49 protein-coding genes and 1 riboswitch are annotated in these 55,552 nt (G+C 72.4%); of the genes, 22 read left to right on the top strand and 27 right to left on the bottom strand.

The features are described 5' to 3' along the window. Positions 1-259 precede the first annotated feature (259 nt). The 3 genes from ACFVHV_RS05055 to ACFVHV_RS05045 are packed head-to-tail and all read right to left on the bottom strand — an operon-like array spanning position 260 to position 3,488. The gene (locus ACFVHV_RS05055) at positions 260-1,336 is read right to left on the bottom strand and encodes a low specificity L-threonine aldolase (protein WP_359914671.1); all 1,077 of its coding nucleotides are present in this window, start codon (positions 1,334-1,336) and stop codon (positions 260-262) included. Beyond that, on the bottom strand, positions 1,333-2,091 hold the full coding sequence (locus ACFVHV_RS05050) for an SDR family NAD(P)-dependent oxidoreductase (RefSeq protein ID WP_359914666.1): 759 nt from the start codon (positions 2,089-2,091) through the stop codon (positions 1,333-1,335). Before ACFVHV_RS05050 ends, ACFVHV_RS05055 begins: the two co-directional genes overlap by 4 nt. Next, positions 2,088-3,488: a DUF6421 family protein gene (locus ACFVHV_RS05045; RefSeq protein ID WP_359914663.1), complete on the bottom strand. Its 1,401-nt coding sequence runs from the start codon at positions 3,486-3,488 to the stop codon at positions 2,088-2,090. Before ACFVHV_RS05045 ends, ACFVHV_RS05050 begins: the two co-directional genes overlap by 4 nt. A 530-nt stretch (positions 3,489-4,018) precedes the next feature. Between ACFVHV_RS05045 and ACFVHV_RS05040 the strand changes: the two genes are divergently transcribed. From ACFVHV_RS05040 to ACFVHV_RS05020, 5 genes are all read left to right on the top strand, one after another. Continuing rightward, entirely contained in the window at positions 4,019-4,897 is an 879-nt protein-coding gene (locus ACFVHV_RS05040) for an ABC transporter substrate-binding protein (protein ID WP_359914660.1), read from the top strand. A gap of 173 nt (positions 4,898-5,070) precedes the next feature. Continuing rightward, a complete protein-coding gene (locus tag ACFVHV_RS05035) occupies positions 5,071-5,892 on the top strand; it encodes an amino acid ABC transporter permease (protein WP_380348849.1) in 822 nt (273 codons plus the stop codon). Beyond that, positions 5,889-6,647 (top strand): amino acid ABC transporter ATP-binding protein, encoded by a 759-nt coding sequence (locus ACFVHV_RS05030; RefSeq protein WP_380348837.1) that lies wholly within the window; start codon positions 5,889-5,891, stop codon positions 6,645-6,647. Before ACFVHV_RS05035 ends, ACFVHV_RS05030 begins: the two co-directional genes overlap by 4 nt. A 347-nt stretch (positions 6,648-6,994) precedes the next feature. Next, positions 6,995-7,549 carry a DUF5134 domain-containing protein gene (locus ACFVHV_RS05025; protein ID WP_359914655.1) on the top strand — a complete coding sequence of 185 codons (555 nt, stop codon included), beginning with the start codon at positions 6,995-6,997 and terminating at the stop codon, positions 7,547-7,549. 205 nt (positions 7,550-7,754) lie between these two features. After that, a complete protein-coding gene (locus ACFVHV_RS05020) occupies positions 7,755-8,702 on the top strand; it encodes a M56 family metallopeptidase (protein ID WP_359914652.1) in 948 nt (315 codons plus the stop codon). Positions 8,703-8,740: 38 nt separating this feature from the next. Here ACFVHV_RS05020 and ACFVHV_RS05015 read toward each other — a convergent pair whose 3' ends face one another. Beyond that, positions 8,741-9,175 (bottom strand): MarR family transcriptional regulator, encoded by a 435-nt coding sequence (locus ACFVHV_RS05015; RefSeq protein ID WP_359914649.1) that lies wholly within the window; start codon positions 9,173-9,175, stop codon positions 8,741-8,743. Between the two features lie 87 nt (positions 9,176-9,262). Between ACFVHV_RS05015 and ACFVHV_RS05010 the strand changes: the two genes are divergently transcribed. Together ACFVHV_RS05010 and ACFVHV_RS05005 are read left to right on the top strand one after the other, a co-directional pair. Then, positions 9,263-10,777: an MFS transporter gene (locus ACFVHV_RS05010; protein ID WP_380348834.1), complete on the top strand. Its 1,515-nt coding sequence runs from the start codon at positions 9,263-9,265 to the stop codon at positions 10,775-10,777. A 229-nt stretch (positions 10,778-11,006) separates the two neighbouring features. Beyond that, positions 11,007-11,612, top strand: a complete 606-nt coding sequence (locus tag ACFVHV_RS05005; RefSeq protein ID WP_359914643.1) for a TetR/AcrR family transcriptional regulator — start codon at positions 11,007-11,009, stop codon at positions 11,610-11,612. Positions 11,613-11,691: 79 nt separating this feature from the next. Here the strand turns inward: ACFVHV_RS05005 and ACFVHV_RS05000 are convergent, their stop codons facing one another. Continuing rightward, on the bottom strand, positions 11,692-12,558 hold the full coding sequence (locus ACFVHV_RS05000) for a helix-turn-helix transcriptional regulator (protein ID WP_188297256.1): 867 nt from the start codon (positions 12,556-12,558) through the stop codon (positions 11,692-11,694). A gap of 418 nt (positions 12,559-12,976) precedes the next feature. Here ACFVHV_RS05000 and ACFVHV_RS04995 point away from each other — a divergent pair, with 418 nt between their 5' ends. Further along, positions 12,977-13,552 carry an ATP-binding protein gene (locus ACFVHV_RS04995; protein ID WP_380348832.1) on the top strand — a complete coding sequence of 192 codons (576 nt, stop codon included), beginning with the start codon at positions 12,977-12,979 and terminating at the stop codon, positions 13,550-13,552. Positions 13,553-13,858: 306 nt separating this feature from the next. On the opposite strand, the gene ACFVHV_RS04990 is transcribed toward ACFVHV_RS04995, so the two are convergent. Then, complete coding sequence (locus ACFVHV_RS04990; protein WP_097235176.1) at positions 13,859-14,122, bottom strand: DUF397 domain-containing protein; 264 nt, start codon at positions 14,120-14,122, stop codon at positions 13,859-13,861. A gap of 560 nt (positions 14,123-14,682) precedes the next feature. On the opposite strand from ACFVHV_RS04990, the gene ACFVHV_RS04985 reads away from it, so the two are divergent. The 3 genes from ACFVHV_RS04985 to ACFVHV_RS04975 all read left to right on the top strand — a co-directional run bounded on the left by ACFVHV_RS04985 (position 14,683) and on the right by ACFVHV_RS04975 (position 18,181). Beyond that, a complete protein-coding gene (locus ACFVHV_RS04985) occupies positions 14,683-15,642 on the top strand; it encodes a hypothetical protein (protein WP_380348829.1) in 960 nt (319 codons plus the stop codon). 453 nt (positions 15,643-16,095) lie between these two features. Further along, positions 16,096-16,266, top strand: a riboswitch (cyclic di-AMP (ydaO/yuaA leader). After that, positions 16,253-17,659 carry a transglycosylase family protein gene (locus ACFVHV_RS04980; RefSeq protein ID WP_380348828.1) on the top strand — a complete coding sequence of 469 codons (1,407 nt, stop codon included), beginning with the start codon at positions 16,253-16,255 and terminating at the stop codon, positions 17,657-17,659. (Overlaps the previous riboswitch by 14 nt.) 321 nt (positions 17,660-17,980) lie before the next feature. Beyond that, complete coding sequence (locus tag ACFVHV_RS04975; RefSeq protein ID WP_359911715.1) at positions 17,981-18,181, top strand: hypothetical protein; 201 nt, start codon at positions 17,981-17,983, stop codon at positions 18,179-18,181. Between the two features lie 100 nt (positions 18,182-18,281). Here the strand turns inward: ACFVHV_RS04975 and ACFVHV_RS04970 are convergent, their stop codons facing one another. The 5 genes from ACFVHV_RS04970 to ACFVHV_RS04950 form a co-directional block, all read right to left on the bottom strand. Continuing rightward, positions 18,282-19,301 carry a LacI family DNA-binding transcriptional regulator gene (locus ACFVHV_RS04970; protein WP_359911712.1) on the bottom strand — a complete coding sequence of 340 codons (1,020 nt, stop codon included), beginning with the start codon at positions 19,299-19,301 and terminating at the stop codon, positions 18,282-18,284. A gap of 25 nt (positions 19,302-19,326) precedes the next feature. Beyond that, positions 19,327-21,024 (bottom strand): glycoside hydrolase family 13 protein, encoded by a 1,698-nt coding sequence (locus ACFVHV_RS04965; RefSeq protein WP_359911709.1) that lies wholly within the window; start codon positions 21,022-21,024, stop codon positions 19,327-19,329. Between the two features lie 163 nt (positions 21,025-21,187). Further along, complete coding sequence (locus tag ACFVHV_RS04960; protein ID WP_359911706.1) at positions 21,188-22,093, bottom strand: carbohydrate ABC transporter permease; 906 nt, start codon at positions 22,091-22,093, stop codon at positions 21,188-21,190. Between the two features lie 40 nt (positions 22,094-22,133). Then, on the bottom strand, positions 22,134-23,135 hold the full coding sequence (locus ACFVHV_RS04955; protein ID WP_359911703.1) for a sugar ABC transporter permease: 1,002 nt from the start codon (positions 23,133-23,135) through the stop codon (positions 22,134-22,136). A gap of 215 nt (positions 23,136-23,350) precedes the next feature. Further along, positions 23,351-24,628: an extracellular solute-binding protein gene (locus ACFVHV_RS04950; RefSeq protein ID WP_380348824.1), complete on the bottom strand. Its 1,278-nt coding sequence runs from the start codon at positions 24,626-24,628 to the stop codon at positions 23,351-23,353. A 310-nt stretch (positions 24,629-24,938) separates the two neighbouring features. On the opposite strand from ACFVHV_RS04950, the gene ACFVHV_RS04945 reads away from it, so the two are divergent. Further along, positions 24,939-25,445 (top strand): GNAT family N-acetyltransferase, encoded by a 507-nt coding sequence (locus ACFVHV_RS04945; protein ID WP_359911697.1) that lies wholly within the window; start codon positions 24,939-24,941, stop codon positions 25,443-25,445. 33 nt (positions 25,446-25,478) lie between these two features. Here the strand turns inward: ACFVHV_RS04945 and ACFVHV_RS04940 are convergent, their stop codons facing one another. Both ACFVHV_RS04940 and ACFVHV_RS04935 read right to left on the bottom strand, forming a co-directional pair. Next, the gene (locus ACFVHV_RS04940) at positions 25,479-26,543 is read right to left on the bottom strand and encodes an aldose epimerase family protein (RefSeq protein ID WP_380348822.1); all 1,065 of its coding nucleotides are present in this window, start codon (positions 26,541-26,543) and stop codon (positions 25,479-25,481) included. 255 nt (positions 26,544-26,798) lie between these two features. Further along, the gene (locus ACFVHV_RS04935; protein ID WP_359911691.1) at positions 26,799-29,813 is read right to left on the bottom strand and encodes an AAA family ATPase; all 3,015 of its coding nucleotides are present in this window, start codon (positions 29,811-29,813) and stop codon (positions 26,799-26,801) included. A 309-nt stretch (positions 29,814-30,122) separates the two neighbouring features. On the opposite strand from ACFVHV_RS04935, the gene ACFVHV_RS04930 reads away from it, so the two are divergent. From ACFVHV_RS04930 to ACFVHV_RS04920, 3 genes are all read left to right on the top strand, one after another. Next, positions 30,123-31,070 (top strand): terpene cyclase, encoded by a 948-nt coding sequence (locus ACFVHV_RS04930; RefSeq protein WP_359911688.1) that lies wholly within the window; start codon positions 30,123-30,125, stop codon positions 31,068-31,070. 557 nt (positions 31,071-31,627) lie between these two features. Continuing rightward, positions 31,628-33,151, top strand: coding sequence for an aldehyde dehydrogenase family protein (locus ACFVHV_RS04925; protein WP_380348819.1), 1,524 nt, complete (start codon positions 31,628-31,630; stop codon positions 33,149-33,151). A 223-nt stretch (positions 33,152-33,374) separates the two neighbouring features. Continuing rightward, positions 33,375-33,698, top strand: a complete 324-nt coding sequence (locus ACFVHV_RS04920) for a nuclear transport factor 2 family protein (RefSeq protein WP_359911682.1) — start codon at positions 33,375-33,377, stop codon at positions 33,696-33,698. Positions 33,699-33,700: 2 nt separating this feature from the next. Here the strand turns inward: ACFVHV_RS04920 and ACFVHV_RS04915 are convergent, their stop codons facing one another. Then, positions 33,701-34,924: a serine hydrolase domain-containing protein gene (locus tag ACFVHV_RS04915; protein WP_359911679.1), complete on the bottom strand. Its 1,224-nt coding sequence runs from the start codon at positions 34,922-34,924 to the stop codon at positions 33,701-33,703. 111 nt (positions 34,925-35,035) lie between these two features. Between ACFVHV_RS04915 and ACFVHV_RS04910 the strand changes: the two genes are divergently transcribed. From ACFVHV_RS04910 to ACFVHV_RS04900, 3 genes are all read left to right on the top strand, one after another. Next, positions 35,036-35,545 carry an NUDIX domain-containing protein gene (locus ACFVHV_RS04910; RefSeq protein ID WP_359911677.1) on the top strand — a complete coding sequence of 170 codons (510 nt, stop codon included), beginning with the start codon at positions 35,036-35,038 and terminating at the stop codon, positions 35,543-35,545. Between the two features lie 98 nt (positions 35,546-35,643). Then, the gene (locus ACFVHV_RS04905) at positions 35,644-36,486 is read left to right on the top strand and encodes a TetR/AcrR family transcriptional regulator (protein ID WP_359911674.1); all 843 of its coding nucleotides are present in this window, start codon (positions 35,644-35,646) and stop codon (positions 36,484-36,486) included. A gap of 139 nt (positions 36,487-36,625) precedes the next feature. After that, entirely contained in the window at positions 36,626-38,572 is a 1,947-nt protein-coding gene (locus tag ACFVHV_RS04900) for a hypothetical protein (RefSeq protein WP_380348816.1), read from the top strand. A 282-nt stretch (positions 38,573-38,854) separates the two neighbouring features. Here ACFVHV_RS04900 and ACFVHV_RS04895 read toward each other — a convergent pair whose 3' ends face one another. From ACFVHV_RS04895 to ACFVHV_RS04845, 11 genes are all read right to left on the bottom strand, one after another. Further along, positions 38,855-39,568 (bottom strand): spermidine synthase, encoded by a 714-nt coding sequence (locus ACFVHV_RS04895; RefSeq protein WP_359911668.1) that lies wholly within the window; start codon positions 39,566-39,568, stop codon positions 38,855-38,857. Between the two features lie 116 nt (positions 39,569-39,684). Next, positions 39,685-40,800 (bottom strand): YeiH family protein, encoded by a 1,116-nt coding sequence (locus ACFVHV_RS04890; RefSeq protein ID WP_380348847.1) that lies wholly within the window; start codon positions 40,798-40,800, stop codon positions 39,685-39,687. Between the two features lie 58 nt (positions 40,801-40,858). After that, complete coding sequence (locus ACFVHV_RS04885; protein WP_359911665.1) at positions 40,859-41,440, bottom strand: cysteine dioxygenase family protein; 582 nt, start codon at positions 41,438-41,440, stop codon at positions 40,859-40,861. Positions 41,441-41,633: 193 nt separating this feature from the next. Further along, positions 41,634-42,539, bottom strand: a complete 906-nt coding sequence (locus ACFVHV_RS04880) for a LysR family transcriptional regulator (protein ID WP_359911662.1) — start codon at positions 42,537-42,539, stop codon at positions 41,634-41,636. A 174-nt stretch (positions 42,540-42,713) separates the two neighbouring features. Next, on the bottom strand, positions 42,714-43,583 hold the full coding sequence (locus ACFVHV_RS04875) for an amino acid ABC transporter permease (protein WP_359911659.1): 870 nt from the start codon (positions 43,581-43,583) through the stop codon (positions 42,714-42,716). Further along, the gene (locus ACFVHV_RS04870; RefSeq protein WP_380348813.1) at positions 43,580-44,224 is read right to left on the bottom strand and encodes an amino acid ABC transporter permease; all 645 of its coding nucleotides are present in this window, start codon (positions 44,222-44,224) and stop codon (positions 43,580-43,582) included. The genes ACFVHV_RS04875 and ACFVHV_RS04870 overlap by 4 nt, the downstream gene beginning before the upstream one ends. A 12-nt stretch (positions 44,225-44,236) precedes the next feature. Beyond that, positions 44,237-45,118, bottom strand: a complete 882-nt coding sequence (locus ACFVHV_RS04865; RefSeq protein WP_359911653.1) for a glutamate ABC transporter substrate-binding protein — start codon at positions 45,116-45,118, stop codon at positions 44,237-44,239. Positions 45,119-45,217: 99 nt separating this feature from the next. After that, complete coding sequence (locus ACFVHV_RS04860; RefSeq protein ID WP_359911719.1) at positions 45,218-45,946, bottom strand: amino acid ABC transporter ATP-binding protein; 729 nt, start codon at positions 45,944-45,946, stop codon at positions 45,218-45,220. Positions 45,947-45,993: 47 nt separating this feature from the next. Beyond that, positions 45,994-46,239, bottom strand: coding sequence for a LapA family protein (locus ACFVHV_RS04855; protein WP_359911650.1), 246 nt, complete (start codon positions 46,237-46,239; stop codon positions 45,994-45,996). Positions 46,240-46,398: 159 nt separating this feature from the next. After that, entirely contained in the window at positions 46,399-48,171 is a 1,773-nt protein-coding gene (locus ACFVHV_RS04850; RefSeq protein ID WP_380348810.1) for an ABC transporter ATP-binding protein, read from the bottom strand. 43 nt (positions 48,172-48,214) lie between these two features. Beyond that, on the bottom strand, positions 48,215-49,990 hold the full coding sequence (locus ACFVHV_RS04845) for an ABC transporter transmembrane domain-containing protein (protein ID WP_380348808.1): 1,776 nt from the start codon (positions 49,988-49,990) through the stop codon (positions 48,215-48,217). 557 nt (positions 49,991-50,547) lie between these two features. Here ACFVHV_RS04845 and ACFVHV_RS04840 point away from each other — a divergent pair. Then, positions 50,548-51,414 (top strand): aldo/keto reductase, encoded by an 867-nt coding sequence (locus tag ACFVHV_RS04840; protein WP_380348806.1) that lies wholly within the window; start codon positions 50,548-50,550, stop codon positions 51,412-51,414. A 181-nt stretch (positions 51,415-51,595) separates the two neighbouring features. Here ACFVHV_RS04840 and ACFVHV_RS04835 read toward each other — a convergent pair whose 3' ends face one another. After that, complete coding sequence (locus tag ACFVHV_RS04835; RefSeq protein ID WP_380348804.1) at positions 51,596-52,396, bottom strand: MarR family winged helix-turn-helix transcriptional regulator; 801 nt, start codon at positions 52,394-52,396, stop codon at positions 51,596-51,598. A 469-nt stretch (positions 52,397-52,865) separates the two neighbouring features. Here ACFVHV_RS04835 and fabG point away from each other — a divergent pair, with 469 nt between their 5' ends. Both fabG and ACFVHV_RS04825 read left to right on the top strand, forming a co-directional pair. Continuing rightward, positions 52,866-53,633, top strand: coding sequence for a 3-oxoacyl-ACP reductase FabG (fabG, locus tag ACFVHV_RS04830; RefSeq protein WP_380348802.1), 768 nt, complete (start codon positions 52,866-52,868; stop codon positions 53,631-53,633). A gap of 378 nt (positions 53,634-54,011) precedes the next feature. After that, a complete protein-coding gene (locus ACFVHV_RS04825) occupies positions 54,012-54,674 on the top strand; it encodes a phosphatase PAP2 family protein (protein WP_359901587.1) in 663 nt (220 codons plus the stop codon). A gap of 135 nt (positions 54,675-54,809) precedes the next feature. Here the strand turns inward: ACFVHV_RS04825 and ACFVHV_RS04820 are convergent, their stop codons facing one another. After that, positions 54,810-55,061 (bottom strand): I78 family peptidase inhibitor, encoded by a 252-nt coding sequence (locus tag ACFVHV_RS04820; RefSeq protein WP_359901590.1) that lies wholly within the window; start codon positions 55,059-55,061, stop codon positions 54,810-54,812. A 75-nt stretch (positions 55,062-55,136) separates the two neighbouring features. Between ACFVHV_RS04820 and ACFVHV_RS04815 the strand changes: the two genes are divergently transcribed. Further along, complete coding sequence (locus ACFVHV_RS04815; RefSeq protein ID WP_359901593.1) at positions 55,137-55,409, top strand: DUF6343 family protein; 273 nt, start codon at positions 55,137-55,139, stop codon at positions 55,407-55,409. The last annotated feature ends 143 nt before the right edge of the window (positions 55,410-55,552 follow it).

Here is a 55,552-nt window from a genome sequence, read left to right as displayed (position 1 = left end):
CACGCTGTTGAGTTCTCAAGGAACGGACGCTTCCTTCGGACCGCCTTCCAGCGGACCCTCCGGGCTTCGTTCTTTCGTGTTTCCAGCTTATCAGACGCTTTCCGCTCCGTTTTCCGGAGTTTCATTCATCGGATTCGCTTTCCGCCTTGCCGCCCCGGTCTCCCGCGGCGACTCCGGAACTGTACGGGGACCGGCCCGCCACATGCAAATCGTCCCGCCCCGCTGACGCGGGACGGGACGATCCGTGGTTCGGGCACCGTCAGGCGCGGCCCATCTCCTCGGCGATGGCCGCCGCGAAGGCGTCGATGTCGGCCTCCGTGGTGTCGAAGGCGCACATCCAGCGGACCTCGCCGGTGTGCTCGTTCCAGAAGTAGAAGCGGTAGCGCTTCTGGAGCCGCTCGCTCACCTCGCGCGGGAGGATCGCGAACACCGCGTTCGCCTGGACCGGGCGGACCACCTCGACGCCGTCGATCTTCCGGACCGCTGCCTCCAGGCGGCTGGCCATCGCGTTGGCGTGGCCGGCGTTGCGGAGGTAGAGGTCGCCGGAGAGCAGCGCCTCGAACTGGACCGAGACGAAGCGCATCTTCGACGCGAGCTGCATCGAGGTCTTGCGCAGGTACTTGATGTTGCGCACCCGCTCCGGGTTGAGCACCACCACGACCTCGCCGAACAGCAGGCCGTTCTTCGTCCCGCCGAAGGAGAGCACGTCGACACCGACGTCGGTGGTGAAGTCGCGCAGCGGCAGGCCGAGCGAGGCGGCGGCGTTGGCCAGTCGGGAGCCGTCCACGTGGACGAGCATGCCCAGCTGGTGGGCGTGCTCGGTGATCGCGCGGATCTCGTCGGGGGTGTAGAGGGTGCCGAGCTCGGTGCTCTGGGTGATGGAGACCGCGAGCGGCTGCGCGCGGTGCTCGTCGCCGAAGCCCCAGGCCTGCTGGTCGAGCAGCTCGGGGGTGAGCTTGCCGTCCGGAGTGGGGACGGTGAGCAGCTTGATGCCGCCCATCTTCTCCGGGGCGCCGCCCTCGTCGACGTGGATGTGGGCCGACTCCGCGCAGACCACCGCGCCCCAGCGCGGGAGCAGCGACTGGAGGGCGACCACATTGGCGCCGGTGCCGTTGAAGACGGGGTAGGCCTCCGCCTTCTCGCCGAAGTGGCGGCGGAAGACGTCCTGGAGGTGGGCCGTGTAGTCGTCCTCGCCGTAGGCGATCTGGTGACCGCCGTTGGCGAGGGCTATCGCGGCGAGGACCTCCGGGTGCACGCCGGCGTAGTTGTCGCTGGCGAAGCCGCGGACGGCGGGGTCGTGCCGCCGTACCGCGTCCGTACGGGTGAGGTCGGTCATCGGGCTGTCAGCCACAGGTGCTGTCCGTTCAGTTCTGCTGCGGGGCGGTCCCAGAGGCCCGCCAGGTGGCCGGCGAGGTCGGTGGTGTCCGTGAAGCCGGCGAACTTCGCCTCCGGCTTCTCGGCCCGCATTTCGGGGCTGACCAGCGCCTTGATGACCAGGATCGCAGCCGCGGCGGTGGGCTCGCCGTCGGGGTCGGTGGTCTCCTTCTTGAAGGAGTCCGCCATGGCGAGGGTCCACGCCTCGGTGGCGGCCTTGGCGGCCGCGTAGGCGGCGCCGCCGGCGGTGGGCTTGTGCGCGGCCGCGGCGGAGATCATCGCGTAGCGGCCGGCGGTGCTGCGGACCAGCGCGGGCTGGAAGGCCAGCGAGGTGTGCTGGAGGGTCCGCACGACGGTGTCGTGCAGGAAGTCCCAGTCGTCCAGCCGGGTGTCGAAGAAGGTCTTGCTGCCGCGCCAGCCGCCGACCAGGTGGAACAGGCCGTCGACGTGGCCGTGCTCCGACTCCAGGTGGTCGGCCCAGTCGTGGACCTCCTGCGGGTCGAGCAGGTCGATCACCTGGCCGCTGACCTTGGCGCCGCGGACGGCCACCCGGGTGGCGTCCAGGGCGGACTCCAGGCGCTGGGCGTCGATGTCGGCGCCGATCACGGTGGCACCGTCGGCGGTGAGGCGGCGCAGCACGGCGCGGCCGGCCGGGCCGCTGGCTCCGGCGACGGCGATGACCTTGCCGGCCAGCGGGGCGTTGGTGGAGGTGGTCACGCGGCGGCTCCCTGGATCCCGGCGCCGGTGATGCCGGCGGTGGCGGCGATGACGCCGCTCAGCTTCTTGTTGAGGGCTTCGTAGAACATGCTCAGCGGGAACTCGTCCGGGAGCACGGCGTCGCACAGGGCCTTGTTGAGGGCCTTGCCGTCGGTGATGTCGAGCGGCAGCGCCTCGGAGCCCTTCGCCCAGGTGGAGGCCGGGTGCGGGGTGAGGTAGCGGGAGACCAGCTCGTAGGCGGCGATCCAGTGGGCCGGCTTCGGCCGGTCGATGCCGTCGCGGTAGAGGGTCTCGATCTCGGCGCAGAGCGCGTTGGTGACCTGCGGGGCGCGCTCCCAGTCGATGCTGAGGCGGTTGTCGCGCCAGCGCAGCGCGTCATGCTTGTGCAGGTAGGCGAAGAGCAGCTGGCCGCCCATGCCGTCGTAGTTGCGCACCCGGTCTCCGGAGACCGGGAAGCGGAACAGGCGGTCGAAGAGGATCGCGTACTGGACGTCGCGGGCGTGCCGGTTGCCCTCGGTCTCCAGCTTCACCGCCTCCTTGAAGGTGGTGAGGTCGCAGCGGAGCTCCTCCAGGCCGTACATCCAGAACGGGCTGCGCTGCTTGATCATGAAGGGGTCGAACGGCAGGTCGCCGTGGCTGTGGGTGCGGTCGTGGACCAGGTCCCACAGGACGAAGGTCTCCTGCGCGCGCTGCTGGTCCTGGAGCAGGCCCTCGGCGTCGGCCGGGATCTCCAGGCCGAGCTGCTGGACGGCGCTGCTGGAGACGGCGCGGAAGCGGGCGGCCTCGCGGTCGCAGAAGATGCCGCCCCAGGTGAAACGCTCCGGCGCCTTGCGCACGGAGACCGTCTCGGGGAAGAGCACGGCGGAGTTGGTGTCGTAGCCGGCGGTGAAGTCCGTGAAGGTGATCGGCACGAACATCGGGTTGTCGAAGCGGGTGCGCTCCAGCTCTGCCAGCCAGTCGGGCCACACGACGCTCAGCAGGACGGCTTCCAGGTTGCGGTCCGGGTTGCCGTTCTGGGTGTACATCGGGAAGACGACCAGGTGCTCCAGCCCGTCCTCGCGCTGGTCGGCGGGGTGGAAGGCGAGCAGCGAGTCCAGGAAGTCGGGCTCGCGGTAGCCGGTGTCGGCCCACTTGGCGAGGTCCGCGTCGACGGTGGCCAGGTAGGCGGCGTCGTGCGGGAAGTGCGGAGCGAGCTCCTGGACGGCGGCGCGGACGGTGGCGACCAGCGGGTCGACCGTGTGCCGCTGGACGGCGGCCAGGTCGATCGAGCCGTCCTTCGACTGGAGCGGGCGCAGCGTCTCGACGGCCTCCTTCAGGCGCAGCCAGGCCGGGTGGCCGGCGAGGGTCGAGACCGGGGCGTCGGCCGCCACAGCGAGCCTTGGCGAAAGATTCTGCATCGTGGACTCACTTCGACAGGAGTTATTTCAACGGGGACACCATAAGTACGAAAGGTTCTCCTGTTCAAGAGGGCCAGGACCGGCAAAGCTCCGGTGCACCGCCCCTCCGGCGCCCAAACCTTCGACGGGAGGCGGGTTGTCCGGCATGTGGACAGTGATCTGGATGTTCTGGACAGATGCGCTGTTCTGATGCGAACCTCCCCGCATGCTCCCGGCGGTGATCACGGTGGCCGAACGCCACGACAGCCCCTTCCGGGCGCCCTCCCGTCGGCACGTCTGCCGTCGCTGTCGCGCGCGCGGCCTGAGCTGCCGCTGTCGCCGCTGCTGTTGACCGGCCTGCCGCCGCCCCGGCTGCTGCCGATCCGGCTCGGGGGGCGCCGCGGACGCGGGCCCGTACGCCGACCATGCCGCGTGTGTTCCGGCGCCGCCACCGGGGGGAAGTGACCCGCCGGGACGCGGGCCGCCCGTCGCGCCCTCCCGCGCCCCTCCTCGTTCCCCCCGTCCCGCCGGTCCTTCCCTGGAGCCCCGTCATGACCCTCCGCAAGCCCTCCGCCGTACTGCCCATCGCCGCGCTGGTCGCCGCCGCGGCCGTGCTGACCGCCTGCGCGCCGCAGGACTCGAAGTCCGACACCGCCTCGGGCGCGGCCGGGACGGCGGCGGGCTGCGCGCCGGGGGCGCTGGCCACGCGCACCGCCGGAACGCTGACCGTCGGCACCGACAAGCCCGCGTACGACCCGTGGTTCTCCGACGACAAGCCGGAGAACGGCAAGGGCTTCGAGTCCGCCGTGGCCTACGCGGTCGCCGAGAAGCTCGGCTACCCGAAGGAGAAGGTCGGCTGGGTGGTCGCGCCGTTCAACAAGGCGACCTCCCCCGGCGCCAAGGACTTCGACTTCGACATCAACCAGGTGTCCGTCAGCGACGAGCGCAAGCAGGCCGTGGACTTCTCATCCGGCTACTACGACGTGCGCCAGACCGTCATCGCGCTGAAGAACTCCAAGGCGGCGGGCGCCAGGAGCATCGCCGACCTCAAGGGCGCCAAGCTCGGCGCGCAGGTCGGCACCACGAGCCTGGACACCATCACCAACACCATCAAGCCGAGCACCCAGCCGGCCGTCTTCGACTCCAACGACCTGGCCAAGGCCGCGCTGAAGAACGGCCAGATCGACGCCCTGGTGGTGGACCTGCCGACCGCCTTCTACATCACCGGCGCCGAGGTCCCGGAGGCCCAGGTGGTCGGCCAGTTCGAGGCCGCCGCGCAGGCCGAGCAGTTCGGTCTGGTGCTGGACAAGGGCTCCAAGCTGACCGGCTGCGTCTCCCAGGCCGTGGACGCGCTGCGCGCCGACGGCACGCTGGCGAAGCTGGAGAAGCAGTGGCTGTCCGACGCCGTCTCGGCACCGGTGCTGAAGTGAGCGCTGACCTGAGCCCCGGGCCGGGCGGGGAGGCGCCGGGCCTGGAGGCACCGGGTGGGAAGGCGCCGGGCGCCGCCGGTCCGGCGGAGCTCACCAAGGCGCCGGCGCCGCGCACCGCACGGCCGACCGGGGCGCCGGCGACGGAGGACGACTACCGCCCGTCCGAGCGGCGGCTGGCGCACGAGGCGTACCGGCGGTCCCGGGCCCGCCGCTCGGCGCTGATCGCCACCGGCTCGACCCTGGCCACGGCCGTCGTGCTCTACCTCCTGATCGTCAACTCCCCCGGGTGGGAGGTGACTCGGCGGACCTTCTTCAACCTCGACTACGCCCGTCAGGCGCTGCCCGAGGTCCTGAAGGGACTGCGGCTGAACCTGGAGCTGATGCTCGGCTGCGGGGCGCTGATCCTGCTGTTCGGGCTGCTGCTGGCGGTGCTGCGGACGCTGCGCGGTCCGGTCTTCCTGCCGGTACGGCTGTTGGCCACCGCGTACGTGGACTTCTTCCTCGGGCTGCCGATGATCATCTGCCTGCTGGTGATGATCACCGGAGTGCCGGCGCTGCGGCTGACCGGGGTGACCACCGATCCGCTGCTGCTGGGCGGGGCCGCCCTGGTGCTGACCTACTCGGCGTACGTTTCGGAGGTGTTCCGCTCCGGCATCGAGTCGGTGCACCCGAGCCAGCGGGCCGCGGCGCGGTCGCTGGGGCTGACCAACGCGCAGGCGATGCGGTACGTGGTGCTGCCGCAGGCCGTCCGCCGGGTCGTGCCGCCGCTGCTCAACAACCTGGTGAGCCTCCAGAAGGACACCGGGCTGGTCTCGATCGGCGGCGCGATCGACGCGGTGTACGCGGCGAAGATCATCGCGGCTCGCTCCTTCAACTTCACGCCGTACCTGGTGGCGGGGCTGGTGTTCATCGTGCTGACCATTCCGCTGACCCGGTTCGCCGACTGGCTGACCGCCCGGATGAACCGCCGCCAGCTCCAGGGAGGTGCGGTGTGACGTCGAGCGACGTGCTCCGGTTGGAGTCGGTGCGCAAGACCTTCGGCGGCCAGGTGGTGCTGCGCGACGTGGACCTCGCCGTGGCCGAGCACTCGGTGACGGCGCTGATCGGGGCCTCCGGCTCCGGCAAGTCCACGCTGATGCGCTGCGTCAACCTGCTGGAGGGGATCGACGACGGGGCGATCTTCCTGGACGGCGAGGAGATCACCGATCCGCGCGCGGACGAGGACGCCGTGCGGCGCCGGATCGGCGTGGTGTTCCAGTCGTACAACCTGTTCCCGCATCTGACGGTGCTGGAGAACATCACGCTCGCCCCGCGCCGGGTGCACCGCGTCGCCAGGGCCGAGGCACGGACCCGGGCGCTGGAACTGCTCGACCGGCTCGGGCTGGCGGCCAAGGCCGAGGAGTACCCGGACCGGCTCTCCGGCGGGCAGCAGCAGCGGGTCGCCATCGTGCGCGCGCTGGCCACCGGGCCGCGGCTGCTGCTCCTCGACGAGATCACCGCGGCGCTCGACCCGGTGCTGGTCGGCGAGGTGCTGTCGGTGGTGCGGGACCTCAAGGAACAGGGGATGACGATGGTCCTCTCCACCCACGAGATGGGCTTCGCCCGTGAGGTCGCCGACCAGGTCTGCTTCCTGGACGGCGGGGTGGTGCTCGAACAGGGGCCGCCGGAGCAGGTGTTCGGCGATCCGCAGGAGGAGCGGACGCGGCAGTTCCTCAGCCGGGTGGTCGCCTCGGGTCGGCTCCAGGGCTGAGCGCCCCCGCCTGATGGCGGCCGGGTGGGCGGTCCGCTCGGCCGGGGAGTGCGACCAGGCGTGCGACGGGTGCGCGACGAGTATGCGACGGGTGCGCGGCCAGGGCTTTCGCAACGACGGGCACCACTGTGCGCCCCTGTACGCGCCCTGGCCGCGCCCGGCCGGGTGCGGTGATCGTGGACCGGACGTCCGTCGCCGCGCACGGGGGCGGCGAACAGATGACAGCTCACGGATGACAGATGACAGCCGACAGATTTCATCATCTGTTCGCTGTCATCTGTCCGCCGACCGCTGTTCGCTGTCCCCTGTTCGCCGCCCCCGGCGCCCACCGCCCCGGGAGGCCGCCGTTGCACGGACCCACCCTGGTCAACTGGCTCCTCGCCCTCCTCGCCACCGGCGCCGGCACGTCCTGTCTGGTCCGGCTGCGCCGCTCCCCCTGCACCCCGGGCGGTGCGCACCGGCCGCTCGCCCGCGAGTCCGACGCCGCCGAGGCCCTGATGGGGTTGGGCATGGCCGCGATGGCCGTCACCGGCGCCACCGTCCCGCCCGCCGTGTGGGCCGGGCTCTTCGGTCTCCCCGCCACCGCCTTCCTGCTCGCCGCCGCCCACGCCCCGGCCGGCCGGGCGCACCGGCTGCACCACGCGATCGGCGCGCTCGCCATGACGTACATGGCCCTCGCGATGGCGTCCACCTCCGGTCACGGCCACCACCGGGCCGCCGCCCTGGGCCTTCCACTGCTGACCGGGGTGCTCCTCCTCTACTTCGCCGCGTACACCGTCTGGACCGGCAGCCGGCTGCTGCGCACTCCGGCGGGCACCCTCGCGGTCGGCACCGCCGGGCTGCCGCAGGCCTGCCGACTGACCATGGGCATCGGCATGTTCGCCATGCTCCTGACCATGTGACGACCCGCGGGACACCCTCCCGGCACCCCGGAGCCGCCGCCCGCCACGCCGAAGCCCCCTGCCCCTGCCCCCTCCACGCCAAAGCCCCCGTCCGAGCGTGGCGTTGGTCACTGGCCGGTCGAAAGCCGTTCCACCGGGCGTCGCCAGCGCATAGGTTGGCAGGGAGCGCGTTGTCGCGTTCCGTGCGTACTCGGGGAGCCCATCGATGCCTGCCCTGATCGGCCTGCTGCTGCTCGGCCTGCTGCTCTCGACCCTCGTGCCCCGGCTGCTGGCCCGGGCCCGCTGGGCGGAGCGCGAACCGGTGCTGGCGCTGCTGGTGTGGCAGTGCCTGGTGGTGGCCGTTCTGCTCTGCTGCGCGCTGGGCCTCCTCCTGGCGGCCTCCGCCGCCCTGCCGGAGCTGCGCTCGCTGGTGTTCGCGGGCGCGCCGCACGGCGTGGAGGCGGCGTACGGCCTCCAGGAGGCCGAGGGCTGGGGCCGGCTGTGCGCCGCGGTGCTGGCCGCGGGCGGGGTGCAGACGGTGCTGGCGCTGACCCGGGAGGTTCGTACGGCGAAGGCGGTGCGCAATCGCCGGCACGCCCAACTGGCAAACCGGGCACCGGAGTTGCCCGACACCATCGAGACCGCCCGGAGCCGCCGGGAACGGCTGGTGGTCCTGGAGAACGTCCGTCCGGAGGCCTGGTCGCTGCCCGGCCCGGACTCCCGGCTGGTGGTCACCACCGGCGCCCTCCAGCAGCTGACCGACCGGGAGCTGGCCGCCGTGCTGAGCCATGAGCGCGGTCACGTCCGGGCCCGGCACCACTGGCTCCAGCAGTTCGCCCAGGCGCTCGCCTCGGGCTTCCCCGGGGTCGGCGTGTTCAGCGCCTTCCGGAACCAGGTGGCGGAGCTGGTCGAACTGGCCGCCGACGACCGGGCCGCCCGTCGGCACGGCCGGCACACCACCGCCCTCGCGCTGGCCGAACTCAACCTGGACCGCGGGGTGTTCGGCTCCTGCCCGCCCGGCCTGGCGCAGTCCCCGAAGCGGGTGGACCGACTGCTCGCGGGCCGTCCGCGGCTCTCCGTCCCGCACCGGCTGCGGCTCACCGTCGCGGCGCTCGCCGCGCCCGCCGTGGTCGTGCTGCTGGCCGCGGCACCGGGGCTGCACTCCCTGCTGTGAGGTCGACACCGCACCCGGTCGGCACTTCTGACGGAGCGTCAGCCGGAGGCTGATCCGCCGGCCGGGCCGGGACCGTCGCCGAGGGCCTGCTCCAGCACCCGGCGGTGGAGCGGCCTGGCCTGCTCGTAGCGCTCCCGACCGGCCTCGGTGAGGGTGAGCTGGACGCCCCGGCGGTCGCTCTCGCACATCGCCCGGGTGACCAGTCCGGCCTTCTCCAGGCGGGCGATCAACCGCGAGAGCGCGCTCTGACTCAGATGGACGGTGTGGGCCAGCTCGCTCACCCGCACCGCCTGGCCCCCACCGCCCCCGCAGTTCTCGACGAGACGCTCCAGCACCTCGAACTCGCTCATGCCCAGCCCGTACCGGTCGCCCAGCTCGCGGTCGAGGGCACAGGCCGCGGCGGCATGCCGGGCCAGCAGTTCGCGCCACTGCGCGACGAGACCGGCCTCCGCCGGGGAGTCGAGTTCAGCCACGCCGCCACCCTAGCACGTGCATCGACAATTAATGCGTTCACATTTAATTCATTTGCATTGAATGCATGTGCATGTACTGTCCTCCCCATGACCACCGCGACCGTCACGTCACCCGACGCCCCGTCAACCAGCGGGCCGCACTGGACTCCCCGCCTCTGGGGCACCCTGATCGTGCTCTGCGCCGCCATGTTCCTGGACGCCCTGGACGTCTCCATGGTGGGCGTCGCCCTTCCGTCCATCGGCTCCGACCTGCACTTGTCCACCTCCACCCTGCAGTGGGTGGTCTCCGGCTACGTCCTCGGCTACGGCGGCCTGCTGCTGCTCGGCGGGCGCGCCGCCGACCTGCTCGGGCGCCGCCGGGTGTTCCTGGTCGCCCTGGGCGTCTTCGCCGCCGCATCGCTGGTCGGCGGCCTGGTCGACGACGGCGGCCTGCTGATCGCGGCTCGCTTCCTCAAGGGCGTCAGCGCCGCCTTCACCGCCCCGGCCGGCCTGTCGATCATCACCACGACCTTCGCGGAGGGTCCCGCCCGCAACCGCGCGCTGTCGATCTACACCACCTGCGGCGCCAGCGGCTTCTCGCTCGGCCTGGTGCTCAGCGGCCTGCTCACCTCGGTCGGCTGGCGCTGGACCTTCCTGATGCCCGTCCCGGTCGCACTGCTCGCCCTGCTCTTCGCCGTCCGGCTGCTCCCCCGCCCGGTCGAGGAGCGCGCCCAGGGCGGCTACGACGTCCTCGGCGCGATCACCGGCACGGCGACCGTCCTGCTGCTGGTCTTCACCGTGACCGAGGCCCAGGGCGCCGGCTGGCTGAGCCCGCGCACCCTCGGCTCGCTGCTGGTCGTCGCCGTGCTGGCCGCCGCCTTCCTGCGGGTGGAGAGCCGCGCCGCGCACCCGCTGGTGCGGCTCGGCATCTTCCGCAACGGCTCGGTCGCCCGGGCCAACGTGGTCGCCTTCGCGATGACCGGCGCGTACGGCGGGTTCCAGTTCGTGGTCACCCTCTACCTCCAGCACCTGCTCGGCTGGTCGGCCCTGGAGATGGCGCTCGGGCTGCTGCCCGCCGCGGCCCTCATCGCGCTCTCGGCGCCGTTCATGGGCCCGATCGTGGACCGTTTCGGCACCGGGCGGCTGCTGCCGATCGGCCTGGCCTCACTGGTCGCCGCCTTCGCCCTGTTCCTGCGGCTGGACGAGCACAGCTCGTACCCGGGCCTGGTGCTGCCCTCGATGCTGCTGCTCGGTGTGGGATTCGCGTTCGCCTTCCCCTCGGTGAACATCGCCGCCACCGACGGCGTGGGCGACGAGGAGCAGGGGCTGGCCTCGGGTCTGGTGAACACCGCGATCCAGGTCGGCACCGCGGTGGTCCTCGCCGGGGCGACCGCGATGATCACGGCCGGCAGCGCGGGCGGCGACAGCCCGCAGGCCCAGCTGGACGGCTACCGGCCGGCGCTGCTGTTCGTCACGGTGGTCGCGGTGGTCGGCCTGGTGGTCGCGACGGCGGGCGCCCTGGTGGACCGGCGTCGCAAGGCGGTTCCCGCACCCGCGCCGGATCGTGACGAGCCGACGGTCGGGTCGACCGCGGCCCGGGCCGACGTCCTGGCCGGGCGCTGACCCCCGGACCCCGCCCGTGACCGGCCTCCGCGCCGTCGGGCCATGGCGCCGGCTCCACCAAACCCCCGTGTCGGTGGAGCCGGCCGTCTTCGTGGCGGCCGCCCGGGCAGTGCCCGCCGGGGCACGGTATCCCGGTGCGGCTGTCGGCTCCACAAGTATATTGGCCCGGAGCCAACGAACGTTCGGAGCAGACACGATGGCACCTCGCGGGGATTCGGTCAATGAGGAGATGCGGCAACGCTCCCGCCGGCGGATCATGCGGGCCACCGTCGAGCTGGTTGACCAGTGCGGTTACGCGGGCACCACGCTCACGGACATCGCCGAGCGGGCCGGCCTCGCCCGCGGCCTGCTCTCGTACTACTTCGACGGCAAACGGCTGCTCATGCAGTCCGCGACGCACCGGATGATGCACCAGTCACTGGCCGCCACGCTGGCGGAACTGGCTCCCGGGGCCTCCCCCGACGCACGGCTGGCCGGGGCGATCGACACCGTGCTCGGCCTGGCGATGGACCACCCCCGGGTGATGCGCTCGCACCTGGCGCTGATCCTCGACCCGGACAACGGCGCCTTCGTCCAGGACCCGGAGCAGCAGCAGCTCGGCGCCATCCTCCAGGGACTGCTGCGGGACTGGGGCGCGCCCGACCCGGTCGCCGAGCACGCGGTGCTGCGCAGTGCGCTGATGGGCGGCTGCATCGGGGTGCTGCTGCCGGGCGCCGAGAGCCCGCTGGCCCTGATCCGCGCCGACCTCTTCGGCCGCTACGACCTGGCCTGGGAACTGGGCCGCCCGCCGCAGCAGTCCCCGCCGGAACGCGAACGGCCGCCGGCCCGCGGCTGACGGCGGGCGGGCGGCCTGGTGACCGGCTGCCGGGGGGCCTCGCGAGGGAGGGAGCTCACAGGCCCCGGACGGCAGCGGCTCAGCGTTCCTTCAGGATCGAGGCGAGCAGGTCAATCGTGCGTTCCGGCGTGAGGCTGTCCACGCAGAGCCGCTCCATGACCTGGATGTAGGCGTCGACGTCGTCGCGCTTGTCCAGGTAGAGCGCGCTGGTGAGCTGCTCCAGGTAGACCACGTCCGCGAGGTCCTGCTCCGGGAAGCGCAGGATCGTGAACGCCCCGGACTCGCCCGCGTGCGCGCCGAACCGGAACGGCATGACCTGGATCACCACGTTGGCCTGCTCGGCGACGTCGATCAGGTACTGCACCTGACCGCGCATCACCTTGGGCCCGCCGACCGGCCGGCGCAGCGCCGCCTCGTCGATGACGGCCCACAGGCGCGGGCTGGCGCCCTCGGCCAGCAGCTTCTGACGGCGCAGCCGCAGGCTGACCCGTCGCTCGACCTCCTCCTCGCTGATGACCGGCCGGCTCTGTCCGAAAACCGCCCGTGCGTACTCCTCGGACTGGAGCAGCCCGGGGATGAACTGCACCTCGTAGGTGCGGATCAGCTGGGCGGCCTCCTCCAGGCCGACGTAGGTCTGGAACCAGCCCGGCAGCACGTCGTTGAAGCTGTGCCACCAGCCGGACTTGTTGGCCTCGCGGACGAGGCCGAGCAGGGCTTCCCGCTCGATGCCGTCGTCCACGCCGTACAGACTGAGCAGGTCGGCGACGTCGCGCTCCTTGAAGCTGACGCGGCCGAGTTCCATGCGGCTGATCTTGGACTCGGAGGCCCGGATCGCGTAGCCCGCGTCCTCGCGGGTGATGCCGCGCGCCTCACGCAGGCGGCGCAGCTGCGAGCCGAGGAGGATCCGGCGGACCATCGAGCCGCCGCCCGGCTGAACTGTGGTCATGCGGTCGAAACCTCCACCTAGGGCAAACAGCGCACAGTCTGCCATCAGTTGAGCGCTCACGGTGCCGATACTGACGGATGTTCCTATCAGTTCCGCACTCCACGCACCAGGATGCACGTGCATCCGGCGCTTGCATATGCCAATAGTGCGACTGCACGTGAATCGACTCTTGCATCTGCAGTGAGCGCACACCACCATGGTGCACGTGCACCTGCACATCCCTGGCAATCCCGCGGGCTCCGTGTCGACCCCACGCGCGACTCCGTGCACCGACCCGACGACGTCCCCCGCGTCATCGGGCGTTCGAGTGCGCGCGCGCCTGGTCGAGGGGGCGGCCGAGCGGCCGAGCGAGTCGGAGGTGACCGGCATGACCCCGGCGGGTCCAGCCGTGTCCGCCCCCTTATGGGAGGAGCTCTTCATGAGCACCGGTACGGCTTTGGCGGTTGACCCCCTTGTGGTCACCTGTACGCTCGCTCCTCGCTTCGAAGCCGTCAGAACCGCGCGCGACTTCGCTCGGAGCACGCTCCAGCACTGGGGCCTGACGGAGCTGTTCGACGACGTCGCGCTGGTGGCCTCGGAACTCGTGACCAACGCGCTCCGGCATGCGATCGGCGCACGGCCCGACCCGTCGGGCGGCACCCAGGGCGAGTACGACTTCCCGATACAGCCGACCCCGGACGGCCGGCTCCCGATCCGAATAAGCCTGGTGCACCGCGCACCCCAGGTGGTCTGCGCGGTGAGCGATCCGAGCAGCATCGGCCCGATCGCCCGGGAGGCCGACTTCGTCGCCGAATCCGGCCGCGGGCTGCACCTGGTGGAGTCGTTCAGCCGCTCCTGGGGCTGGCACCCGCTGGGCAGCGGCAAGGTGGTCTGGGCGATGTTCGAGGCGGAGACGATCGCCGGCTCCCCGCTGGACGGGCGCCCCGGACTCGGCGGCCGCTCACCGCTCGACGGCCCCGTCGAGATCGGCGGACGGCATCGGCGCTCGGCCTAGGACGGGCCGTGCGCCCCGACCGGGCTCCCGACCCGAACGGATCCCCCGACCCGAGCGGGCCGCGCGCCCAGGACGGACCATGCGCCGGGCGGCGCACGGCCGGTCGACGGAAGCCCCGGGAGGACCGCACCCCGGGCCCTTCCACCCGGCCCCGCCGAGGACTTCCGGTCCAGTGCGGACACCTCCGGAGCGGACGCGCCCGAAGCGGAGACCGCCGGCGAAGAGGCCCCCGGAAGAGACAAAGACAAAGGCCGTCGTGGTGTCGGCACCCACGACGGCCCCCCGATGATGGAGCACGGCGGTCGGTCAGACCGCCAGGTGGTCGAACTCCCCGTCCTTGGCCCCCAGCAGCAGGGCGGCGATCTCGGCCCGGGTGTAGATGAGGGCCGGGCCGTCCGGGAACCGCGAGTTGCGCATCGCCACATCGCCGCCGGGCAGGGCCGCGAACTCGACGCAGTTGCCCTGGGAGTTGCTGTGCCGGCTCTTCTGCCAGACCACCCCCTGGAGATCGGCGGCGGCCATCCCGTTGTAGGTGTCGTACGAGCCGTGCGTGTCCTGCGAGTCGTGCATAGAAATCTCCCGAAGAGCTTCCGGAGTTGTCGTCCAGCGCGGCGCCCCCGGCACCGTCGAAACGAACGGACCGGCCCCGTACCGGTCCGGCACAACGCCTCACTTGACGCGATGATAGCCGCAGTGCACGTGCATCAGCACGGGACGTTGCAGGTGCACGTGGCCTTTTGTCCGCAGCCGCGAACTCTTCACGGACCCTTCTCCTGACGGTACGTAAACGGACATAGCCGATGAATCGTCGGGCGCGCGATAACCGGCCGTGAGCGCCTCCCCGCTGAATGTTGATCTTCGAATGCCGGGAGTCGCACCCCCGTGACCCTCCGTCAAACCATCCTCATGCTGTGAGACATCTCACGCGCCCCAGGTGCAACGCCGGCCCCCTCGGGTCGCGTCGAGGCAACCACCGGCGGTCGCGCGGGGATTGGGAGCGGAATGTCCGGATTGTAGGCAAAGTGCCCGGACCGGCGCCGGAGACGCACCGGGCTCCGGACCGCGACCGCGTGAAACCCACGCGGCAGCCGACTGCAAGCCGGACGGGCAGATGTCCTACGATCTCCGGCATGAGCACCGCAGCCATCCCGGGCGCGCCACTGCCCGTCCGTACTCCAGGCTCCCGTGCGCGGGGGCGCCACCGTCGTCCCGAGCGCCCCGAGATCCCGGCCGGCGCCCCGGCCCTGGTGCTCGCCGTGCCCGCGACCGCCGGGCCCGAGTCCCGCTCGGTCGTCGAGGAGTTGCTCTCGATCGTCCGCACCGAGCAGAACGGCGTCCGGACCGCGGTCGGCTACCTGCCGGGCAACGGCGGCGAGGGCGCGGGCGGCGAGGACCGCACCGTGGCCGAGCTGCTGGCCATGGCGGCCGAGGCCGGGCTGCCGACGCCCGTCCTGGTCCCGCTGGTGCCCGGCCCGCACACCTTCCTGACCGAGCTTCACGCGCTCGCCGCCGAGTACGGCGCGCCCGTCACCGACCCGCTGGGCCCGCACCCGCTGCTGGCCGAGGCCGTGCACGTCCGGCTGTCCGAGGCCGGGCTGGCCCGGGCCGACCGCGCCCGGCTGTTCGCCATCGCGACCGCCGCGGACGGCGTGGTGCTGACCACCGTCGGCGGCGAGGACGCGGCCGCGGCGGCCGGCATCACCGGCGTGCTGCTGGCCGCCCGACTGGCCGTGCCGGTCGTCGCCGCCGCGCTCGACGTGCCCGGCTCGGTGGCCGCGGCCGTCAACCACCTCAGGGACACCGGCTCGCAGCGCCCGGCGCTGGCCCCGCTGGTGATCGGCCCGGAGGCGGACTCCGAGCTGCTCGCCACCGCCGCCGAGGAGACCGGCTGCCCGTCGGCCGCACCGCTGGGCTCGTACCCGTCGGTCGGCCAGCTGATCGCCTCCACCTACCTGGCGGCGCTGCCCGCGCCGTCCCCGGAGGACCTGGCACGGGCCGAGGCGGAGGCGGCGGCCGCCGCCGAGGCCGAGGGGGCCCTGGAGGGCGTCCGCGGCGCCCACGCGGCCTCCCAGGGGTCCGCAGGGCGGTAGTCGACGTCGCGCGCCGGTTCGCGCGCACCGAAGGGCCCGGAACGGCATGCGTTCCGGGCCCTTCGGTTTTGCTCCGCCCGCCCGTGGCCGTCCCGCGCGGAAGTCGGACGGCGGCGAAGTGGAATGTCCGTTCTGGCCTTTTTGAAAGGAAATAGGAAACGCGGTCGCGGGCACTCGCACCACAGCCGCCGCGGCATCCGCCGGGGCGCTCCGACCCGCGATTCGACGTGCCGTCACACCACTTCTGAAGCGCTGCCAGTTGTGGGCTTCCACAGCAGGGTTGCTTGAAAACGATCATTTACGATCATGTAGAGCGGCAATTTTGGCAGTTCCCACTAAACCGTGATGCGCATCACAGTCATTTGCAGTTTGAACTTAAGTCTGATTAACGTGCTCCCCGTTCGTGACCACACGAACCCGGTTCATCCGCGACGCCGAGTCCTGCCGTCGGATGTCCTGGCAGCGCGAAATCGCACCACGGCAGGAGCGGGGGACCCACAGGTAAGTCGCCCCGGACCGATCTCCGGAACGGTCCAGGGCTAGGGGTGAAGCCGCGCCCACAGCGCGGCCGGGCAACTCCAGCCCGAATCCGACAGCTCACCTCGCAGGCGTGGGAGAGGACCACGTCTTCATGCTGCCCACCAACGGCACTCGTCTGTCCAGCCGCACCCGTCGCGTGATCGCCGCCCTCGGCGTCGCGGGCGTCGGCCTCACCGTCCCCTGCATCGCCTCCGGCACCGCCTCCGCCGCCACCGTCGCCACCTGGGACAAGGTCGCCCAGTGCGAGAGCGGCGGCAACTGGAGCATCAACACCGGCAACGGCTTCTACGGCGGCCTCCAGTTCACCTCCAGTACCTGGTCCGCCTTCGGCGGCACCGCCTTCGCGGCGCGCGCCGACCTGGCCACCAAGGACCAGCAGATCGCCGTCGCCGAGAAGGTCCTCGCCTCGCAGGGCCCCGGCGCCTGGCCGGTGTGCTCAGTCCAGGCCGGCCTCACCAAGGGCGGCGCCGCGGCCGCCGTCGACACCTCGGCGGGCTCCACCGCCGGCTCGACCACCGCCAAGCCCGCGCAGCCCGCGCAGAGCGCCAAGCCGGCCGCCCCGGCCGCCAAGCCCGCTCCGCAGACCCAGGCCCCGGCCGCCAAGCCCGCCGCGCCCGCCGCGCCCGCCGCGCCCGCCCAGGACGGCACGCAGGCCAGCACCGACTCCACCGCCTCCGGAAACCGGAGCGACTGGGTCCAGAAGCGCCAGCAGCAGGCCCAGAACGGCGACTACACCGTGGTCGAGGGCGACTGGCTGTCCGCGATCGCCGACCAGCACAAGGTGCAGGGCGGCTGGCAGCGGCTGTACGAGCTCAACCGCGGCACCCTGACCGAGGGTCCGGACAGCATCTACCCGGGCCAGCAGCTGTCCTTCGGCGGCAACGGCCAGGCCCAGGCCGGCCAGTCCGCCACCGGCAAGTCCGGCTCGGACTTCACCTGGTTCGACCGCTCGCAGAAGTCCGGCCAGTCCGCGAACGGCGGTGCCGTGAACGCCCAGCCGACCGCGCAGGCCCAGACCCCGGCCGCCAAGCCGTCCACCAAGCCGGCCGCCAAGCCCGCTCCGCAGACCCAGGCTCCGGCCCAGACCCAGACCCAGACCCAGACTCCGGCCGCCACCGGCAGCATGGCCGCCGCGGTCTCCTTCGCCGAGTCGAAGGTCGGTCAGGCGTACGTCTACGGCGGCACCGGCAACGGTGGCTGGGACTGCTCCGGCCTGACCCAGGCCGCGCTGCGCGCCGCGGGCGTCTCCGTCCCGCGCGTCGCCGCCGACCAGGCCGCCGCCAGCACCCACGTCTCGCTGGACAGCCTCCAGCCGGGCGACCTGCTGTTCTGGTCCAACAACGGCAAGGACTCCGGCGTCTACCACGTCGCGATCTACGTCGGCAACGGCAAGTACGTCGAGGCCGCCAACCCGAGCTCGGGCGTCCGCGAGCAGAGCATCGCCAACTGGGCCCCGGACTTCGCCGGCCGGGTCTGAGAACGGCGAACAGCCGACGGACGGCGGACGACGGATAACAGCTGACAGATAACAGATAACAGATAACAGATTTCATCATCTGTCAGCTGTCGTCCGATCGTCGACCGCCCACGCCCCCGGGGAGAGTCTGGTCGCTCCTCCCCGGGGGTTCCGGCATGCCTCCGGCCGTACCTCGTGGCAAATCCCCGCGGTGAATCCCCGTGCTGAATCCCCACGGCGAATCCCCATGGCGAAGCCCCTGCTGAATCCCCACGACGAATCCCCGTGGTGAATCCCCGCCCCAACGGGCATGCTGCTGCTCTGCACCCGAGGAGGAGTCACATGGCCCAGGTCACCGTCACCCTCGACGCGAACCTCGCGATCGACGCGATGTTGCTCTCCGGCACCAAGAACCCGCAGGACGCCGTCGAACTGGTCCTGCGCGACTACCTGGCCCGCGGCCGCCGTACCGAGACCCGTACCGGCGAGGCGGCCGACGGGCACCGACCGACCGTCGACCGCCCCACCGCCCAGGAGGGCTGACCGCCCGACGGCCCGGGCGGCCGACCGCACGCACGCACGCCGAAGGGCCCCGGGGAGCAACCGCCCTCCGGGGCCCTTCCGTCGGCCGTGACGGCCGGGTTCAGCGCGCGCAGGCCCCGGTGGACCCGCGCATCACCAGCTCCGGCTGGAACATGAACTCGCCGCGCTGGGCCGCGTTTCCGCCGACCTCCTCCAGCAGCGCGTCGACCGCCGCCGTGGCCATCGCCTCGACCGGCTGGCGGATCGTGGTCAACGGCGGCTCGGTGAAGGCGATCAGCGGCGAGTCGTCGAAGCCGACCACCGACACGTCCTGCGGCACCGACAGCCCGCGCTGCCGCACCGCCCGGATCGCCCCGAGCGCCATCATGTCGCTCCCGCAGACGATCGCCGTGCAGCCCTTGTCGAGCAGCGCGCCGGCCGCCGCGTGCCCGCCCTCCACGCTGAACAGCGTGTGGTGGACGAGGTCGTCGGCCTCCTCCCGGGAGAGTCCGAGCACCTCGCGCAGCGCGGCCGTGAAGCCCTCGATCTTGCGCAGCACCGGCACGTACCGGCGCTGACCGACGGCCAGCCCGATCCGCTCGTGCCCGAGTTCGGCCAGGTGCTGGACGGCCATCCACATCGCGGCCCGGTCGTCCGGCGAGATGAACGGCGCGTCGATCTTCTCGCTGTAGCCGTTGATCAGCACGAACGGCACCCCGCGCCCGGCCAGCCGGGCGTAGCGGTCGTGGTCGGCGGTGGTGTCGGCGTGCAGCCCGGAGACGAAGACGATGCCCGCCACGCCCCGGTCCACCAGCATCTCCACCAGTTCGTCCTCGGTGGACCCGCCCGGAGTCTGGGTGCACAGCACCGGCGTGTAGCCGTGCCGGCTGAGCACCTGCTCGATCACCTGGGCCAGCGCGGGGAAGATCGGGTTGCTCAGCTCGGGCGTGATCAGACCGATCAGCCCGGCGCTGCGCTGGCGAAGACGGGTCGGCCGCTCGTACCCGAGCACGTCGAGCGCCGCCAGCACGGTCTGCCGGGTGGCGGCGGAAACGTTCGCCTTGCCGTTGAGCACGCGGGAGACGGTGGCTTCGCTGACCCCCGCCTGCGCCGCGATGTCTGAGAGTCGCGCCGTAGTCACGGTCCCAGAGCCTATTCCAACCACGTCAGACCGCCCACCAGCCGGTGCTGTCCGGAGCGAGCACCGTCTCGCCGCCGTCCACCACGAGGTCGGCCGAGCCCAGCAGCAGCGTGCCCGGGGCGGCGATCCGCACCGGTTCGCCGGTGGTGTTCACGGTGCAGACGAAGGCGCCGCGACGGAACGCCAGGGTGCCCTCGGGGCTCTCCAGCCACTCGACGCCGGTGCCGGCGCCGAGGTCGGGCTGCGCCCGGCGGACGGCCAGCGCGCTGCGGTAGAGCTCCAGGGTGGAGGTCGGGTCGCCGGTCTGCGCCTCGACGCTCAGCCCGGCCCACTCGGCCGGCTGGGGCAGCCAGGACGGCCCGCCGGCCACCGGCCCGAAGCCGTACGGGGCCTCGGTGCCGGACCACGGGATCGGGACGCGGCAGCCGTCTCGGTAGCCGTCCTGGCCGGCCTGACGGAAGAAGGACGGGTCCTGGCGGACCTCGTCGGGCAGGTCGGTGACGTCCGGCAGGCCGAGCTCCTCGCCCTGGTAGACGTAGGCCGAGCCGGGCAGCGCGAGCATCAGCAGGGTGGCGGCGCGGGCGCGGCGCAGGCCGAGCTCGCGGTCGCCGGGGGTGCGGATCTGGGTGCCGAGGCCGGGCTCGTTGGCGAACCGGGTGGCGTGCCGGGTGACGTCGTGGTTGGAGAGCACCCAGGTGGTGGGGGCGTCGACCGGGCGCATCGAGTCGAGCGAGAGGTCGATCACCTCGCGCAGCGCGGTGGCGTCCCAACCAGTGCCCAGGTACTGGAAGTTGAAGGCCTGGTGCAGCTCGTCGGGGCGGACGTAGTTGGCGGTGCGCTGGACGGTCGGGGTCCACGCCTCGGCGACGCCGATCCGCTGCCCCGGGTACTCGTCGAGGATCTTGCGCCAGCTGCGGTAGATCTCGTGCACGCCGTCCTGGTCGAAGAACGGCATGACGTCGTTGCCGAGCAGCTTGAGCTGGTCGGCGCCGCCGAGGTCGGGCAGGCCGGGGGCCTTGACCAGGCCGTGGGCGACGTCGATGCGGAAGCCGTCCACGCCCATGTCGAGCCAGAACCGCAGGATCGAGCGGAACTCGTCGGCGACGGCCGGGTTCTCCCAGTTGAAGTCGGGCTGCTCCGGGGCGAACAGGTGCAGGTACCAGTCGCCGGGGGTGCCGTCCGGGTTCTCGCTGCGGGTCCAGGCCGGGCCGCCGAAGATGGACTCCCAGTCGTTGGGCGGCAGTTCGCCCTGCTCGCCCTTGCCGGGGCGGAAGTGGTAGCGCTCGCGCAGCGGGGAGCCGGGGCCCTCGCGCAGGGCGCGCTGGAACCACTCGTGCTGGTCCGAGGAGTGGTTGGGGACGAGGTCGACGATGATCCGCAGACCCAGGTCGTGGGCGTCCCGGATCAGGGCGTCGGCGTCCAGCAGGGTGCCGAACATCGGGTCCACCGCGCGGTAGTCGGCCACGTCGTAGCCGGCGTCCGCCTGCGGCGAGGCGTAGAACGGCGAGAGCCAGACCGCGTCCACGCCGAGGTCGCGCAGGTAGGGCAGGCGGCTGCGGATTCCGGGCAGGTCACCCATGCCGTCGCCGTTGGAGTCGGCGAAGCTGCGCGGGTACACCTGGTAGATGACCGCGTCCCGCCACCAGCCTCTGGACGCGCTGACGTTCGCCTCGTGAGCGGTGTCGGCGGCAGGCCGGGAGGTGTCGGCCAGGTTCTGGGTCATGGACGGTATCCCTTGGGGACTAGAGGAGCGGAAGGCGCTGGGACGTGGAGGCGCGCGACGAGCTGCGGTCCTGTGACGGCGTGCGGTCTTGCGACGGCGTGCGGTCTTGCGACAGCGTGCGGTCCTGTGACGACGTGGTGGCGCGCGACGACGTGGCGGCCCGTTACGACTTGGAGGCACCGGCGGTCAGGCCGGTGACCAGGTGGCGCTGCACCAGGTAGAAGAAGGCCGCGGACGGGATCGCGATCAGCACGGCGGTCGCGGCCATCAGGTTCCACTGGGCGTCGTGCTCGCTGACGAAGGTCTGGAGGCCCACGGCCAACGTGTACTTGTCGGAGCTGAGCATGAACGTGGAGGCGAACGGCACCTCGGCCCAGTAGGTGAGGAAGGAGTAGAAGGCCGCCACCGCCAGGCCCGGGCGGGCGAGCGGCAGCACCAGCCGCCAGAAGGTGCCGAACGGGCTGAGCCCGTCGACCCGGCCGGCCTCGTCGATCTCCACCGGGATGGTGTCGAAGTAGCCCTTCAGCAGCCAGGCGCAGTACGGCACGGTGGTGGTCGAGTAGACCAGGATCAGGCCGGTGTAGCTGTCCAGCAGGCCGAGTTCGGAGAGCATCGTGTACATCGGCACGATCAGCACCGCGATCGGGAACATCTGGGTGACCAGCAGCGACCACATCAGCGGCTTGTGCCCGGGGAACTTCATCCGCGAGACGGCGTAGCCGGTGGTGGCGGCGAGCATCACGCCGAACACGGTGGTGACGCCGGAGACCAGCAGGGCGTTGCCGAACCAGGTGAAGAAGTCGGTGTCGGACAGCACGTGCTGGTAGTTCGACAGCGTCAGCTTGTCGAGGATCTGGCCGGGGTGGAGGTAGTCGGTCTTGTCCGGGCCGAGCGAGACGAACAGGATCCACGCGACCGGGAAGAGCGCGATCAGGCCGGCCAGGATCAGGGTGCCGTGGGACAGCGCCCGGGCCATCGGGCTGCGCTCGCCGCGGCGGCGGACCTTGGCGGGCCGGGCGGCCGGGGCCGCGGCCGCCGGGCGGGCCGGGAGTTCGGTGGTGGTGCTCATCGGGGTTACCTGCCTTCGTGGGTCAACTGGGTCCGGGGCCTCAGCCGTTGGCCTGCTCGTTGCGGGCGAGCCAGCGCCGGTAGAAGGCGGTGAAGACGATCAGGATGGACAGCAGGATCACGCCGTAGGCGGCGGACTGCGCGTAGTCCCGGGGGATCTGGCCGAAGCCGAGCCGGTACGCCCAGGTGACCAGCAGCTGGGCGTCGGGGGCGCCGGTGCCGAACAGCAGGAAGATCACGTTGAACTGGTTGAACGTCCAGATCACGCCGAGCAGCACGACCGTGGAGGAGACGGAGCGCAGCCCCGGCAGGGTGACGTACCGGAAGCGCTGCCAGGCGGTGGCGCCGTCCATCTCCGCGGCCTCGTACAGCTCGGCCGGGATCGACTGGAGGCCGCCGAGCAGCGAGATCATCATGAACGGCACACCGGCCCAGGTGTTCACCATGATCGCGGCCGCCTTCTGCGCCCACGGGTCGGTGAGCCAGCCGGGCTCGGGCAGGTGCAGGAAGGAGAGGATGTTGTTGACGACGCCGCCGTCGGCGAGCATCAGGCGCCAGGAGAAGACGGTGACGAAGGTCGGTACGGCCCAGGGCAGGATGAGCAGCATCCGGTAGGCGGCGCGGCCGCGCAGCTTCTGGTTGAGCAGAAGGGCCAGGCCGAGGCCGAGGGTGTAGTGCAGGCAGACGCAGACGGCCGTCCAGGCGATGGTCCAGACGAAGTGCGACCAGAAGCGGTCGTACGAGCCGGGGCCCCACAGGATGTCGGCGTAGTTGTGGAAGCCGACGAACTCGTAGCTCGCCGGGATCTCGTTGACGCCGATCTTGCGGGCGACGTTGAGGCTGTTGGCGTCGGTGAGGGTGAGCCAGATGCCCTCGGCGAGCGGGTAGAGCACCAGCGCACCGAGCACCAGTACGACCGGGGCGATCATCGCGTAGGCGTACCAGTGCTTGGCGTAGGAGCGCTTGACGCGTTCCAGCAGGCCCGGACGCTGCTCGCGTTCCCGGTTGCCCTTGCCGGTGGCGCCCTGCACGGCGACTGACATCGTTTGCACCTTCTCGGGGGGAATTCTCGGGGGGAGCCGACGGCCCGGTCCGCAGTGGGCGACGGGCGTCGCGGGGCGGGTGGCGACGGGCCGCGGACAGCGAACGGATGACAGCTGACAGATGATGAAATCTGTTATCCGTCATTCGTTCGCCGTCGCGCGGTCACCGCCACCCGCCCGCTGTCATCCGTCGACCGGCGGGCCGGGCACAGGGACTACTTGGCGAAGCCCGGCAGGAGCTTGGCGTAGTCGGTGGAGACGGTGTTCAGCGCGTCCTGGGTGCTGGTGCCCTGGACGGCCTTGCCCAGGTTGGTGCCCAGCGAGGCGAACAGCGAGCTGTACTCGGGCAGCTCGGGGCGCGGCTTGGCGCTGCTCAGCACGGCCTGGAAGCCGGCGATGCCCGGGTCGGCCTTGACGTCCGCGGTGAAGGCGTCGGAGCGGGTGGGCAGGGTGGAGTTCTTCTGCGCGATGAACGCCTGGCTCTCGGCCGAGGTCATGAAGGCGGCGAACTTCTCCGCGGCGGCCTTGTGGGCCTTGTCGGCGCCCGCGTAGACCGAGATGTTGTGGCCGCCGGTGGGAGCGCCACCCTTGCCGCCGGAGCCACCGGGGACGGCGGCGATGCCGAGGTTGTTCTTGTCGGCGAAGGCCGAACCCTTGTAGATGTTGGTGATCTCCCACGGGCCCTGGACGATCGCCGCGACCTTGCCGCTGTTGAAGGCGTCCATCATGTGCGCATAGGCGTCGGTGGTGACGTCGGCCTTGACGGTGCCCGGCGCGGTGAACATCGACTTGTAGGTCTCGACGGCCTTGACGGCCTCCGGCGAGGCGACGGTGATCTTCTTGCCCGCGGCGTCGACGGTGTCGGTGCCCTCGCCGAACAGGAACGGCATCGCGTAGTAGCCGTCGGCGGCCTTCAGCCAGAAGCCGTCCACCCCGGCCTTCTCCTTGACGGCGGCGGCGTCGGTCTTCAGGTCGTCCCAGGTCTTCGGCGCCTCGGTAATGCCGGCCTTGGTGAACAGCTCCTTGTTGTAGAGCAGGCCGAGGGTGTCGGTCACCAGCGGCACGCCGTACAGCTTGCCCTCGTACTTGGCCTGCTGGATCAGGCTCGGCTGGAAGGCGGAGGTGTCCGCGGCGGCCGGGGTGCCGTCCAGCGGCTCCAGGTAGCCGGCCTTGGCGAAGGCGGCGGTCCAGCCGACCTCGGAGCGGAACACGTCCGGAGCACCCTTGGCACCCATCGCGGTCTGGAGCTTGTTCTGCGCCTGGTCGAACGGCACGTTGACGAAGTCGACCTTGACGTTCGGGTTCGCAGCCTCGAACTTCTTGACGAGCTCCTGGTAGTTCGGCGCCTCGTTGGTGGCGTTCGAGGTGTCCCAGTACGTGAGGGTGACCGGCCCGTCGGCCTTGCCGTCGGAGCTGGAGCCGCTGCTGCTACAGGCAGCCATCGAGACCGCGAGGGCCACAACGAGGGCAGAGGCCGCGATGCCACGCCGCATGAGAACTCCTTGGGAGGGTGGGGGTGCCCGAGATGTTCGGAGACAGGCGCATAATGGCTGCCTCGTACCGACCGCACCGTTGCTGCCGTCGGGCTCGGGAAGGAAGTTAACAGCGGTGCAAGATCGACGGAAAGTCCTTGCAGCAAGTTTCTGCAAGAAACCGCGATCGTTACGCCCGCGTGTCCTGGACGTTGCCGCTCGGTAGTTGACGGCCGCACCGATTGCCCGAGTTTGCCCGATTCCCCCCTCTGCTGACTGGCCGACGGCACCACCGTGCGTGGCCGAAAGCGGCCTGCAGCAGACTGGACGCATGCGAATCAGAGCCGTCACCAGGGACGAACTTCCACTGCTCGCCGAACTGGAGCGGGCCGCCGGCGCACCGTTCGCCGCGATCGGCATGCCGGAGATCGCCGAGGACGAACCCCCGGCGCCGGAGGAGCTGGCGCACTACCTGGAGCAGGGCACCGCCCTGGTCGCCGAGGCCCCCGACGGGACCGTCGCCGGCTACCTGCTCGCCGAGCCGGTGGACGGCGCGCTGCACATCGAACAGGTCTCCGTGCACCCCGACCACGCCCGCCGCGGCATCGGCCGGGCACTGATCGAGCACCTCGCCGAGACCACCGACGCCCCCGCGCTCACCCTCACCACCTTCGCCGAGGTCCCCTGGAACGCCCCCTACTACGCCCGCTGCGGTTTCCGTCCGCTGGCCGGGGAGGAAGTCACCCCCGGCCTGCGCGAGATCCGCCGCAAGGAGGCCGAACACGGTCTGGACCGCTGGCCCCGGCTCTGCATGCGCCGGGACCTCGCGAAGCCTTAGCGCGCCGGGGCGCCGCCGGCCGGGGACCGCCCGCTAGTTGGTCCCCAGCCGGAGCACGGTCGTCGAGCGGAACTCCTCCCCCGGCCGCAGCTCCGTGCTGGGGAACGCCGGGTGGTGCGGGGAGTCCGGGAAGTGCTGGGTCTCCAGCGCGATCCCGGCGAACGGCCCGTACGGGACGCCGCGCGCGCCGGTGACCGCGCCCTGGAACTTGTTCGCCGTGTAGACCTGCACGCCCGGCTCGGTGGTCAGCACCTCCAGGGTGCGGCCGCTGACCGGGTCCTCCAGCAGCGCGGCCCGCGCCGGGCTGCCGTCCCCCGGCCGGGCGCGCAGCACCCAGTTGTGGTCGTAGCCGCCGGGCCCGGTCAGCTGGGGGTGCTCGTCGTGCACCGACTTGCCGATCGGCGTGGCCACCGTGAAGTCGAAGGGCGTGCCGGCCACCGGCTCGGTCCGGCCGTACGGGATCTGCCGCTCGTCGGCGGGGGTGTACGCGTCGGCGTCCAGGGTGAGCAGGTGACCGAGGACGTCGCCGCTGCCTTCACCCGAGAGGTTGAAGTACGCGTGGTTGGTGAGGTTGACGACGGTCGGCTTGCTGGTGACGGCGCGGTAGGCGATCAGCAGCTCGCCGGAGGCGTCCAGGGTGTAGGTGACGGTGACGTCCAGCGCGCCCGGGAAGCCCTGGTCGCCGTCCGGGCTGTGCAGCGCCAGCCGCACGCCGCCGCCGACCGGCTCGGCCTCCCACATCCGGTGCGCGAAGCCGTCCGGCCCGCCGTGGAGGGTCATGCCGCCCCCCGTGGGGGCGAGCTGGTGCTCCTCGCCGTCGATGGTGACCGACGAGCCGTCGATCCGGTTGGCGTACCGGCCCACCACCGTGCCGTAGTGCCGGGCCGGGCCGAGGATCTCGGACAACCGGTCGGTGGCCAGCAGCAGTTGGGCGGAGCGGCCGGAGCGGTCCGGTGCGCTCAGGGTGTGCAGGGTCGCGCCGAGGGTGAGCACGCTCGCCTCGTACGGGCCCGCCGTGAGCGTCCAGCGCTCGATCGCGGCGCCCGCGCCCGAGGGCTCCAGGGGTTCCTGCCGCACGCTGGTGGCCTCGCTCGCCATGGGCCTGCTCCTCACTCGCGGCCGGGTCGCACCGCGGCCGCCCGGTTCCGGGTCCGTCGAGGGGTCGCCGCGGCAGCCCCGTGTCCCGTCAGCCTAGCGACGGCGGCGGCCGAGGGGGCGCTTCCGCGAACCCACGCGCCGCCTCCCGCGCCGCCGTCCACCATCTGGCGCCCCCTACGACCGCCGGGCACCCCACCGCGCACGGGGCACCGGCCACGACCACCGGGGCGCCACGACCGACCCCGGGGGCCGCTCCTAGCCGTCCAGCTCCTCCAGCCGGCCCGCGTCCCGCTGCTGCTGCGGCAGACCGAGCGCCGAGGCCAGGCCGTCCGGCCCGCTGCCCGCCTTGCGGTAGACCGCCGCCAGCCGACGGTTGACCAGCCCGAGCGGCACCCCGAGCTCGTCGGCGATCCGCTGCGGCGGCACGCCCTGCACGGCCCGCTTGGCGACCTCCCACTCCGCGCTGCTGAGCGTCTCCAGGGTGTCCCGGAAGTCGCGCAGCCCCAGCCGGTTGGGCCGCAGGCCGTAGTTGGCCAGCTCCCGCCGGGCCCGGTCGACCAGCCCCTCCGCGGAACAGTGCTGAGCCAGTTCGATGCCCTGGTACAGGTACTCCTGGGCGTCCTCCAGCCGCCCGACCCGGCGCAGCGCGGCGCCGAGGTCGACCAGGGCGACGGCGTGCTCGTAACCGGCCGGGGACTGCCCGAGGTACGCCACGGCGTCCTCCAGCAGTTCGACCGCCGCCTGGCCGTCCTCGATCCGGGCCTGCAAGCGCAGCGCACTTCCGATCGCCGAGGCGGTGCCGAAGTTGCGTGCGTCCCGGACCGCCCGCTGGGCGTAGTCGCGGGCACGCTCGGGCTCGTCGTCCGCGATCGCGATGGCGAGGTGGCCGGCCCAGGGCGCCCAGACGGTGTTGTGCCAGCCGCGGACCTCCAGTTGGGCGCCCGCCTCGGTGAGCGCGGCGGCCGCGCCCGCGTACTTCTCCTTGGCGACCAGCAGCTTGCCGTACAGCGAGGCCGCGTCCGGCAGCACCATGGCCGTCGCGTGGTACGGCGGGTGGAAGCCGAACTCGTTGGCCAGCTTCCAGGCCTCGTCGACCCGGCCGCGGGCGATCAGGGTGTCGACGAGCACGCCGATCGCGTCCCACGCCAGCGGCAGCTTCTCCCCGATCCGCTCGGAGATGCGGTACGCCCGGCGCAGGAAGTCCTCGGCCTCGGCGAGCAGGCCGCGGCGGAACCGGGCCAGGCCCATCAGGAAGTAGGCGAAGCCCCGGTGGGCACCGCTCCACCCGGCGATCTCGAACTGGATGATGGCGTCCGCGGCCAGCCGTTCGGCCTGGGCGATGCGGTCGTTGTAGATGTACGTCAGGCCGAGCATCGAGGGCAGTTCGAAGCCCCAGGTGGTGTCGGTCCAGCCGAGGCCCTTGGGCAGCCGGCCGCCGTCGAGGACCTCGTCGGCGAGCGCGAGCGCATCGGCGGAGGCGGCGCCGCGCAGGGTGAGGTCCCAGGCGCGCATGGCGAGCACGGCCCGGTCGGCCGCCTCCCGCCCGCTCAGGCCCCGGCACATCTCGCCGAGCCGGGCGGAGCGGCCCGGGCCGTCCTCCTCGGACTTGCGGAAGGCGTGCCACATGAACGAGGCGGCCTGGAGCCGCTGGCGCCCGGCCGGTTCGGTGGTCCTCAGGGCTTCTTCCTGGCAGACCAGGGCCGCCTGGCCCAGTTCACCGGCGTGGGCGAGCACCTCGGAGAGCCGGAAGGTGGCGTCCACGCGCAGGGCGGGGCGCAGCGGCACCTCGTCGGGGTCGAGGGCCAGTTTGAGCTGGTTGACGGTGGCGACGGGGTCGGTGAGCAGCGCGGAGCACCCGAGTTCGTAGAGCACCTCGGCCTTGATCTCGTCGGCGGGCGGCTCGTTGAGCGCGCGGTGCAGACAACGCTGGGCCGCCTCGGGGGCGCCGATCAGCTGGTGTTCGACGGCGGCGCGGCGCAGCTTCTTGACGATCCGGTCGTCGCCCTCGCCGGAGTGGGTCTCGACCAGGTGGCGGGAGGCGGCGAGCAGGCCGAGTCCGGCGTTCTCGATCTCGGCGGCGGCGATGCCGTGCATGCCGAGGCGGGTGGCGTCCGGCATGGTGTTGTAGATGGAGCTGGCGATCAGCGGGTGGACGAACTCCAGGTTCCCGTTGGGGGTCTGGGTCAGCACGCGCTGCTTGCGCAGCCGCTTGATGGAGTCGCGGGCGCCCTCGGTGCTCTGGGTGGAGATCCGGGTGGCGAGGTCGACCCGGATGTCGGTGCCCAGCATCGCGCAGGCCCAGGCGAAGCGCAGGGTGCTGGCGCCGAGCCGGTCCAGCCAGCTCTTGAGGGTCATCCCGGCGGCGTCGACGGCGAGTTCGCGCAGCTGCCGGGAGTTCTCCTCGACCGGTTCGAGTTCCTGCTCGCGCACCTGGTCGAGCAGGGCGTTGGCCTCGAACGGGTTGCCGTTGACGACGTTCCAGAACTCGTAGCAGAAGGCGTCCTCGGCCCTGTCGCCGAGCTCGGCGCGGATCATGTCGGTGACGGAGCTGAGGGTGAGCCGGTTGAGCTCGTGCTTGCGACCCTTGAGGAGGAGGACGTCCCGCCGGAAGTCCTGGGTCTCGATGGGCCAGTCGTTCTCGTCCTCCCGGAAGGCGAAGACGAGCAGTACGGGAAGTTCACTCGATCGGATGGCGAACTTGGTCAGCCAGGAGAGTGACTCGCCGTCCGCCCAGTGCAGGTCGTCGACGATCATCACCATCGGCGCGCGGCGCGGCGCGAGCTGGGTGAGGACGTAGTCGAGGCCGTCGCGCACGCCCTGCGGGTCGAGGCGGCGGGCGCCGGCCTTGGGCTGCTTGAGGCCCATGGCCGGTCCCACGACCTCCTCCCAGGTGCCCATGACCTGGCTGAAGACCTCGGGCTTCAGGTCGGTGAGCACGGGCTGGAGCAGCTGGCGCAGGACGTGGTACGGCTCCTTGAACTGCCGTTCACCGCCTCGGGCGAACAGCACGGTGGCGCCGTCGCGGAGCTTGGCGAGCCGCCTGACCTCGTGCAGCAGACTGGTCTTGCCGATGCCGGGGCGACCCGAGAAGGTGAGCAGGTCGCCGATCTCGGTGCCGCCGGCGGCGAAGCCGCGGCAGAGCCGGTCGACAGCGGCCTCCACCGAGCGCAGTTCGGCGTCGCGGTCGCGCAACCGGACCCGGGGCGCGATGCCGTCGCCGTCGTGGGCGGAACCACCGCCCGCCCGAAGTGCGTTCTCCTGCTCGGTCACCGTCGTGCCTCCGCCTCGCCCGCTGCGTCACAGCTCCATCACTGCGTGGAGCCGAGGTTAGCGCCGTGCGGACCTCCCCGTGGGGCATTCGTGCAGGCTGGGGCGGACGGTGAGGGTTTGGGGGCACTGTCAAGGGCAATTGCCCTACATCCCTAACATCCCATCATTGCATCAGATACCCTACGGCCTTCGAGGCGCGGATGATCTTGCGAAGCCCACCCTCACCGTCCGCGCCCCGTCGCGCCAACTCCCCCCACCATCACCGCTCCAACAACAAGCGCCCCCACCCTCCGCTGCACCGGGAGTCCGATGTCTGACGACACCTCACTTCAGATTCCGTTCCCGCACCGCCGCAGTCCGCACGGCGTCCACGCCACCGCACTGCACAGGGACTGGCTGATCCGCCACCCGCTGCTGCCCGACGCCGACCATCCCGGCTACGCGCACTGGGAGGTGGTGGACCTCGCCGCACTCGGCTATCCGGACGCCGGCCCGGACGAACTCGCCCTGGCCGCCGACCTGATGGGCTTCTACTTCCTCTTCGACGACCAGTTCGACGGCCCGCTCGGCCGCCGTCCCGCCGAGGTGGCCCCGATCTGCGAGCGGCTGATCGCCGTCCTGCACGGCGCCCGCCCCGACCAGGGTTCCGCGGTCGAGACCGCCTTCGCCGATCTGTGGAACCGCAGCATGCGGGGCATGCCGGCCCGCTGGCAGGCCCGCGCCGCCTACAACTGGGAGTACTACCTGGCCAGCCACCCGGCCGAGGCGGCCGGCCGGATCTCCACCCGGCCGCCGGACCGCGCCGGCTACCTGGAGCTCCGCCGGGGCACCGCGGCGATGGAGACCATCTTCGACATGGTCGAACGCCTGGGCCAGTTCGAGGTCCCGGCCGCCGTCCTGCACCACCCCGTGCTGCGTCAGCTCCGCCAGCTGGCCGCCGACATACCGTCGCTCAGCAACGACGTGCACTCCTACCCGCTGGAGGCGCCGCGCGGGGACGTGAACAACCTGGTCATGATCGTCCAGCGGGAACGGCGCTGCTCGGCCGAGGAGGCCTGCGCGGCGGTCATCGCCGAGGCCCAGCTGATGGTCGACCGCTGCGCCGAACTGCACGCCCGGCTGCCCGACGTCCACCGCGAGTTGGGCCTCTCCCGGATCGAACGCACGATCGCCCAGCGGTACGCGGACGGGCTGCTCACCTGGCTGGCCGGCTACCTCAGCTGGGAGGCCCGCACCGGCCGGTACCACGCGGTCTGACCGGCGTGCGCCCCGGACCGCCCGACGGGCGTGCGGTGGCGCGACCCGAGAGCGCCGCCCCGGCCGTACGGCGGCGTACGGCGGCACGCCGCGGGGACGGTCCGGCCGACGCACGGCGGCTCACGGAGGCACGCCGGGAACAGCCCCACCGACGCGCGACGGCGCGCGGCCACGGGTCGCGGGGGTGCGTCCGAAACGCGCGCCCCCGCAGTGATCCGTTTCGGGACGCCCGCGGAGATCGGGATCGGGCCCCGGGGTCCCGCGGAGATCGGGATCGGGCCCGGGGTCCCGCGGAGATCCGGTCCGGGAACGTCCGGCGGCCCAGGCCCCCGCGAGCGACCGGAAGACACACCCTCCGTACCGGACACGCGTACGGACCGTAGCCGCGCCGGGCGCCCGGCGGTTATCGTGCTCGGCGGCGGGCGCCCCGGCGGGGCGCCGGTCCGATTGCGTGTCCGACCCCTCCCGCCGGACCGCCCCCGAACGGGCGGTCCGGCGTGCCGCCCGTGGCCCGAGCCGTGCCCGGCGGCGCCCGACGCAGCGAGGAGACAGCGAACATGACGGTCTACCAGCCCCCCGGCACGCCCGGCAGCATCGTCGCCTACCGCTCCCGGTACGAGCACTGGATCGGCGGCGAATGGACGCCTCCGGTGCGCGGCGAGTACTTCGGCAACCCGACCCCGGTCACCGGCGAGGTGTTCACCGAGGTCGCCCGGGGCACCGCCGAGGACATCGAGGCCGCGCTGGACGCGGCCCACGCCGCGGCCCCGGCCTGGGGCCGCACCTCCGCCGCCGAGCGCGCGCAGGTCCTGCTGCGGATCGCGGACCGGATGGAGACCAACCTGGAGCAGCTGGCCGTCGCGGAGAGCTGGGAGAACGGCAAGCCGGTGCGCGAGACGCTGGCCGCCGACCTCCCGCTCGCGGTCGACCACCTGCGCTACTTCGCCGGTGCGCTGCGGGCCCAGGAGGGCAGCCTCTCCCAGCTGGACGAGGACACCGTGGCGTACCACTTCCACGAGCCGCTGGGCGTGGTCGGCCAGATCATCCCGTGGAACTTCCCGATCCTGATGGCGGTCTGGAAGCTCGCCCCGGCGCTCGCCGCCGGCAACGCGGTGGTGCTCAAGCCCGCCGAGCAGACCCCGGCCTCGGTGCTGCTGCTCGCCGAGCTGACCGCCGACCTGGTGCCGCCCGGCGTGGTCAACATCGTCACCGGCTTCGGCGAGGAGGCCGGCGCCCCGCTGGCCGCCAGCCCCCGGATCCGCAAGATCGCCTTCACCGGCGAGACCGGCACCGGCCGGCTGATCGCCCGTTCGGCCGCCGAGAACCTGATCCCGGCCACGCTGGAACTCGGCGGCAAGAGCCCCAACGTGTTCTTCGCGGACGTCGCCGCCGAGGACGACGCCTTCTACGACAAGGCCGTCGAGGGCTTCGCGATGTTCGCCCTCAACCAGGGCGAGGTCTGCACCTGCCCCAGCCGCGCCCTGATCGAGACCCCGGTCTACGAGCGGCTGCTCGGCGACGGCCTGGCGCGGGTGCGGGCGATGCGCCAGGGCAACCCGCTGGACACCGAGACCCAGGTCGGCGCGCAGGTCAGCGTCGAGCAGCTGAAGAAGATCCTCTCCTACTTCGAGATCGGCCAGGACGAGGGCGCCAGGATCCTGGTGGGCGGCGAGCGGGCCGACCTCGGCGGCACGCTGGCCGGCGGGTACTACGTCACGCCGACGGTCTTCGAGGGCGACAACTCGATGCGGGTCTTCCAGGAGGAGATCTTCGGACCGGTCGTCTCGGTCACCCGCTTCGACGGCTTCGACCAGGCCGTCGCGCTCGCCAACGACACCCAGTACGGGCTCGGCGCGGGCGTGTGGACCCGCAGCATCAACACCGCCCACCGGGCCGGGCGCGCCATCCAGGCGGGCCGGGTCTGGACGAACTGCTACCACGCCTACCCGGCCCACGCGGCCTTCGGCGGCTACAAGAACTCCGGCATCGGGCGGGAGACCCACAAGGCGCTGCTGGAGCACTACCAGCAGACCAAGAACCTGCTGGTCAGCTACTCCCCCGACGCGGTCGGCTTCTTCTAGACCCGACGAGCCAGGGAGGCCGGGAAAGCGGAGCGGGAGGCCCATCGGGGCCTCCCGCTCCCTCGCCACTCCCCGTGGCGGGCTCCGGGGCGAATCGCCCGTTCCGGGGATCAAAGCACATGAATGCGGTCAATTCACCGACGCGCCGCCGACATGCCCGGACGGCCCGCGCGAAAGCCGTAGACAGGACTCCCCGCCCCTCACCCCCATCAGGGAGTCCCGCGTGACCATCGCCCCCACGAAACTCAGCGACCCCGCCGTCCGCGCCTTCGTCACCGCGGTCAACGCGGGCGACCGCGAGGCCTTCTTCGCGCTGCTGGCCCCGGACGCGACCATGGCCGACGACGGCTCCGAGCGCGACCTGGCGGACTGGGTCGACCGGGAGATCTTCGGCCCGAACGGCCGGATGGCCGTCCAGACCGAGTCGAGCGGAGGCCACGCGCTGGTCGCCGAGTTCACCAACGAGACCTGGGGCACCATGCGCACCGCCTGGCGCTTCACCGTCGACGGCGGGAAGATCCACCGCTTCGAGACCGGCCAGGCCTGAGGCTACCGGTCCAGCCCCAGGCACCCCCGCACCGCGCGGATCAGGTTCCGCGAGCGGATGTCCCCGGTGACGCCCGGCTGCATGCCGTTGGTGACGTAGCCGAAGCCCAGCCCCAGGTCGGGGTCGGCGAAGCCGAGCGAACCGCCCCGACCCGGGTGGCCGAAGCTCGCCGGGGAGGCCATCGGCGCGGTCGGGCCGTGCCGCCAGAAGCCCAGGCCGAAGGTGGAGTTGACGATCAGCACCCGGTCCGGCCCGCTCACCGCCGGCTCGACCGCGCGTGCCAGCACCTCGGGGCCGAGCAGCGGCGGCAGCAGCGCGCCGGAGCCGTCCGGGCGGTCGGCCGCGCCGATCAGTGCCGCGTAGAACCGGGCGAGTGACCGGGCTGTGCCGATGCCGCCGGCGCCGGGGATCTCGGCGGCCTGCACCGCCGGGTCGTTGAGGTCCACGCCGGGGCGCACCGAGGCGAAGGAGCGGGCGGTCAGCGAGGCCGGGTCCTGGTAGGCGTCCCGGACGGACTGCTTGGGTCGCAGCCGCAGCCCGCTCGGACCGGTCCGGGCCGCGTCCGGCGCCGGGAGGTCGACGAGCCTGCCGACCCTGGGCGCGGCGCCGGCCGGCAGCCCGATCCACAGGTCCAGCCCGAGCGGCCGGGCGACCTCCTCGGCGAAGTACTGGCCCACCGTCCGGCCGCTGACCCGGCGCACCACCTCGCCGACCAGCCAGCCGAAGGTGTACGGGTGGTAGCCGTGCGCGGTGCCGGGTTCCCAGGCGGGCGCCTGCGCGGCGACTGCGGCGGCCGCGCGCTCCCAGGTGAGCACGTCCTCCAGCCGCAGCGGCACGTCCAGCGCGGGCACTCCGGCCTGGTGCGAGAGCAGCCAGGCCACCGGTATACGGCCCTTGCCGGCCGCCGCGAACTCCGGCCAGTACGAGGCCGCCGGGGCGTCCAGGTCGAGCAGGCCGCGTTCGGCCAGGAGCAGCGCGGTGGTCGCGGTCAGGCCCTTGGTGACCGAGCGCAGCACCTGCGCGGTGTCCGCCGTCCACGGCACCGCGGGCGCCGGCCGGCCGCCGACCTCGGGCCGGGCGTCACCGCCCCACAGGTCGACCACCTTGCGGCCGCGCACGTACAGCGCGAAGGCCGCACCGAGCTCGCCGTAGTCGGCGAAGTTCCGCGCGAAGGCCGCCCGTACGGGCTCGAACCCCTCGGCCGTCTCGCCCCAAATCTCCACCACCGCGTGCCGCCCTCGACCAGTTCCGTTGCTTCTCGTGCCACTCGGGTTCGTTCTCGATCTCCTTCGATCGAATCCGTTCGAACCGAGCCCCGAAACCCTAACCTGTCCCTCATGACCAACCCTGCCGAGGAACTGCTGGACATCGTCGACGAGCACGACCGCGTGATCGGGACCGCCCTGCGCGGCGAGGTGTACCGGCGCGGGCTCACCCACCGCTGCGTCTTCATCCTGGTCCGCGACCCGGCCGGGCGGATCTTCGTCCACCGCCGCACCGACACCAAGCTCTTCGCCCCCGGCGCGTACGACATGTTCGTCGGCGGCGTGGTCGGCTCCGGCGAGACCTACGCCGAGGCCGCCGTCCGCGAGGCCGAGGAGGAGCTCGGCGTGCACGGCATCGCCCCGCGCCCCCTGTTCAAGTTCCTCTTCGAGCAGGACCGGCTCTCCTGGTGGTGCGACATGTACGAGGCCGAGTGGGACGGCCCGGTCTCCCCCCAGGAGTCCGAGGTCGCCTGGCACACCTGGCTCACCCCCGCCGAACTCGCCGACCGCCTCACCCGCGACTCCTTCGTCCCCGACGGGCGCGAGGCCTACCGCCGCTACCTGGACCTCCGGTCCGCGTAGCGCCGCCACGACCTCGGCGTTCGGGCCCGGTGCGCGGGCCGGAGAGCAGTGGGCCCCTGTCTCCACCACAGGGCCCTCGACGAACTAGGGTGGCGCACATGGCCTCCCGTACGCCGTCACCGACGGCCGATCGCGCAGCACGGACCTCCGCCTCCGCCCGGGCGGCGGGCGAGCGGCCGCGTCGGCGGCTGAGCGTGGACGAGCGGCGGGAGCAGCTGATCGCCGTGGCGCTGGAACTGTTCAGCCGGCGGCCGCCGGAGGAAGTGTCGATCGACGACATCGCCGCCGCCGCGGGGGCCTCCCGGCCCCTGGTGTACCACTACTTCCCCGGCAAGCAGGCGCTGTACGAGGAGTCGCTGCGGCGGGCCGGGCAGGAGCTGTCGGCCCGGTTCGAGGAGCCCATGGACGGGCCGCTGTCGGAGCGGCTCCACCGGGTGATGGGCCGCTACCTGGACTTCGTGCAGAGCCACGGGCCGGGCTTCGCCGCGCTGCTGCGCGGCGGCTCGGTGGCGGCCAGCGCGGGCACCTCGGCGGTGATCGACGACGTGCGCAGGGCCGCACAGGAGCAGATCCTGGCCCACCTGGCGCTCCCCGAGCCGAGCGCCGGACTGCGGCTGACCGTCCGGGCCTGGATCGCCAACGCCGAGATCACCTCGCTGGAGTGGCTGGTCGAGCGCTCGGTGCCGCTGGAGGAGCTCCAGCTGCACCTGGTGCAGGAGTTCGTCGCCTCGCTCACCCTCACCGCCGCCCGCGAACCGGCCCTCGCCGCCGAACTGGCCTCCTTCTTCGCCGACGAACGCCCGGACGGCCCGACCGGGCGCCTGGTGCGGGACCTCGCGGGGCTGTTCGCCGTGCCGGGGATCGTCGAGGCGGTCACCGCACTCGCCGCCGGCACCCCCGAGGACGGGTCCGCGCAGGCCACCGGCACCACCACCGAGTGATCATCGGGTCATCCTGCGGTTCGGTCCGGACGGCGGGCTCTGATAGGAATGAGCCGGGATCTGACGACCCGCCGCCGCGGCGGGCCCGGTCCCACCCGAAACACCGACGGCAGACGGAGCAGAGCGGGGGGCTCACCAGGTGACCCAGGACGTGCAGTTCAGCGTGGAGGCCAATCCCTTCGCGGCGGCGGAGCAGGTCTGCGCGACCCTCGGCACCCTCACCGACGCCCTCTTCGACGAGCGCACCTCGCGCCACCCGGCGGCCTCGCTGAGCGCCCCGCGGGCGGCCGAACACCCCGCCGCCGAAACGCTGTTCGGCCTGCCCCTGGCCCCCAACGGCCCGGTGCACACCGCCCTCGACCGGCTCGGCACGGTGACCACCGCCGGCACCGCCCGGCCGGGCACCGGTGCACGGCTCACCGACCGGGTGGTCACCGCGCTCCAGGCCCGGTACGGCGGCGGCGCGGTGCGCGGTGCCATCGCCGACCGGGGCACCACCTCGGCCGCGCTGTTCCAGCTCCCGGTCACCGGCGAGTTCGCCGACGCCAAGCTGCGCCCGCCGTTCGCCCCCGCGCTGGCCGCGCTGGCGGCCGGGCAGCAGACCCGGCAACCGGTCGAACTGCCCACCGGCGCGGGCGCCGAGGTCCGGCTGGTCGTGCCGCCCGGCTTCCACGCGCTGACCTCCCCGGGCGGCCCGCCCGGCGTCTCCGCCCGTGCGGTGCCCCCGCTGCCGGCACTGCCCGACGGCACGCACCGGCCCGGCGACACGGACCGGACGGGCAGTACGGACCGGACGGGCGGTACGGACCGGACGGGCGGTACGGACCCGGCCACCGTGGCGGCCGCCGACGAACTGGCCCGGCACCTGGCGGAGGTCGCCGAGGAACTGTTCAGCGCCACCGGCCCGGAGCCGCGGCGCGACTTCGCGGTGATCTCCGCCACTCTGGCCGACCTGATCCGCGACGCGGGCGTCGTCTACGCCGGCGTCTGCGCCCTGGAACTGGACGACCGCACCTCGGACGCCGCCCTCGTCGTCTCGCTCGCCCGGCACCCGCTGCCGATCACCGCGCTCGCCACCGAACTGGCCACCGTCCGGCGGCACGCCGAGGTGTGGACCGTCCTGCTGCCGGCCGGACCGGCCGCCGTCCTGGTCGAGGGCCGGACCGCCCCGGTGCCCGGCCCGCTGGCCGCCGACGGGCAGCGGCGCTGGGTGGTCACCTCGGCCGTCCAGGCCTTCGTACCGCTGCCGGACGGCGGGACGGTGCTGTGCGCCCAGCTGTCCACGGCGCGGCCGGAGGACTGGGAGCTGTACACGGAGGCGTTCGCGGAGCTGCTGAAGAGCGTCCAGTTCGGCTGGGACGGCGTGCCGGCCGCGATGAACGGCGTTCCGGTCCAGGCTCCCGCTCCGGTCCGGACACCCGCCCCGGCGCAGGCCCCTGCTCCGGCTCAGGTTCCGGATCAAGCCCCCGCTGCCGCTGCCGTCGCTGCCGCCGTCGAGAAGGAGGCGGAGGAGAAGCCGGTGCACCTGCGCGGCACACCGGTACGGGTACCTCCCGCGGACTTCAACCCCTTCGCGCCCGTCGCGGAGGTCCCCTCCTCCGGTGCGGAGGACACGGCGCCGGATGCCGAGGACCGCCCGAAGGGCACGCCGGTGATGGTCCCGCCGGCCGACTTCAACCCCTTCTCCATGGAGGGCATCCCGGACGCGCCGGGCGACGTGCCCGCGGCCCGGCCCGCGGGCGCCGCTCCGGTCGCCGACCCGTTCGGGACCACGGTCACGACCGAGCAGAAGGCCGATCCGTTCGGCACCACCCTCCCCTCGCAGGGCCCTGCCGTCCCGCCGCCGCCCTCGACCCCGCCCGTCGTCCCGGCCCAGGCCCCGCCCGTCGCAGTGGAAGCGGCGGCACAGGAATCGGAACAGCCCGGGGACGAGGAGGAGGCGGGTCCGCGCAAGGGCACACCGGTGATGGTCCCGCCGCCGGACTTCAACCCCTTCTCCATGGAGGGCATCCCGGCCCTGCCGACGGACGAACCGGAGCCGGTAGCCGCGGTCGGCGCCGAGCCGGAGAACCGCCCGTTCGGCTGAGCCGGAGGCGCGGCGAGCCGCCGCGCGGTGACACGGCGAACGGATGACGGCCGACAGTCGACAGATTTCAGATTTCAGCGAACGAAATCTGAAATCTGTTACCTGTCAGCTGTCATCCGTTACCCGCTCCCGGCCCCTCTCCCCCCGGCGCCAACTCCCCTGCCGCGAGCGCCGTCGGAGGTCGGCCGCGATCCGCTCCGCCATCAACCGCCGCACACCGCCGACGGGTTCACCCACGCTCCGGGCGCATCTGCTCCGCCCCGGCCGGACCGGCTTCGGCGCTCAGCCCGCCCGCCGGGCCAGGTGCACCACGTCCGGCACCCCCCGGGCGACCGGGACCTCGTGCGACACCACGTCCGAGAAGCCCACCGCCCGCAGCGCGTCCTCGAAGGCTTGCGAAGGCTGCGCACTCCACACGGCCAGCACCCCGCCGGGCCGCAACCGGTGCCACAGCACCGTCAGCCCGTCCGCGCCGTACAGCCCGTCGTTGGACTCGGTGACGGTCCAGTCCGGCCCGTTGTCGATGTCGAGGCACAGCGCGTCGTAGCGCTCGCCGTCCGCCGCCGCGAGGTACTCCAGCAGGTCGGTGTGGAGAACCTCGACCCGCTCGTCGTCCAGTGCGCCGCCCGAGAAGGCGCCGAGCGGGCCGGTCCGGTGCCAGTCGATGATCGCGGACTCCCGCTCGACGATGGCGATCCGCCCCCAGCGCGGCTCGGCCGCCGCGTACGCCAGCGAGAATCCGACCCCGAGGCCCCCGATCAGCACCGACGGCCGCTCGACCGGGCCGCCGCCCGTACGGTCCAGCTCGTCCAGGGCCGTCTGGATCAGCAGCCGCTCCGAGCGCCCGTCGGCGGTGTCCATCAGGAAGCACCCGTTGGCGATGATCTCGAAGTCCCGACCGCGTTGCCGGAGCACCACCTCACCGTACGGGCCCTCCCGCCGGTCGAGCGTGACGACGGCCTCGCGGCCGTCGCGTTCGGGCAGTGCTGTGGTCATCCGTCCTCCTTGGCGGACTCGGGTGAACTCGGGTGAACTCGGCCGCACCACCGCCCTGGTACCGGCGGGCCGGGTGGGCTTGCGCCCGACAATAGCCGAGTCCGCACCCGGGTCCGTCAGGTCGTGACCAGCACCCCCGCGTACGAGACTCCCGCGACGACCACCCAGGATCCGAGCCCGAGCAGTGCGATCCGCCCGCCGGTGCGGGCCATGGTCGGCAGGTGCACCGCACTGCCGAGACCGAACAACGCGGCGGCCAGCAGCAGTTCCTGGGCGTCCGAGGCCAGGCCGAGCGCCCGCTCGGGCAGCACCCCGGTGGTCCGCAGGACGATCATCGCGAGGAACCCCGCCACGAACAGCGGCACGATCGGCGGGCGGTTGCCGGCCTTCACCGACTTCTCACCCGGCTTCCCGCCCACCTCGCCCTCCGCCGGAGCCCCCGCCGCCGACGTCACCGCCGCCGAAGCCCCGGCCGAAACCCCCGCCGCGACCTTCACCGAAGCCACCCGCGCCATCCGCGCCGCCCGCAGGTTCCGCCGCACCATGACGGCCACCCCCGCGACCAGCGGCGCCAGCAGCACCACGCGCATCAGCTTGACCAGCACCGCCTCCCGCAGCGCCCCGGCCCCACTGGTCTGCGCGGTGGCGACCACCTGCCCGACGTCGTGCACGCTCGCCCCGACCCAGCGCCCGAACTCCAGCTCGTCGAGCCCGAGCGGATGCTGGAGCAGCGGGAGCACGGCGATCGCCAGCGTCCCGCACAGGGTGACCAGCGCCACCGAGGCCGCGACGTCCTCCTCCTCGCTGCCCGCCGCCTGGCTGACCGCGCCGATCGCCGAGGCCCCGCAGATCGAGTACCCGGTGGCGACCAGCAGCGGCTGGTCGCCGGGCAGGCCGAGCCGCCGGCCCAGCCAGAGCGTGCCCGCGAAGGTGGCCGCGACCACGGCCAGGACCATGGCCACCGTGGCCCAGCCGAGGCCGAGCACGTCGTCCAGGCTGAGCTTGAGCCCGAGCAGCACGATCCCGAGCCGCATCAGCCGCTTCCCGGCCGTGGACAGCCCCGGCCGGGCTATCCCGCGGACCACCGGGCGCACCCCGGGCAGGTGCGCCGCCGCCATGCCGAGCACGACGGCGGCGGTGAGCTTGGGCACGGCCGGCACCAGCGCGTGGACGCCCAGCGCGGCGGCCACCCCGAGGGCGGCGAGCAGCAGCCCGGGGGCGTCCCCGCGCATCGGGGGCAACGAGCGGGTGCGGGCGGCGCGGTGCCGGAGGGTCAGTGCCACGCCGGGATCACTGCTGCCCGTCGGCGGGCATCCGGTAGACCCGCCGGATGCTGGTGCCGAGCCGGGAGACGTCCGCACCGTAGACGTGGATGGAGATCGCCGTGCTGCTACAGGAGTTGCGCACCAGGTGGATGTCGCCGGGCGGGGCGAAGGCGGCGACGGTACCGGCCGGGCCGGCCACGTGCTCGGTCTCGACCAGTCGGGCGGTGGGGCCGCCGGAGACCAGCCGGTAGCGGGTCTCGCTCTCCTGGCCCTGGTGGACGCCGGCCACGCACCAGGAGACGTGGTCGTGGATCGGGGTCTGCTGACCGGGCAGCCAGACCAGGGCGACGACGGAGAAGCTGCCGTCCTCCTCGGCGTGCAGGACGTGCTGGCGGTAGCGCTGCGGGTCGCCCTCGCGGTGGGCGGGGGCGAGCAGCGCGTCGGGGCCGTCCGGGTCGGCGTGCAGGTGCGGGGCGAGTCGCTCGCCGACCAGGTAGGCGGTGAGCTCCGGCGGGAGTCCGCGGTCCACGACGGCGCGGATCTCACTGATCAGCGCGGTCATCCGCTCGGTGAGTCGGTCGCTGCCGACCGTGGCTGAGGGAGTCATCCCAGCAGGTTCGGCCCTGGCGACCTATCACGTCCAAGGAGGGTTCGTAAGGAACCTCCCCACTAACGCTTATATGTCAGCGGGCAGCAGCTCACCGGTTACCTACTGCCGGCTACCTGCTGCCGCTCGCCCGTTACCTGCTGCCGGCCACCTGCTTCCGGTCGCCGCCGGGAGTCGTCACCCGGTTCGGCGCTCAGCACCCGACCCGACTCGCCGCCGCCTGCCGCAGGTGGTCCAGCACCAGCCCGGTGGCCGGGATCCGGCGGTGCTCGCGCAGCACGTACGCGCTCACCTGCCGCCGCAGGTGCGGTTCGACGGCCCGCCCGGTGACCTTGCGGTGGCACATGAAGGAGAGCACCAGTGCCGGCATCAGCGCGATCCCGACCCCGGCGGCGACGAGCGACTGCACCGCGAGGTTGTCGTCGGTGGAGAACACGATGTCCGGCGCGAACCCCTCCTCCGCGCAGACGTGCAGCAGGTTGGCCCGGCAGCGCGGACAGCCGGCGATCCAGCGTTCGCCGCCGAGGTCGGCCAGCCGTACGGCGTGCCGGCGGCCGAGCGGGTGCCCGACCGGCAGCAGCACCGTGAGCAGGTCCTCCATCAGCGGGATCTCGTCCACGCCCTCCGGCACCTCGGTGGCCACGCCGGGGTAACGGAAGGCCAGCGCGATGTCGCACTCCCCGCGCAGCAGCCGCTGGACGGAGTCCGGCGGCTCGGCCTCCAGCAGCTCGACCCGCACGCCGGGGTGCTCGGCCAGCAGCCGGGCCATCGCCTCGGGTATCAGGGTGGCGTTGGCGCTGGGGAAGGCGCAGACCCGCACCCGTCCGGCGCGCAGCCGGGCGAGGGCGGCGAGCTGCTGCTGGGCGGCGGACATGCTGTCGAGGATCAGTTCGGCGTGCCGGGAGAGCGCTTCGCCGGCCTCGGTGAGCCGCAGTCCGCGCCCGGCCCGGGTGAAGAGCGGAACGCCGACGGTGCGTTCGAGCGCCTTCATCTGCTGGGTGATGGCGGGCTGGGTGTAGCCGAGCTCGCGGGCGGCGGCCGAGTAGGAACCGGCCCGGACGACCTCGTGGAACGTCCTGATGTGCCGCGAATCGAACACCGGCTCCATGATCCCTCCCGCCCACCCGTTCTCGACAGCCCCGCTCCGGCCCCGCCCGGACCGTGCTCGGACCGCGCCCGGGCCTCGCCCGGACGCCCGAGAATCATAAGAGGAATTTGGAGGTATCGACCCCAACCCCACCCGTACCTATGGTTCAGCCCCGAACCAAGCTCCTCACTGCTGCGCCGACGGCGGCAGCCCCATCGCCACCTCGGCCTTGACCACCGGTGCCCCGCCGCGCACGCCCGGGCTGCGCCGGCTGCGCCGTTCCACGAAGCGGGCGAGCCAGGAGAGCAGCAGACACATGCCGATGTAGATCGGTGCGATCACCATCACCACCGGGATGAACGGCAGGTCGTAGTCCAGGTTGGTGGCGATCAGCTTGCCCGCGTGCAGGAACTCCTCGTAGGTGATCAGGAAGCCCAGCGAGGTGTCCTTGAGCGCGACCACCAGCTGGCTGATGATGGCCGGCAGCATCGCCCGGTTGGCCTGCGGCACCAGGACGTACGACATCACCTGGGTCTTGCGCATGCCCAGTGCGTACGCCGCCTCCCGCTGCCCCTTGGGCACCGCGAGCACGCCGGCCCGGAACACCTCGGCCAGCACCGAGCCGTTGTAGAGCACCAGCCCGGTCACCAGCGCCCAGAGCGGCTGCACCTTGAGCGCGACGAAGACGAAGAAGATCATCACCAGCACCGGCATGGCCCGGAAGAACTCCACCACCAGCGTGGAGAGCCAGCGCACCACCCGGTGGTCGGAGAGCCGCCCGGCCGCGAACAGCGCGCCGAAGGGCAGCGCGAACAGCACCGTCCAGCCGAAGGCCTTGAGGGTGTTTCCGAGCCCGCGCAGCAGCAGTTCCTGCACGCCCCGGTACTCGAACGGCTGCCACTTGGCGTACGTGAACTGGTTGGTGTGGAACAGCATGTAGATCACCCAGCCGATCAGCGCCGCGATCAGCAGCAGCGCGATCCCGCCGTACAGCCGGTGCCGGGCGAGCGCCTTCGGGCCGGGGATGTCGTACAGCGCCGAGGATTCAACGGTCATCGGGACACCGCCACTCGTCGTTCCAGCAGGTTGAAGACGGCGCTGATGGCCAGAGTGATGATCAGGTATCCGACGGCGATCCAGACGAAGGTCCAGACGATGCTGTAGCCCAGCTCGTTGATGGTCCGGTAGGTGCCCAGCAGTTCGGTGACGCTGAACGAGCCGGCGATCGCCGTGTTCTTGGCCAGCGCGATCATCACACTGCCGAGCGGCGCCACCACCGAGCGGTACGCCTGCGGCAGCACCACCAGGCTCATCGTCTGCCCGAAGCTCATGCCCAGGCTGCGGGCCGCCTCGCCCTGCCCGGTCGGCACCGTGTTGATGCCCGCGCGCATCGACTCGCAGACGAAGGCCGAGGTGTAGCAGCCCAGCGCGAGCACCGCGAAGGTGTAGAAGGGCAGGGTGATGTTGAACCGGGGCAGGCCCAGCACCACGATGAAGAACAGCAGCGTCAGCGGCGTGTTGCGCAGCAAGGTCACCCACACCGTCCCGAACACCCGCAGCGGCTTGACCGGCGAGACCCGGAAGCCCGCGATCAGCACGCCCAGCACCAGCGACAGCACGGCGCTCACCGCGAACAGCGAGAGCGTGCCGAGGAACCCCTCCCAGTAGGTCGACCAGTTGTCGATCAGCGTTTTCACGGCGCGGCCCTCTCAGTACCGGTCGATCTGCGGCGGGGTGGGCGCCGGCTCCCCGGAGAGGCCGAGGGTCGCCTCGAAGGCCCTCTGCCAGTCGCCGTTCTGGATGTGGTGCTCCAGCGCGTCGTTGATCGCGCCGCGCAGCACGGTGTCCTCCTTCGGCACCCCGATCCCGTACGGCTCGGTCGAGAACAGCGGGCCGACCACCTTGAGCTCGTCCGGCACCTTGGCCGCGTACCCGAGCAGGATCGCGTTGTCCGTGGTCACCGCGTCGACCTGGTTGGTGATCAGGTTGTCCACGCAGGCCGAATAGGTGTCGTAGCCGATCAGCTCGGCCTTCGGGTACTTCGACTGGATCCGCTGGTACGGCGTCGATCCGGCCGCCGAGCAGACCTTCTTGCCGTCCAGGTCCTCCGGGCCGTGGATGGTGTCGTTGTTCTTGCGCACCAGCAGCGACTGCCCGGCGATGAAGTACGGGCCGGCGAAGCCGACCAGCTTCTTCCGGTTGTCGTTGATGGTGTAGGTGCCGACGTAGTAGTCCACCTGGCCGTTCTGCAGGGCGGTCTCGCGGTTGGCCGAGGCGATGGTCTTGAACTGGATCCGGTCCGGCGGGAAGCCCAGCGAGGCGCCGACCATCTTGGCGATCTCGATGTCGAAGCCGGAGTACTCGCCGGTGGCCGGGTTCTTCTGGCCCAGGTACGGCTGGTCCTCCTTGGCGCCGACCACCAGGTGGCCCCGGCTGCGGGCGGCGTCCAGGGTCGGCGAGCCGGTGATCGCGGAGGCGTCCTGGACCTGGTAGCTGGGCAGGGCGCTGGGCTGCGGGCCCTTGGGCGGCGGGGTCCCGGGCTTTCCGCAGCCGGCCGCCAGCGCGGCGAGCAGCAGGGCGACGGCGAGCACGCGCCTGCCCGCCCGTGCGGCGGGCCGCACCCCGGGCCGCGCGACCGGCCTCTCCGCGGGCCGAGCCCCGGGCGTCGTCTCACGGTTCACGGCGCCGCCTCAGTGCTTCAGGATCTTGGACAGGAAGTCCCGGGCGCGATCGCTCTCAGGGGCGCTGAAGAAGTCCTCCGGGGCGCGGTCCTCGACGATCCGGCCGTCGGCCATGAACACCACCCGGTTCGCGGAGGCCCGGGCGAAGCCCATCTCGTGGGTGACCACGATCATCGTCATGCCCTCGCTCGCGAGCTGGCGCATGACGTCCAGCACCTCGTTGATCATCTCGGGGTCGAGCGCCGAGGTGGGCTCGTCGAACAGCAGGGCCTTCGGGTCCATGGCCAGCGCGCGGGCGATCGCGACCCGCTGCTGCTGCCCTCCGGAGAGCTGCGCCGGGTACTTGGCGGCCTGGTCGGCGAGGCCCACCCGCTCCAGCAGCGCGTGGGACTTGGCGTCCGCCTCGGCCCTGGGCCGGCCGCGGACCTTGATCTGCGCGAGCGAGACGTTCTGCAGCACGGTCTTGTGCGCGAAGAGGTTGAAGGACTGGAACACCATGCCGACCTCGGCGCGCAGCCTGGCCAGGCCCTTGCCCTCCTCGGGCAGCGGGTGGCCGTCGATCAGGATGGTGCCGACCTCGATCGGCTCCAGCCGGTTGATCGCCCGGCAGAGGGTCGACTTGCCGGAGCCGGACGGGCCGATGACCACGACCACCTCGCCGCGCCCGACCGTCAGCTCGATGTCCTGCAGGACGTGCAGGTCCCCGAAGTGCTTGTTGACCCCGCGCATCTCGATCAGCGGGGTGAAGGCCGAGGCGCCGGCCGGCGCCGGCCCGGGGGCCGCGGTCACCTGTTGCGCCGTCCCTTCAGCAGCCAGCCCAGCGCGACGCCCGCGATCAGCGTGGCCAGCAGCGCGATCCAGAGCGGCGCGGTGACGGTGAAGACCCAGAACTGGATCTGGACCCTGTCGAGGTTGGCGAACAGGAACCACACGGCGAGGACGACGATGACGCCGATCCCGATGTAGCGCGTGGGGATGCCGCCGATCTCACCGCGCGGGGAACGGGATGGTCCGTCTGAAATCTTGGTCACCGGAGCAGTCTGCGGGCCGGGCGGCCGATTTGCCCGGTTACGCGCTCTTCCGGGCCAGGGAGTAACCCGTACGGGGCAATCAGGCCCCGTACGGGTTTGAGTCCGCTCCGGCCCGCACCGGCCCGCTCCGGCCCGGCCGGGCGGCCGGACCGGAACCCGCTACCGCTCGTCCCGCCAGGACCGCCAGAGCGCCGCGTACGGACCGCCCGCCGCGACCAGCTCTTTGTGGCTGCCGTACTCGCTGATCCGCCCGCCCTCGACCACCGCGATCACGTCCGCGTCGTGCGCGGTGTGCAGCCGGTGGGCGATGGCGATGACCGTCCGCCCCTCCAGCACCCGGGACAGCGAGCGCTCCAGGTGACGGGCGGCCCGCGGGTCCAGCAGGGAGGTGGCCTCGTCCAGCACCAGGGTGTGCGGATCGGCCAGCACCAGCCGGGCCAGCGCCAGCTGCTGGGCCTGCGGCGGGGTCAGTGAGGTGCCGCCGGAGCCGACCTCGGTGTCCAGGGCGTCCGGCAGGGCGTCCACCCAGGCCCCGGCGTCCACGGCGTCCAGCGCCGCCCGCAACTCGGTGTCGTCCGCCCCGGGCGCGGCCAGCCGCAGGTTGTCCCGCAGGGTGCCGACGAAGACGTGGTGCTCCTGGTTCACCAGGGCGACCTCCGCGCGCACCCGCTCGGCCGGCATCCGCGCCAGCGCCGCCCCGCCAAGGGTCACGCTGCCGCGGCCGGGGGCGTAGATCCCGGCCAGCAGCCGGCCGAGGGTGGACTTGCCCGCGCCGGACGGCCCGACCAGCGCGACCCGGCTGCCCGGGGGGACGTCCAGGCTGATCCCGTGCAGGACGTCGGCGCCCTCGCGGTACCCGAACCGGACGTCCTTCGCCTCGACCCGACGGCCGTCCGGCAGGACGGACTCGTCCCCCTCGTGCTCGGGCACCTCGCGCACGCCGACCAGCCGGGCCAGCGAGGCCTGGCCGATCTGGAGCTCGTCGTACCAGCGCAGGATCATGTCCACCGGGCCGGTCAGCATCTGCGCGTAGAGCACGCCGGTGGTCAACTGGCCCACGGTGATCCAGCCCTGGACGGTGAACAGCCCGCCGAACAGCATGGTGGCGAGCACCGCCAAGGTGTAGACCGCGTCGATGGTCGGGAACCAGACCGAGCGCAGCCACAGGGTGTACCGCTCCCAGGCCAACCACTCGCGCAGCTTGCGGTCGGTCAGCCGGACCCGCTGGTCCCCCAGCCGCAGCGCCTCCACCGTCCGCCCGGCGTCCACCGTCTCGGCCAGCACGTTGCTCACCGCCGCGTACCCGGCCGACTCGCTGCGGTAGGACTGCGGCGCGCGCCGGAAGTACCAGCGGGAGCTGACCAGCAGCAGCGGAAGCCCGATCAGCGAGGTCAGCGCGAGCAGTGGCGAGGTGACCAGCAGCGCGCCGAGCATCAGCAGCAACGACACCACGGCGACGGCGAGTTCGGGCACTGCCTCGCGCACCGACTTGTCCAGCCGGTCGATGTCGGTGGTGCCCCGGGAGACCAGGTCCCCGGTACCGGCCCGCTCCAGCACGCCGGTCGGCAGGGCCACCGAGCGGACCAGGAAGTCCTCGCGCAGGTCGGCCAGCACCCGCTCGCCGAGCACCGCGCCGCGCATCCGCGACCAGCCGGTGAACGCCGCCTGCACCACGAGTGCCAGCAGGTACCAGGCGACCGCCACCGCGATGGTGGACCCGACGGTCCCGGTGGCCAGCGACTCGACCAGGCGCCCGAGCACCCAGGGCCCGACCAGCCCGGCCACGGTGGCCACGGAGTGCAGCGACACCACCGCGGAGAACCCGGCGCGGTGCCGCCGCGCGAGCAGCAGCAGGTACCCGCGCACCGCGGCCGGGGAGCCGACCGGCAGGGTGGCGGCCGGCTCCTGTTCCTCCTGGAACGGAGGCTTCATGACGTGCTCCTCGCGTGCGTAGCAGGGAAGTTGACGATGTTCCTCATACGGCCTCACCCACCGGAGCAACCGCCTCCTCGCCGCGGGTGACCACGGCCCGGTAGGCCGACTCGGTGCGCATCAGCTCGCGGTGCGGCCCGGCCGCGACGACCCGGCCCTCCTGCAGCAGCACCACCCGGTCCGCCCGGTCGAGCAGCAGCGGGCTGGTCGCGAACACCACGGTGGTGCGGCCCGCCCGGGTGTCCCGCAGCCCGGAGGCGATCCTCGATTCGGTGTGGGCGTCCACCGCGCTGGTGGGCTCGTCCAGCACCAGCACCGGCGGGTCCGCCAGCAGGGCGCGGGCCAGGGCGAGCCGTTGGCGCTGCCCGCCGGAGAGCGAGCGTCCGCGCTCGGTGATCCGGGCGCGCATCGGGTCTCCCCCACACTCCGGCGAACCCTCCGCCAGGGCCGTCAGCACGTCCTCCGACCGGGCCGCCGCCAGGGCCGCGGCGGCCGTGACCCGCCCCGAGGAGGGGATGTCGAAGAGCTCGGCCAGCGTGCCGGAGAGCAGTACCGGTTCCTTGTCGTGGACCAGCACCGCCGCCCTGGCCTCGGCCAGCGGCACCGCGTCCAGCTCCGTGCCGCCGAGCCGCACCGGGGCCTGCGCCCGCTCGCCCTCGGCCGGCGGGACGTGGCCGCCGAGCCGCTCGGCCAGCGCCCCCGCGAAGTCCGGGTCCCCGCAGACCACCGCGGTCAGCTCGCCGGCCCGCGCCGTCAGCCCGCTCGTCGGGTCGTGCAGGTCGGCCTTGTCCGGCCGGACCAGTGAGGCATCGGCCGTGCCGGCCGTCCGGCCGAGCGAGAGCACCCGGACGGTGCGCGCGGCGGAGACCCGGGCCACGCTCCACGCGTGCGCCGCCTCGCCCAGGATGCGCAGCGGGGCGGCCAGGAAGGCCGTGGCGCCGTAGACCGCGATCAGGGCGCCGACGGCGAGCTCGCCGGAGGCCACCAGCCGGGCGCCGTACCAGGTGACGCCGACCACGAACAGGCCTGGCAGCAAGACCTGTTGAGCCTGCATCAGCGACTGGATCCGGGCCGAGCGGACAGCTGCGGCCCGGACCTTCTGGGAGGCGGCCCGGTACCGCTCCAGGAACAGCTCCTCGCCGCCGATGCCGCGCAGCACCCGCAGCCCGGCGACGGTGTCGGCCGCCAGCTCGGTGGCCTTGCCGCCGAGGGTGCGCTGCTGCTCGTAGCGCCGCTCGAACGGCCCGATCAGCGGCCAGACGGAGGCCGCCAGCACCGGGACGCCGAGCAGCACCCCGGCCCCGAGCACCGGATCGACCAGCAGCACCGCCACGCTGACGGCCAGCCAGACGATCAGCGCCGACCGGACCCGGGCGACCAGTTCGACGTACCAGCCGATCCGCTCGACGTCCCCGCTGCCGACCGCGACGACCTCTCCGGTGGCGATCCGGCGGGACAGCCCGGCCCCGAGGCGCGAGGCCTGCCGGGACACCAACTGCCTTACGTGGGTGGCCGCGTGGATCCAGTTCCAGACCGCCTGGCGGTGCACCAGCACGGCGCCGAGCGCGGCACCCGCACCGAGCAGCAGCAGGATCCCGCCGGCCCGCCAGATCCCGCCGGCGTCACCGTCCACGGCGGCCTGCACGCCGAACCCGAGCGGTATCGGCAGGGCGGCCCGGCACCCCAGCTCGATCAGCGACCAGAGGGTGGCGAGCACCTGCCCGCGCCGCTGGCGCCGCTGCAGCCAGCGCAGGAAGGCCGGGGGTGAGGAGAGGTCGGGACTGCCGGGATCGGCCAGCGGCAGGGGGGTGAGCAGCATGACACTCCGATACGAGCGGTGCGCGGCCACGAGCGCACAGGGGTTCGGGAGAGCTACAGGAGTTCGAGGAGCGGCGCGCACGGAGCACCGGGGTGACGTGCGCGCAGTGCGGACGGCGGCCCTACGGCGGGCGGCCCGACGAGGAGCGGCCCGAACCGGCAGGCGGATGACGCGCGGCACGGCAGCACGGCTGCGGCGCGACGTCGACGATGCGCCCGGAGCGGAGCCGGACGGGGTGGGATGGGCACGAAGGGCCCGAGAGTCAGGACGTCATGATCGGGAGCCTGCCAACCTCCGCGCGATCTGCGCAACGTGTTTTTCACCACGGCTTTTCGCCCCGGCCCGCGCGCTCCGCACCCCGGCCCCCGCGAGCCGGACCCACACGCCCCCCGCACGCCCCGCCGGGGCGGTCCCGACCCCGCCCCGGGTCGGCCGGCCCCTCGGCCAAACCCCCGCAAAGCTTCACCCAAGATTCGCCCGTTCGGCGGGAACAATCACACCGGGACGCCAGTTGCCCCCACTGGAACCACAGGACAATCAGGAGGGCACCCCTTCCCGTGAGCACCATCCCCACCGTCACCCTCAACGACGGCGCGCAGATCCCGCAGCTCGGCTTCGGCGTGTGGCAGGTCCCGGACGCCGAGGCCACCCCGGCCGTCCGCACCGCGATCGAGGCGGGCTACCGCTCCATCGACACCGCGGCCATCTACGAGAACGAGGCCGGCACCGGCGCGGCGATCGCCGAGGCCCTGGCGGGCGGCGTCGCCCGCGAGGACCTCTACGTCACCACCAAGCTGTGGAACTCGGGCACCCGCGACTGGTCCGGCGAGCAGGGCCGCAACGCGGTGCTGCGCGAGTTCGACGCCTCGCTGGCCAAGCTCGGCCTCGAATACCTCGACCTCTACCTGATCCACTGGCCGCGCCCGATGCACGGCGACAGCTACCTGAACATCTGGAAGGCCTTCGAGCAGCTGAAGGCGGACGGCCGGGTCAGGTCGATCGGCGTCTCCAACTTCGGCACCGAGCAGCTGAGCCGCCTGCTGGGCGAGGCCTCCGTCGCCCCGGCCCTGAACCAGGTCGAGCTGCACCCGTACTTCCCCCAGGCGGAGCTGCGCGCGTTCCACGCCGAGCACGGCATCGCCACCGAGGCCTGGAGCCCGCTGGGCCAGGGCAAGGACCTGCTCGCCGAGCCCGCCCTGGTGAAGACCGCCGAGAAGCACGGCCGCACGGTCGCCCAGGTGGTGCTCCGCTGGCACCTCCAGAGCGGCGTGATCGCCATCCCGAAGTCGGTCACCCCGTCCCGGATCCGCGAGAACCTGGACGTCGCCGGCTTCGAGCTGGACGCCGAGGACCTCGCGGCGATCGCCGCCGTGGCCACCGGCAAGCGGATCGGCCCGGACCCGCAGGAGTTCGACTGGAACTGACGCCCGGCCCGGGGGTCCGGCCCCCGGACACCCGGATCGCCTGACGGCCGTCATGCCGAAGACCGCCCGCTCCCGTGGGGGGAGCGGGCGGCCTCAGGTGTACCCCGATCCGTCAAAGTCCATGGCCATGGACCCTCAGCGTTTTGGCGAATCGTTTTGGCTACTGCGGCGAAGTCTTGACCTAGAGCCTGCCCGCCTTCGCGATGAGCGCGAGCGCGGCCTCGTGCTCGCTCTCCTCCAGCGGGGCCAGCAGCAGCCGCTGGACCTCGGCCACCCCGGCGGCCGAGCGGTGCAGCAGGTCCTGTCCCGCCGGTGAGAGCGAGAGCAGGTTGCGCCGCCCGTCCGAGGGGTCGCGCCGGCGCTGCACCAGGCCGCGGCGCACCAGTCGGCTGACCATCTCGGCCATCGTGGCCTTGTCCAGCGAGGCCAGCTCGCCGACCGTGCGCTGGTCGGCGCCCGGTTCCAGTTCCAGCGCGTCCAGCACCGCGTACTGCGGAGCCGTCAGCTCGGCGCCCACGTGCTCCGACCAGAGCTTGGTGTGCACCTGCTGGCTCACCCTGATCAGGTAGCCGATCGCCCGCTGGGCGTCCAGTATCGGCCGCGCGTCGGTGATGACGGCGACCGCCGCGGGCTCCAGCCTGGCTATCTTGGCCATCACCCGGACGATCTCGACCTGTTCCTCCGCAGAGAGCGGCTCGAACAGGACGCGCTGAACGCGGACCACACCACCGGTGGCCTCGCGCACCGCCTGGGCACCGCTCTGCGAGAGCGCCAACAGTTTGCGCCGGCCGTCGGCCGGGTCGCGCCTGCGCAGCACCAGGCCGCGGCGGACCAGCCGCGCGACCATCTCCGCCATCGTGGCCTTGTCGAGCGAGGCCCGCTCGCCGACCGTCCGCTGGTCCGCACCCGGTTCCAGGGCCAGGACCAGCAGCACGGCGAACTGCGGAGCCGTGAGATCGGCTCCGACGTGTTCGGACCACAAACGGGTGTGGACCTGCTGTGCAACGCGAATGAGGTGTCCGGGCGACTGCTGCAGTCGCGCAGACACGCGGGTTGTCGGGATCTCCCCCAGCACCATGTATCCGTCCCGATGTCACACCCGGTGTGTGTGGGACACCCGGGTGGGGCAGTAACGGCGAGTGGGCGTCCAGCTATGAGGGAGGGCGCTCCAGCCGTGCAGCCGGTGGCTGCTGGCGGACACTATACAAACGGCGGGCCCTTGCTGGCAGGCAGGGGCGGATAGTAGACGCAGGTTCGGCAACATTGGCATATTTACGGACTGCGAACGGCTTGCAGTAACTCGTTCTCAGCAGAAAGCCGACCGGTCGGTCCTTACCCACCGTCACCTGCGTCTCTCCACCCTGGCCGCCCTCCCTACCCGCCGGTAGGGTGTGGCCACCCTCTCCGGGGGCTCTCCCCGGGAGGCAACCCCGAGAGAGACGAGACCGAGCATGACCGAGCAGAGCACCGCCCCCCGGGTCGCCGTCGTCACCGGCGCCGCCCGCGGCCTGGGCGCCGCCACCGCCGTCCGGCTGGCCGCCGACGGCTACGCGGTCGCCGTCCTGGACCTCGACGAGGCGGCCGGCAAGGAGACCGTCGACCGGATCACCGCCGCCGGCGGCAGGGCGCTGGCCGTCGGCGCCGACGTCTCGGACGCCGAGCAGGTCCAGACCGCCGTCGACCGGGTGGCCGCCGAGCTCGGCACCCCGGTCGTCCTGGTGAACAACGCGGGCGTACTCCGCGACAACCTGCTCTTCAAGATGTCCGAGTCCGACTGGGACACGGTCATCAACGTTCACCTCCGCGGCGCCTTCCTGATGACCCGCGCCGTGCAGAAGCACATGGTCGACGCCGGTTTCGGCCGCATCGTCAACCTGTCCTCCTCCTCGGCCCAGGGCAACCGCGGCCAGGCCAACTACTCGGCCGCCAAGGCGGGGCTCCAGGGCTTCACCAAGACTTTGGCCATTGAGCTGGGCAAGTTCGGCATCACGGCCAACGCGGTCGCCCCCGGCTTTATCGCCACGGACATGACAGCAGCCACCGCCGCCCGGGTCGGCATGGACTTCGAAGACTTCAAGCGGGCCGCGGCCTCGCAGATCCCGGTCCAGCGGGTCGGCGAGCCTGAGGACGTCGCCCACACCATCTCCTTCCTCGCGAGCGAGGGCGCCGGCTTCGTCTCCGGCCAGGTGATCTACGTCGCGGGCGGCCCCCTCGACTGAGCACGGAACCTACACAGGGTTACCACGGAGTGGGAAGCCGGTCGCACCGGCCTCCCACTCCTCCTGCTTTACCGGGGCTTTTGCAGAATCATTCGACGACCACACGGACTTTCGATCCTGGAATAGTGGAAATCACCCCCCGAGCCAGCCCCGATCGACCCAATTGTCGATTTCCCGGGAAAATGACAATTACCACCGGAATAGCCCTGTCCGGCTGGGTAAGGTCACCCCGTGCAATCCAGAAGTACCCCCGCTCCCATTCCGCGCCAGAGGCCGGAGCGCCGCACCGCCGAACCCGACCGCCGGGAACGCCCCACCACCCCGGGACACCCCCTCCCCCCGGCCGGCCCCGGCCCCGGTGAACCCGGCTGGCCCCCGATGAGCCGACGGCAGGCCGCCCTGCTCGCCGTCACCCTCGCCGGCTACCTGCTGGTACTGGCCGGGGTCCTGCTCAACACCGAGCTGGTCGACCTCGACTGGTCGGTCCGACTGCTGCGCCCCTACGAGCGGTGGCCCCGGCTGGAGCCGCTGCTCGACACCTGGGTGGTCGCCGGGCAACGCGGGCCCTCGGCGATCGCCGCCTTCTGCTGGCTCGGCTGGCGGGCCCACCGCCTCGGCCGGCTGCGCCCGCTGCTGGTCATGGGCATCGCGCTGCTGTTGCTCAACGTCACCGTCGGCGCGGTCAAGATCGTCACCGGCCGGCTCGGCCCGCACTACGCCCAGTACGTCGGCTCGCCCGAGCTCTTCTCCGGCGGCACCATCTTCCCCTCCGGCCACACCGCCAACGCGGTGGTCACCTGGGGGGTGCTCGCCTACCTCGCCGTCCGCTGGCGGCGCACCGGCGCGCTGATCGCCGCCGCCACCGCCTGCTCGATCGGCCTGACCACGGTCTACCTGGGCACCCACTGGGTCACCGACGTCCTGGCCGGCTGGGCCGCCGGACTGCTCGTCCTGCTCTCGCTGCCACTGCTGGAGCCCCTGGTCGCCACCGCCGAACAGCGGCTCCGCCGGCGCTTCGCCCGCCGGCACCTGCCCTGCTGAACCCGAGCCACGCCCGACCCGAACCGCACCCGAGCCACGGCGAACCCGACCCGCACCAGGTCCGCACCGAAGCCGAAGCCGAACCCCGAATGCCGAAGCCGGACCCGGCCCCCGAGCCGACGGAACGGGCCGGACCTACCCCTCCCAGCTGCGCTCGACCACACCGTTGCGCACCGCGAGGTTGAGCCGCCCCTGGCGGTACTCCATGGTCATCAGGTCCCCCGGTTCCAGCACCCGGACCGACGCCCAGCCGTGCCTCCGGGCCAGCTCCCGGGCCCGCTCGATCCGCAGCCCCGCGTATCCCTCGCCGTCCTGGCCCCCCGCCCCCGAACCGGCGCCCGGACCCGCCGCGCCGGACCCCGCCCCCACCGCGCCCGAACCCGACATCGCGCCTCCCCGGCTCGCCTCCTCGGACGTACGCTGGAATCGTAGCCCGACCGGCGTGGTCAAGAGGTGAACGGCATGCGCACCACCACTCCGCGACGGTGGCGCAGCGGCACCGAGCCGGCCACCGCCCGCAGCGATCTCAAGCTCCGCTACCTGCTCTCGCTCACCTTCACTCCGCTGTTCGCACTGGCGACGGTGGGTTTCGCACTCTGGGCGGCCGCCTCCCCCGCCGACGGCGCGCCCAGCCGGGGCACCCTCACCGGCTTCGCCGTGGCCTGCGGCCTGCTCACCCTGTTCGCCGCCGTCGATCTCGTGGTGGTGATCCGGCGTCGCCGGACCGAGCTCTGACGTGGTGTCTCCCATGGAGTGGGGAGTGGGGCCCGCCGACGTGCCACACCCCGCCCCCCACATCCCCCCCCCCCGCGCCCCCACCACACCCAGTGTCTTATAAACAAAAGAAGCGGGCGACGAGTTAGGGGGTGTTGATGTAG

Source organism: Kitasatospora sp. NPDC127116, from assembly GCF_042677365.1.
Lineage (GTDB): Bacteria > Actinomycetota > Actinomycetes > Streptomycetales > Streptomycetaceae > Kitasatospora > Kitasatospora lactacystinica.
Note: the sequence above shows the minus strand (reverse complement) of the source record. Positions and strands in the feature narration are given on the sequence as shown.

Coding starts and splice junctions, on each gene's coding strand:
- ACFVHV_RS05055 (WP_359914671.1), bottom strand. CDS start 1,336: ATGACCGACCTCACCCGTACGGACGCGGTACGGCGGCACGACCCCGCC.
- ACFVHV_RS05045 (WP_359914663.1), bottom strand. CDS start 3,488: ATGCAGAATCTTTCGCCAAGGCTCGCTGTGGCGGCCGACGCCCCGGTC.
- ACFVHV_RS05040 (WP_359914660.1), top strand. CDS start 4,019: ATGACCCTCCGCAAGCCCTCCGCCGTACTGCCCATCGCCGCGCTGGTC.
- ACFVHV_RS05020 (WP_359914652.1), top strand. CDS start 7,755: ATGCCTGCCCTGATCGGCCTGCTGCTGCTCGGCCTGCTGCTCTCGACC.
- ACFVHV_RS05010 (WP_380348834.1), top strand. CDS start 9,263: ATGACCACCGCGACCGTCACGTCACCCGACGCCCCGTCAACCAGCGGG.
- ACFVHV_RS05005 (WP_359914643.1), top strand. CDS start 11,007: ATGCGGCAACGCTCCCGCCGGCGGATCATGCGGGCCACCGTCGAGCTG.
- ACFVHV_RS05000 (WP_188297256.1), bottom strand. CDS start 12,558: ATGACCACAGTTCAGCCGGGCGGCGGCTCGATGGTCCGCCGGATCCTC.
- ACFVHV_RS04995 (WP_380348832.1), top strand. CDS start 12,977: ATGAGCACCGGTACGGCTTTGGCGGTTGACCCCCTTGTGGTCACCTGT.
- ACFVHV_RS04990 (WP_097235176.1), bottom strand. CDS start 14,122: ATGCACGACTCGCAGGACACGCACGGCTCGTACGACACCTACAACGGG.
- ACFVHV_RS04985 (WP_380348829.1), top strand. CDS start 14,683: ATGAGCACCGCAGCCATCCCGGGCGCGCCACTGCCCGTCCGTACTCCA.
- ACFVHV_RS04975 (WP_359911715.1), top strand. CDS start 17,981: ATGGCCCAGGTCACCGTCACCCTCGACGCGAACCTCGCGATCGACGCG.
- ACFVHV_RS04965 (WP_359911709.1), bottom strand. CDS start 21,024: ATGACCCAGAACCTGGCCGACACCTCCCGGCCTGCCGCCGACACCGCT.
- ACFVHV_RS04960 (WP_359911706.1), bottom strand. CDS start 22,093: ATGAGCACCACCACCGAACTCCCGGCCCGCCCGGCGGCCGCGGCCCCG.
- ACFVHV_RS04955 (WP_359911703.1), bottom strand. CDS start 23,135: ATGTCAGTCGCCGTGCAGGGCGCCACCGGCAAGGGCAACCGGGAACGC.
- ACFVHV_RS04950 (WP_380348824.1), bottom strand. CDS start 24,628: ATGCGGCGTGGCATCGCGGCCTCTGCCCTCGTTGTGGCCCTCGCGGTC.
- ACFVHV_RS04945 (WP_359911697.1), top strand. CDS start 24,939: ATGCGAATCAGAGCCGTCACCAGGGACGAACTTCCACTGCTCGCCGAA.
- ACFVHV_RS04940 (WP_380348822.1), bottom strand. CDS start 26,543: ATGGCGAGCGAGGCCACCAGCGTGCGGCAGGAACCCCTGGAGCCCTCG.
- ACFVHV_RS04930 (WP_359911688.1), top strand. CDS start 30,123: ATGTCTGACGACACCTCACTTCAGATTCCGTTCCCGCACCGCCGCAGT.
- ACFVHV_RS04925 (WP_380348819.1), top strand. CDS start 31,628: ATGACGGTCTACCAGCCCCCCGGCACGCCCGGCAGCATCGTCGCCTAC.
- ACFVHV_RS04910 (WP_359911677.1), top strand. CDS start 35,036: ATGACCAACCCTGCCGAGGAACTGCTGGACATCGTCGACGAGCACGAC.
- ACFVHV_RS04905 (WP_359911674.1), top strand. CDS start 35,644: ATGGCCTCCCGTACGCCGTCACCGACGGCCGATCGCGCAGCACGGACC.
- ACFVHV_RS04895 (WP_359911668.1), bottom strand. CDS start 39,568: ATGACCACAGCACTGCCCGAACGCGACGGCCGCGAGGCCGTCGTCACG.
- ACFVHV_RS04890 (WP_380348847.1), bottom strand. CDS start 40,800: ATGCGCGGGGACGCCCCCGGGCTGCTGCTCGCCGCCCTCGGGGTGGCC.
- ACFVHV_RS04885 (WP_359911665.1), bottom strand. CDS start 41,440: ATGACTCCCTCAGCCACGGTCGGCAGCGACCGACTCACCGAGCGGATG.
- ACFVHV_RS04875 (WP_359911659.1), bottom strand. CDS start 43,583: ATGACCGTTGAATCCTCGGCGCTGTACGACATCCCCGGCCCGAAGGCG.
- ACFVHV_RS04850 (WP_380348810.1), bottom strand. CDS start 48,171: ATGAAGCCTCCGTTCCAGGAGGAACAGGAGCCGGCCGCCACCCTGCCG.
- ACFVHV_RS04845 (WP_380348808.1), bottom strand. CDS start 49,990: ATGCTGCTCACCCCCCTGCCGCTGGCCGATCCCGGCAGTCCCGACCTC.
- fabG (WP_380348802.1), top strand. CDS start 52,866: ATGACCGAGCAGAGCACCGCCCCCCGGGTCGCCGTCGTCACCGGCGCC.
- ACFVHV_RS04825 (WP_359901587.1), top strand. CDS start 54,012: ATGAGCCGACGGCAGGCCGCCCTGCTCGCCGTCACCCTCGCCGGCTAC.
- ACFVHV_RS04820 (WP_359901590.1), bottom strand. CDS start 55,061: ATGTCGGGTTCGGGCGCGGTGGGGGCGGGGTCCGGCGCGGCGGGTCCG.
- ACFVHV_RS04815 (WP_359901593.1), top strand. CDS start 55,137: ATGCGCACCACCACTCCGCGACGGTGGCGCAGCGGCACCGAGCCGGCC.